This is a genomic window from Thiohalocapsa sp., from assembly GCF_022340605.1.
Lineage (GTDB): Bacteria > Pseudomonadota > Gammaproteobacteria > Chromatiales > Chromatiaceae > Thiohalocapsa.
The window spans coordinates 1-56,210 of sequence record NZ_JAJDNQ010000039.1 but is presented as its reverse complement, the minus strand read 5'-3'; the positions used below and the strand labels follow the sequence as shown (position 1 = coordinate 56,210).

The following is a 56,210-nucleotide window of genomic DNA, read 5'->3' as shown; positions in this document are numbered from 1 at the left end:
GTGAGCGAGCCGCCCTCCTCGACGTTGCGCGCGGCGCCGAAGAAGCGCTTCGGGCGCTGCAGGGCGTTGGCGTCCACGCCGCCGGTGAGCACCTTGCCCGAGGACGGCACCACGGTGTTGTAGGCGCGTGCCAGGCGGGTGATGCTGTCCAGCAGGATGACGACGTCGCGGTTGTGCTCCACCAGCCGCTTCGCCTTTTCGATGACCATCTCGGCCACCTGCACGTGGCGGGTGGCGGGCTCGTCGAAGGTGGAGGACACCACCTCGCCGCGCACCGAGCGGGCCATCTCGGTGACCTCTTCAGGGCGCTCGTCGATGAGCAGCACGATGAGGTACACGTCCGGGTAGTTGTGCGCGATGGACTGGGCGACGTTCTGCAGCATCATCGTCTTACCGGCCTTCGGCGGCGAGACGATGAGCCCGCGCTGGCCCTTGCCGATGGGCGCCACCAGGTCGATGATGCGTGCCGTCAGGTCCTCGGTGCTGCCATTGCCGATCTCGAGCTTGAGCCGCTGCTGTGCGAACAGCGGCGTGAAGTTCTCGAACAGGATCTTGTTCTTGGCGGCTTCCGGGCGGTCGAAGTTGATGTCCCCGACCTTGAGCAGCGCGAAATAGCGCTCGCCATCCTTGGGCGGACGGATCTTTCCGGAGATGGTGTCGCCGGTGCGCAACGCGAAGCGACGGATCTGGCTCGGCGAGACGTAGATATCGTCCGGCCCCGCCAGGTACGACGCGTCCGCCGAGCGCAGGAAGCCAAAGCCGTCGGACAGGATTTCCAGCACACCGTCGCCGTAGATGTCCTCACCGCGCTTGGCGCGCGCCTTGAGGATGGCGAAGATCAGGTCCTGCTTGCGCGAGCGGCCGATGCCCTCGATCTCCATGGACTGGGCGAGCTCCACCAGTTGTGGAACCGGCATCTTCTTGAGTTCTGTGAGATTCATTGCGTCGTGTGTGATGGCGATGGGGCCGCCGGCTGGTGGGCGCCGCGGTGGCGCGCCGGTTGCGTGTGGCCGCGGCATGGAAGCGCGGAGCTGCGGGTGGGCCGGCGGTGGCGGGGGATTGTCTGGCTTTCCTGCCGCGGCGACCGGTGCGCGGCCCGGTGTGGGTCCTGGAGCCAATCGCGGGGCAGGGCCGGGCGATGTTCCGGGGTTTCGGAGTTCTGGGGTCTTGGGGTTTTGGGGTTTTGTTGATCGCCGCACCCGCTCGCGCGAGGTGGGCAACGGTCTGAACGCTGGCTGGGACGACAGTCGGCGCCGCGTGTCAGAGGTTGCTGTCGATGAACACCGTCAACTGCGACTTGGACACCGCTCCGACCTTCGTGGCCTCCGGCTCACCGCCCTTGAACAGCATCAGCGTCGGAATGCCGCGCACCTTGAAGCGCTCGGTGACGGCGCGGTTCTGGTCGATGTCCAGCTTGGCGATCTTGATCTTGCCCGCGTACTCCTCAGCGATCTCTTCGAGTAGCGGCGAGATCATCTTGCAGGGGGCACACCAGTTGGCCCAATAGTCCACGAGGACGGGTTCTGTGGAGTTCAGCACCTCTTCCTCGAAGGTGTCATCCGTCACGTGCAGGATGCGGTCGCTCACGTCTCGTCTGTCTCCGCTCGGGTGTAAGGATTTCGGCAGGTGGCGCGGATCTGCGTTGCTGCGAAACACGTCGCGCCGGTCACTCGCGCGACTCGCAGGTTATCCGGGCGCAGGTTGTCCGGGCCGACTCGCTGCCTGCATTAAGGAGGGAGGGCGGGCGGATTGGCGTTGTTATCGCCCCAAGAGTTAATATGCATTCTCAGCCAAAGATCTCAAGATTTGCAACCCCTCCCGGCCCGCCGGCGCCGACCGGCAGCGACGCAGCGACCAAACTCGGCCGCGCCGCGCGCAAACCAACCGGGGCAACGGCCGCAGCGCCGCAGGATTCCATGGCTCAGACCCATCTCACTGACGTCCGTTTCGACAGTTTCGACCTCGACCGACGCATCCTCCAAGGTCTCGCCGATGCGGGCTTCACCCATTGCACGCCGATCCAGGCCCAGGCGCTGCCGCTCGCGCTGGCGGGTCAGGACGTCGCCGGCCAGGCGCAGACCGGCACCGGCAAGACGGCCGCCTTTTTGGTGGCGGCGATGCAGCACCTGCTGACCCATCCCCTCGAGCCGCGAGACGGCCCGCCACAACCGCGGGTAGTGATCCTGGCGCCCACCCGGGAGCTGGCGGTGCAGATCCACAAGGATGCCGAGTTGCTCGGCGCGCACACGGACTTCAAGCTGGGGCTGGTCTTCGGCGGCACCGGCTACCAGCAGCAGCGCGATGCGCTCGCCGCCGGCGTTGACATCCTCATCGGCACGCCCGGGCGGCTCATCGACTACTACAAGCAGCGCGTGTTCGACTTCAAGTCCGTGCAGGTGATGGTGCTGGACGAGGCGGACCGGATGTTCGACCTCGGCTTCATCAAAGACATCCGCTTCGTGCTGCGCCGCCTGCCGAGCCCGGCGGAGCGGCTCGGCATGCTGTTCTCCGCCACCCTGTCCTACCGGGTCACGGAGCTCGCCTACGAGCACATGAACGACCCGCAGATGGTGGAGATCGCCCCCGAGCAGGTCACCGCCGAGCGCGTGCAGCAGACCTGCTACATGGTGGCCAACGACGAGAAGATCCCGCTGCTGCTGGGCCTGGTGCGCGAGATCGAGGGCGGGCGCATCATGGTGTTCGTCAACACCAAGCGCGAGGGCGAGCGCGTCTGGGGCTATCTGCAGGGCAACGGCATCGAGACGGCCATGCTCTCCGGCGATGTGCCCCAGCGCAAGCGCTTGAAACTGCTGGCGCAGTTCAAGTCCGGCGAGCTGCCGGTCATGGTCGCCACCGACGTCGCCGCGCGCGGGCTGCACATCCCGGGCGTGTCGCACGTCATCAACTACGATCTGCCGGACGACGCCGAGGACTACGTGCACCGCATCGGCCGCACCGCCCGCGCCGGCGAGGCCGGGGATGCCATCAGCTTCGTCTGCGAGACCTATGCCTTCTGCCTGCCGGACATCGAGGCCTACATCGGCATGAAGATTCCAGTCGGCGAGGTCACCGCGGACGTGCTCGCCGACGTGGACCCGAAGAGCCGGGTGCCGGCGCCGCGGCGGCCGCGCGACGGGCGTGGTCCCGGCGGCCGCGACAGGCTCGGCCACGACCGCTCGCCCCACGGTCATCACGACAAGACCCGACGCGGCAAGCGCGGCGCCGGCGGCGGGCGGCGATCCGACGATCAGCCGGCCGCCAACGCGGAGGGTGCGCGCCCCGAGCAGCAGACCGAGCAAGCCGCGCCCGACAAGCAGAAGAAGCGCCGGCGGCGGCGGCGCAAGCCGGCGACCGACTCGGCACCGGCGGGCTGAGTAGGCCGGGCCGCGCCGAGCCCCTCCGAGACACTCAGCGGAGCTGCGGCAACAGCGCGCTGAAGCGCGCCACGGCCGGGAACTCCGCCACCTGCCGCACCGGCTGGCGCGAGTCCGGCGCGGTCACCGCCAGCAGCCAGCGGAAGCCGTAGTCGCGCGCCGCGCGCAGCACGTCCAGGTTGTCGTCCACGAACAGGGTGCGCGCCGGGTCGAACGGCTCGACCGCGGCCACCCGCTCCCAGAAGCCCGGCGATTCTTTGGCCAGCCTGAGATCGTGGGCGCAAATGACCCGTTCGAGATGCCCGCCCAGGCGGGTGCGCTGGAGCTTGAGCTCGATGGACTTCTGGTGCGCGTTGGTCACCAGCACGCGGCGCTTGTCGCGTGCGGCCAGCGCGTCCAGGAACTCGATCACATACGGGTGCACCGCGATCAGGTGCTCCACCTCGGACTTGAGCAGCGCGATGTCGAGGCCCAGCTCACGGCTCCAGTGGTCCACGCAGTACCAGTCCAGCGTGCCCTGGATGCGGCGATACTTGGGCAGCAGCTCGTCCCTGGCCTCCGCAACGCTGACGCCGAGCTTCTCGGCGTAGCGCTTCGGCACGTGCTCCAACCAGAAGTGATTGTCGAAATACAGATCCAGCAAGGTGCCGTCCATGTCCAGGAAGACGCTGTCGATGGCGTCCCAGTCGAACGCGGGCGGCGCCGGGTCGTTGGCGTGGGTCATGGTGCGTCGGCGTTTCGCCTGGTGGCAAAATGCCGCTCAGGATAACCGACGCCTCCATTTGCATCACAATCTTGCATCACATCGTTGGACCGCAGCTTTGGACCAGTGCCGCATGAGCAACCGCCCCCGCATCCTCGGCCGCCGGCTCGCGGCGCAGTCGCGCATTTTCCGCGTGGAGGCGGTGGACCTGGAGTTCGCCAACGGCGCGCGGCGCACGTACGAGCGCATCCTCGGCGGCCGGGACTCGGTGATGATCGTGCCGCTGCGCGAGGACGGCACCCTGCTGCTGGCGCGCGAATATGCCGCTGGCAGCGACGACTACCAGCTCGGCTTTCCGAAGGGCGTGGTGGACCCGGACGAGGATCTGCTCGACGCCGCGTGCCGCGAACTGCGCGAGGAGCTGGGCCTCGGCGCCCGGGAGCTTCGTGTCGTGCGCCGGGTCAGCGTGGTACCGGGCTACATCCAGCACGCCACCCAGATCGTGCTGGCGCGCGGCCTGCATCCGGACCCGCTGCCGGGTGACGAGCCGGAGCCCGTCGGCGTGGTGCCCTGGCCGCTATCGGACCCCGATGGACTCCTGGCACGGCCGGACTTCACCGAGGCCAGGTCGGTCGCCGCGCTCTTCCTGGTGCAGCGGTTCCTGGACGCGGAGCGCGCCGCGTCGCCCTGAGCAACTCTCGCTGGGAGCGCGGCCTCGGAAGTTCCGCAGCCAGGCATCAGACAGGCTCCGGGAGCGAGGAACCAAATCGATCGGCCGGCATGGCCGCTTCCTGACCACCTGAGGCAAGATAACGATGACCCATGCACCACAGCGCCGACGTGGACGCCTGCTCCTGCTCGCCGCCTGGCTGCTGCTGGGTCTGCCGGTGTGCGCCGCGGCCGCCGGCACGACCCAGGTTGAGCCGGGTCTCGAGTTCAACGACTTCCCACGCGAGGAGCCGCTGAAATATCCCGCGTGGTTCAACGAGCCCTTCCTGGACCTGCCGGCGGACCACGCCGCCGCCGTGGCCGCGGGCAAGGACCTGGTGGTCTACTTCGGCCAGCGGCGCTGCGCCTACTGCCACCAGCTCATGGCGGTGAACTTCGGCGCGCCGGACATCGAGCAGTACACCCGCGCGCACTTCGACATCACGCCCATCGACATCTGGGGCATCGACGAGGTGACCGATTTCGACGGCAAGGTCATCACCGAGCGCGACTTCGCGCTGCGCGAGCAGACCAACTTCACGCCATCGCTGGTGTTCTACGACGAGACCGGCGCCGAGGCGCTGCGCCTGCGCGGCTACTACCCGCCGTACCAGTTCCGCGCCGCGCTGGAGTATGTGGCCGACGACCACTACAAGCACGAGTCCTTCCGCGACTACCTCGCCCGCGGCGACAACCGGATGGTGTTCGGGCCCGGCGACCTGAACGAAGAGGACTTCTTCGAGCCGCCGCCCTACAACCTGAACCGCTCGCGGCTACCGAGCGAGCGCCCGCTGGTGGTGTTTTTCGAGCAGGGCAACTGCCACGCCTGCGATGTGCTGCATGGCGATGCGCTGGACAAGGCGGAGATCCTGCGCCAGTTCGAGGAGTACGACAGCGTGCAACTGGACATGTGGTCCGACACGCCCGTCATCACGCCGAGCGGTGAGCGCACCACCGCGAAGGACTGGGCCGCGGAGCTCGGGCTGTTCTACACCCCGTCGCTGCTGTTCTTCGACGAGCACGGGCGAGAGCTGCTGCGGGTGGACTCGGTGGTGGGCTTCTACCGCTTGCGCAACGTGCTCAACTACATCAGCAGCAAGGCCTATCTCGACGAGCCCAACTACCAGCGCTGGCGGGTCTCACGCGCATTCTGAGCCCGCGGCGCAAAAAAAATCCGGGGGCAACCTCGCCGGTTGCCCCCGGGATTCGCGCGCCGATACCCAACTTGATGACTCGCTGATTACCACCAGCCGTAGCGGATCTGTTGCCGCCAGGCCGCGTACTCCGGCCCCCGCAGATAAAGGTCGCGGATGTAGGCGCGCATCGCAGGCGAAGCAAACCGATACGCCGGATCATAGACGTAGGCATGGCGCCAGGCACCGTAGCCCGGCCCCCAGCCCCAGTAGGCGTTCGCATCCTCCGCCGGCACCGCCGCCAACGCGAGCAAGACGGCCACAGGCAGCATCGAATGGAGCAGACACTTCATGGTCGCATCCTCCCAATGACCCCTACATACCTAAGTGTAGTTGGGGATTGCGGCGAGTGAATCAGCAACTGACCGGCGCCATGTGCGGCTTGTGCTGCAAGCGCATGAAGTCCCGGCGTAGCCCGGTGAGCCGATCGATGAGCTTGCGCCGCTGTGCATCGCTGAGGGAATCGTCCAGGCGCACCAGCAGATCTGTCATGCTCTGGCGCAGCTCACGGCGACCGCGGCTCACGTCCGGTGGCATGTCGGTGTAGTCCACCAGCCAGGCGGTCAGAAAGCGCTCGATGCGGGCGCTGGAGGCACCGCTGCGCAACAGGTCGATAAGCTCGCGGCGCTTGCGGTCGCGGTAGCGATACCAGCCGGCGCTGTCCGGCAGCTCCGCCACCACGTCGCGCACGATCCGGTGCTGGCGAGCGCTGGGGTCGCCGATCCACCATTGCAGGCTCTTGGCGTAGCGCTTGGCGCGCTTCTCCACGCGCACGTTGGCGGGCGTCTCGGCGTCCTCGGCATCCTCGCGCGCCTCTTTACGGAACTTGCGCGCCAGGGTGTCGATCTGCCCCTTGTCCAGATCGGCCAGCAGCGGCGCGGCGGTGGCGGCAGCGAGCTTGAAGTGGCGGCGGTAGATGACATCGAACTGATTCAGCAGGCAGCCGACATTGGCGCGCGTGAAGCCCTTGCGGGCGTCGTTCTGGGCGCTGTTGAAGAATGCCGCGAGGTAGGGCAGCTCCTGCTGCCGGTGCTTGGCGAGCGCGGCCTCGAGGGTCGGCGCCCAGCGCTGGATCTGCGCGTTGTCCAGGCGCAGATAATCGTCCGCGTAGTTCTCGATGAAGAAGTCGGCGGTGTTGTACGCGAGCTGCATGCCCGAGCAGCCGGCGATGAGCAACACCAAGGCTGCCCAGGCGAGCAACCGCAGCGGGCCTCGAATTGGCAAGGTCATGGTATGCGTGAATCCCGTTCGAGAGCGCGGTCGGCGCGCGGATGGCAGACCGCAATATAGCAACGTGATGCGCCACGGACGGCGGGGGCAAGCCGTATGCGGCGGAAGCCGACCGACCGACCATGTCTGACGGTTAGGGTCTATTGTCGAAACCCAACCGCACCCCGTTGCCGCGCGCCACCAACGCAGCAGATACCCTCGCCGGCAGGATGACACCCTGCCCCCGGGCCGGCCGCGTGGCCCGGATCGGGCTGCGCGCGGCCGCGGTGGTGTCCGGCAGACTCTCCGTGGACGACACAGCGGCGCCGCTGCCCAGCGAAGCAGCCCGCACTGGCCTTGGCCCGGGAACGATCCGTGTTGTGCCGACAAAGCGCTCCCCGCGGATGTTGGCCCCGATGTAGGAACCGTGCTTACATAGGGGCTGCATGGGGGTTTTACTTAGGCATCTTCCACCACTCCTTACACGTCCCGGCCAGCTCTTCCCAATGCCAAAGCGCATCCTGGTGATCGACGACGAGAAGGCAGTTCGCGACGCTTTCGAGCAGGAACTGCGTGCCGCCAGGGACGCCGGTCTCCGCTTCGAGCTTGCCCGCAAGCCACTCGGCGCGGCGCAGATCCGCTCGATCGTGCGCAGCAGCCTCGATCTCGGCGACGCGGACGAAACCTCGGAATTCCCTTAACCTCGGGGTCGCGCAGCGCGGGCACCCACCGCAGACTTGCACCATGGCAACCGCATCCACCGGACTTCGTTTCCTGCTCTATGTCGCCGGCGCCAAGGAGACGCCGGAAGCGGCCGAAACACGGCTGCGGCGGCTGCTGGCACAGACGCTCACGACACCGCACGAGATCGAGGTCATCGACGTGCTGGAGGAGCCCTACCGCGCCGACGAGGCGGGGGTGCTGATGACGCCGACGCTGGTGGTCCGCAGCGGCGGTTGCGAGCGACGACTGGTCGGCGACCTGTCCGATCTCTCCCGGCTCAGGCTCGTGCTGAGTGATCCAACGCCGGATTCCACCACCTGAGCTACACCCCCGGTCTCCGCCGCCTGACAGGGGCTGGCCCGACGGCACTTGACCCCCGTCAGTGACGCGGCACGCCGTCGCGGTTAGCGTCGCGAATTTCCGCCCCGTCGGATGCGGCCGACGGTGCCAAGCCCAGCGAGTTCTCCGCCCATGCATGAGCTGTCGGTGTGCCAGTCGCTCCTGGACCAGGTGCAGCGCGTTGCCGCGGATCACGCCGCCGAGCGCGTCGAGCGCATCGTGGTCCGCATCGGCCCCCTCTCCGGCGTGGAGGCGGACCTGCTCCGGAGCGCCTACCCCATCGCCGCCGCCGGCACCATCGCCGAGGGCGCCGTGCTCGACATCGAGCCAGCCCGCGTGCTGGTGCACTGCACCGCCTGCGGCGCCGAGACCGAAGCGGCGCCGAACCGGCTGCTCTGCGGTGCCTGCGGCGATTGGCGCACGCGGTTGGTGAGCGGCGACGAGCTGCTGCTCGCGAGCCTCGAGCTGAGCGTCCCCGACGATCTGCCGGATGACCTGACGCACTAGCACACCGACCCCTCGCGAAAGCGGGTCAAAGCGCCCGCAGGCGCTGCTATAGTCCCGCATCGACAGGGCAACCAACGCGGAGCTATCCCATGTGCGACACCTGCGGCTGCAACATCACCCCCGGCAACGAGCACCTGGTTCGCCCCGGCGGCAAGCACGCCGAGACCGCCTCCGGCCACGCGGCGGTGGAGGTCTTGCAGAGCCTCCTCGGCGAAAACGACCGCCAGGCGGCCCACAACCGCGCCCATTTCGACGCGCGCGGCATCCTCGCCGTCAACCTCATGTCATCCCCCGGCGCTGGCAAGACGAGCCTGCTGGAGGCCACCATCGACGCCCTCGGCGGTGAGCTCGGCGTCGCCGTCATCGAAGGTGACCTGGAGACCGAGAACGATGCCGAGCGCATCCGCGCCAAGGGCGTCACCGCCGTGCAGATCGCCACCGGCAGCGCCTGTCACCTCGATGCGCACATGGTGCACGAGGCACTGCATCGCCTGGACCTCACCGGCATCGACATCCTGTTCATCGAGAACGTCGGCAACCTGGTCTGCCCGGCCAGCTTCGACCTCGGCCACCACCGCAACGTGACGCTGCTATCGGTGCCGGAGGGCGACGACAAGCCCGCCAAATATCCGGTGATGTTCCGCGCTGCGGACCTGGTGCTGCTCACCAAGGCCGACCTGCTGCCGGTGCTAGACGACTTCGACCCGGCGCATGCTGAGCGGCACCTGCGCGAGCTGGCGAGCCCGGCGCCCTTCGTGCAGCTCAGCGCCCGCCGCGCCCAAGACAGCCTGGCGCCCTGGCTCGACTGGCTGCGCGGCGAGCTCGGCGCCCAGCGCGAGCGCCTCACGCGCGGCGCCACGGCGCGCCCCGCGTTGCAGCCCGACGGCTCGCTGCTGCACGGCGGCCATGCCGGCCACGCGCACGCCGCCCCTGCGTCCCTTCCCGAGCACGACCATCACCACGACCACCAGCACGACGATCACGGCGACAAGCACCGCCACCATCCGCATGGCCACGACGGACACGGCCACCCGGGGCACCGCGTATCGGGCTGAGCGCCCGCGCCATAAGCGCAGCGGGCCGCGGGCGCGCGGCACTGTAGTATTCTTGTTCGGCTGCGAAAGGCCGCGCGAGAGCGCCCCGCAGCGCAAAGTATCGGCCCGGCAGCAGGACCGCACCGCCCCCGCGACGTGCGCCCCAGCCGGGCCTCACGGCAACGCCGCAACAGAGCCCAACATCAATCCTTGGAGGATGCCCACCGTGGCAAAGCAATTGCGCACCGCCCCGCTCACTGTCGGTCTCGTGACATTGCTGGCGCTCGCGCCGGCCGCCCAGGCGGTGAACTTCGGCGACATGTTCAATCCCGGCCGCTGGTTCGGCGGTGGCCACAACAACAACGACGACTATTACTACGACGAAGGACCCTGGGGGCCCTACGGTGGGGGGCCTTATGGTTTCGGTGGTCCCTACGGCTACGGCGGACCCTACGGCTACGGCGGCTACGGCCCCTACGGCGCGCCCGGCTATGGCGGCGGCTACGGGTATCCGCCCGCGTTGGGCTACGGCGCGCCGGGCTACGCCGCGCCGGCCACCTCCGCGGCGCCGGCCGCTTCGGACAAGTCGAAGGACCAGGAGATCGAGGCGCTGAAGCGCCGCATCGATCAACTGGAGAGCCGCCAGCAGGGACCGTCGGCACCCGCCGGCGCCGGGGCGTCGAGCAGCAGCGAGGGCTGGCCGTCGGCGCCGGCGTTCCGGCCTATGGATCAGTACTGAGCCCCCACTCGGGTGCCGGTATCCTCGCCGGCGGCGCATGCCGCCGGCCACCCGCCAGAATAATCATCGACCCAGCTAAGGAACCATCGTGGCGCACAACCTCCTGCTCGTCATGCAGCCCGCCACGCACCTGCGTGCCCTGGCGCTGCTGATGGCGGCGAGCCTACCGGGCGCGGTGGCCGCGGCCGGCCCCGCTCCCACCAACGGCTACGCGGTCTACGAGAGCGACAGCAGCTTCGAGGACGTCCTCGACGGGCTGAAGCTCGCGATTCAGGAGCGCGGCATGTACATCAACAATGTGATGCACATGGGCGACATGCTGACGCGCACGGGCAAGGACCTCGGCACGGACGAGACGCTCTATACCCATGCCCAGTCCGTGGAGTTCTGCAGCGCCGTGCTGTCCCGAAAGATGCTGGCCGAGGCCCCGGCGCGGATCGTGAACTGCCCCTTCATCATCGCCGTCTACACCCTGCCGGACGACCCCGGCACCACCTACGTCGTCCACCGGCAAATCCCGCGCACCGAAATCGAGTCGAGCGCCGTGATGCACGAGATCGCCGACATGCTGAAGGACGTCGCCAGCAGCGCGGTCAGTTGGTAGCACGCCCAGCCCGCAGCCCGCAGCCCGCAGCCCAGCCTGCCATCGGATGACTGACGGCCCCGCCGCCGTGCACTAAGCGCGTGCCGCCGGCCAGCCTGACGGTGGATGCGCAGAGATGGAGCAAGCATTGGGTTTAGGTCTTCGCTTGTTCACCGGCGGGGGAGGGAAAGGTGAGTGAGTAGAGCAGACTTGGCATGGGCTCTTTCCAGGCTTCGGCGAGAGACTTGGGCTTAACCGATTTTTACAGTGAGGGCAAGGGGTTCCCGTTAGCATCCTGAGATCGATCCGGGGCGCGCAGCAAAGTCGCCGGCGCAACGCCGTACGACATTCGCAGGTACGCGCGCTCAGCCGCAGCCGGACCGCCGCCGCGCGGCAGGCCGACCAGGGAGCAAACGATGTCCGCGATAGACCAGAACAGGCATCGACTGATTCCGCACCAGCGGTTTCAGGAGGCGTGCAGCCAAGCCGCTGGACCGAAGGCGACGTGGAAAACGAGCCCGGCGCTCGCGGAATCCATGCCTCTGGCGGCGCCGCCGACGCAATCAAACGCGCCGCCGCTGCGCCGGCCGAAGCACTCGCGACGCTGGTCCGTGGAGCGCTCGCGTACCGTTCGCCGCTACCGGCTCGCGGTCATGGCGCTGGTTGTCGCGGGCAGTTGGACCGGCGCATTCGCCTATTCACTCTGGCATCAGGGCCTCCGGCTGAACCGGGAGCTCGCGGCGGCGCGCGACGACCTGCGCTCTGCGCTCAGCACACTCAGGGAGCTCGGCATTCAGCGACCCGCCGGCGCAGTCACCTATCGCAGCTACACGCCGATCCACCTACACCGCAACCCGCTCCAGGACGTGACCTTCTTGCCCGCGGAGAACGGGCAGTCGATTGAGACCCGCCTGACCCTGTTCAACGGCACAGCGAAGCGCCTGGAGCCCAGGCCCACGGTCACCTTGTACAACCGCATAGGTCTGCCGCTCGGTGAGGCTCAGGTTGGGCTGGAGACGCCCGCCGAGGTGCTGCACCCCGGCAAGACCAGTACCTACCACCTGCAAATCCCTCTGAGCCGCGCCGCGGAGCCGGCCTGGTTCGAGGTCGCGGCCGGCGCGCCATAGCGCCGGCGTCTCGCCGTTCCGCGACGCTGTGTCGGTGCCGGGCACGACGGCGCGGCCGCCGTCAATCGCCGCCGTTGTGGGGCCGGCCAAAGCACAGTGCCTGGATCGCCGCACGCAGTTCCGCGGGCTCCACGGGCTTGCGCAGCGCCGGCGGGTTGTCGCCGTGATGCCCATCAGACACCGCGAGGTTCTCCTGGCCGGTCATCATGAGCACCGGCAGCCCCGGGTGCTCCTCGCGCAGACGCGCGCGCAGGGTCGGACCGTCCATGACCGGCATCGCCATATCCGTGAGCACCAGGTCGACGCCCGGTTCATCGCGCAGTTGCGCCAGCGCCGCCTCGCCATGCTCCGCGAAGACCGTCGCGATACCCTGCAACACGAGCAGCCGGCCGATGGCGTCGCGCACCCGCGGGTCGTCGTCCACCACCAGCACGCGCAGACCAGCCAGTGATCGCGGCGCCGGTGCGTCGCCGCCGGTCAATGCGGTTATCGTAGCGGGTGGCGTTGCATCGCCTCCCGGGGGCGTCGCCGGGCGCGCCGGCAGCAGCAGCCGGAAGCGGGTGCCCTGCCTCTGCTCCGAGCTCACGGCCAGGCCGGCGCCCGACCGCAGCACGAATTCCTTCACCATGAACAGCCCCAAGCCATGACCGCGGCCCTTGGCCTTGGTGGAAAACAGCGGCTCGAAGATCCGCGCCATCGCCTGCGGCGAAATGCCACTGCCGGTGTCGGTGACGCTGACCTCGACGTACTCCCCCGCCGATAGGTAGCCCACGCCCAGCTCGCCCCGGCCATCCCACTGCCGGGGGGCGGCCGCAATGCGCAGATGCCCGCCGGCCGGCATCGCGTCGCGGGCGTTCAGCGCGAGATTCAACAACGCCGCCTGCAGGAACGCGCTGTTAGTCCACGCCGCCAGATCCGGCGGGATGTCGGCCTCCAGGACGATGGCCTGCGGCAGCACATGGCGGAGAATGCCGAGCAACTCCTCGATGCTCTCTTCCAGTGGCACGATGGCCAACGGCACACCGCCGGCCCGGCTCAGGGACAGCATGCCGGAGGTGACTACCTTCGCCTGGCTCAGCGCGCTGCGGGTCTCCTCCAGGACCTGCCCCAGCTCCGCGTCGTCGACATCAAAGTCGGCCACCGCGGCTTCGATGAAAAACAGGTTCGCATCGATGACGCCGAGCAGGTTGTTGAAGTCGTGTGCGACGCCGCTGGTGAGGTGCCCGATGGTTTCCCGCTCCTTGGCCTGCACCAGGTCCTGCTGCATCCGCTGCTGAGCGCGTACGGCGGTGATGCGCTGGGCCGTCAGGCGCAGCAGTTGGCGCAGCGGGTCGGTGAGCTGAATACTCCGCTGGCGACCCCACAGGACCAACAGCAGTGGCTCTGGCTCCTCCTCGCCACCGGTGTCCGTGACGGCCAGCACGATGCAGCAGCCGCGGCCGGCCGCCGCGGCCTCCGCACCCCAGGCATCGTCACAGCAGGTGACCGGTCGCCCGGGTTGCGCCAGCGCGGCGTCGAGCAGCCGCGGCGGCAGGGCCGGGGGCGGTGCGGCGAGGTCGTCGGACCGGGCCACGACATCGAGCATGGGCCGCCTGCCCGGCATCGACTCGAGGCTCGCGCGGTCCATTCCCAGCGCACGCTGGGCCAGCCGCAGCAGCGCGAGGACCTGCTCCTCGGGCGGCAGCGACAGGTTGACCAGGTCCAGAAGCTCCTCTAGGTGCGCGGTGTAGGCGGCGAGGGTCGCTTCCAGCGCCTGGCGCCGTTCCTGGGCAAGGTGCAGCTCGGTGACGTCCTCGATCATCGCCAGCGGCACCGGCGGCGTACCCGGCGCGCTGGGCAACAGCGTCACGCGCAGGTCGCCCCAGACCATGCGACCATCAGGGCGCACGTAACGATTGGTGATGCGGTATCCCGGACGACGCCCTGCCAGCAGATCGCTGAAGCGGGCGCGGGCCGCGGGCAGGTCATCGGGGTGCACCACCGCGTCGACGCTGCTGCCTTGCAGCGCCTCCGGACTGCTGCCGATGAGCTCTGCCAGCGCCCAGTTCACCATCAGCATGCGCCGCTCGGCGTCCAACAGGGCGATGCCGATGGGGGCATTGTCGAAGATGGCGCTGAGGCGCTCGCGACTCTCCCGGAGCTGTCGCTGCGCAAGGTGGTGCTCGGTGATGTCCTTGTCGGTGCCGCGGAACCCGCGCCACTGGCCCCGCGCGTCGAACACCGGCATACCGTTGGTGAGCACCCACAGGGTACCGCCGTTCTTGTGCCGGCGCGGGCTGATGAAGTCCTTGACAGGCCGCCTCGCGGCCAACAGCCGCTCTGCCTCGTGCCTGGCCGCCGCGGCATCGGCGGTCAGCAGATCGGTGCAGCGGCGCCCGAGCAGGGCCTCCGGCGGCTCCCCCAAGAGGTCCTCGCTGGCGGCGTTGACGTAGGTGTAACGGCCGTCGGCGTCCATCTCCCAGGCCATGGTTCGGCTCTGCCGCGAGACCTCCTCGTAACGCGCGTTGGTGACCCGCAGCGCCGACAGCGCCCTGGCCCGCTGCCGTGCCGAGGCCAGGATATTGGCGAAGACCTGCAGAAAATGGATCTCCACATCGGTCCACCCCCGCGGCGCGCGGACCGCGTCGAAGCCGATGAAGCCCTGCGTGACGCCGCCACTTACCAGCGGTGCCAGCAGCAGGGCCTGGATGTCCTGGCTGATGAAGAGGTCCCGCTCATGCGCCCAGTCATCGGGCAGGTCGGCAACCCGCGGGATGACCACGGGCTGGGGTGCATCGAGCTCCATGGCCAGCGCTGGGAGCTCCGTAAGCGGCAGGTCGTGGTTTTCGTCGATAGCCGCGGCGATGCCGTCGGCGGTCCATTCCAGCGTGTTGTCGATGGTGCCGGCGGCCGGGTCATACTCGAACAGGTAGGACCGGTCCACGCCGATGAAGGCACCGATGCGCGCGAGGGCACGCTCGCTGGCATGCTCGATGTCGGTATCGCCGGTATCGACGAAGTCCGCCGCGAGCGTGAGCAGCTCGCTCAGCATGGCCTCGCGCTCGGCGATGCGCAGCTCCGCCAGGCGCCGCTCAGTGATGTCCTGCACCGTGCCCAGCGCGCGCACGGCGCGGCCGTCGTCGTCGCGCTCGAACTCGGCGCGCTCGTGGACCCACTTGATGCGCCCATCCGCCAGCAACAGGCGGTGCACCAGATCAAAGCCGGCGCCCTCGTCCTGACCGGCGACGTAGGCGCGGACCAGCCGCTCGCGGTCGTCAGGGTGGACAATCGCATGAAACGCCCCGAAGGAGGCGCCGAACGCGTCCGGGTTCTGCTCGAAGATGCGGTAGACCTCGGGCGACCAGGACAGGTTATCGTCGGCGACCTCGTATTCCCAGGACCCCATATGGGCGAGGGCCTGTGCCTTGAGCAGGGCCTGGCGGCTCGCTTCGAGGGCGCGACGGCTTTGGTACTCCAGGGTCACGTCCGTGAAAAAGGCGGTGAGGGTCCGTGCCGGGCCGAGCCGCATCAGGCCGGGGGCGATCTTGCAGTAGAACTGGGCACCGTCGCGGCGCAGGCAGGGCACGTAAAGGGGCACGCTCAGAGTGCCCGCGTCCGTCTCTTCATCGCTGGAGCCCAGGTCCAGCAGCACGGCAGGCTCGGACGCGGTGGGATGCAGGTCGTCCACGTGCAGGCCGATCAGCGCATCACGCTCGTAGCCGAACAGTGTCAGCATGGCGTCGTTGCACCACAGCAACCGACGGCTGTCGACGTCCATCTCGACGATGCCGTGGGGTGAGCTGTCGATGATGGCCTGCAGTCGGTGCTGGGTCTTGAGCAGGCGGGTGATGTCCGCCAGCGTCTTGAACACCAGGTGCGGGCGGTCCGCGCCGGGCGCCGTGTCGGGGTGGGCCTTAGCGAGCAGCCAGCGCACCTCCTCACCGCCGGTGAACCCGACCACCGTCGGCTCGGTGTCACGTCCGGTGCGCAGCGCGACCCGGGCCGGATAGTCCTCACGTGGCAGCGGTCTGCCGTCCTCACGCAACAGCGCCCAGGGCTCGGCGTCGGCCGGGTGGCCGATCAGTGCGTCACGGGAGGCGCCGAGCAGCTCGCAGGCCGCCGGATTGACGTCGGTGATCACACCATCGGCGTCGTAGTAGATGACCCCTTCGCCGATGGTCTCGAACAGCGCGCGGAAGCGCTGCTCGCTCTCGCGCAGCGCCTGCTCAGACGCTTTGCGCGCGGTGATATCGCGGCCGACGGCGACCATGCCGACGACTTCACCGCGCTCGTCCTGCACCGCCTTACCGGACCACTGCAGCCAGCGCCAGCCAGACGCGGTATCGGCGCGCAGCTCCACGGTGGCGGCGTACGGGGGTGCTTGCAGCTTGGCCATCGCTGCTTCGGTGACGGCGTGGTCGTCCTGGTGCACCAGCGGCATAAAGGTCTGGCCGATGAGCTCGGCCTCGCTGCGACCGAAGGTGCGGCAGAAGGACGGGCTGACGAACTCGAACCGGCGCTCCAGGTCGAAGCGCACCAGCAGGTCCCTAAGGTTCTCGACCACCAGCCGATAGCGCGCCTCCTCGGCGCGCAGGGCCTGTTCGGCGCGACGCTGCTCGGTCACGTCGAAGGTGGTGCCGGCAAAGCGCCAGGGTTGGCCCTGCGCATCGAAATGCATCCGCCCCTGGGCAAGCTGCACGTGCGTGTCGCCGTTCGGCCAGATCACCCGATGCTCGATGTGGAAGGCGCCGTCCGGGCGCTCGCGGGCGGCAGCGATCTCCGCGCGCAGCCTGTCCACGTCGTCCGGGTGCACGGCGGCAAACAGGGTGTCGAGCGACACCTGTACGGCGCCTGGCTCGACACCGAGCAGGCGATAGGTCTCGTCGGACCAGCGCAGCGCGCCAGTGGCCATGTCCATCTCCCAGCTGCCAACGTGGGCAATGGCCTGGGCCTCGGTCAGGCGCGCCTCGCTCTCGCGCAGCCGGATGACGGTCTCCACGCTCTCGGAGACATCCTGCTGCACGCCAATGCAGTGGGTCACGACGCCGTTTTCGTTCTTCACCGGGGACACGGCCAACGCGCACCAATAGGCGCTGCCGTCCTTGCGGCGGTTGCGCAGCACCACGCGGCAGTGCTCCTCGACGGCGATGGACGCGCGCAGCCGCACGAGGTCCGGCTGGTCGTCGTCACCGTCGCGCAACAGGCGCAGGTCTTGGCCCTGAAGCTCGGTGGTGGTGTAGCCGGTGAGCGCCTCGAAGCCGCGGTTTGCGTAGGTCAGCAGGTCATCCCGGCCACTGCGCTCCGTGACCACGATACCGGTGCCGCTCTGCGACAGGGCCTCCAGCAGCACGTCGTGCCGGCGACGCAACTGGATGGAGGCGAGCCCGAGGCCCGCCAGGGTCGCGGTCCTGGCCAGCACCTCGCCGGCGAAGGCGTCGCGGCACTGCGCCGGCACGTCGGTTATCAAGAGCCCAAGGCCCTGGCCGTCGCGGTCGCGCACGGGCAGCACCTGCCCGCCGCGCAGCATCGCCGCCAACGCCCCTGCGCCGTCCACCAGTTCGGCCGGCGGGTCGGTTGCCGCGCCGGCGGCCAGCGCCCGCTGCAGCGATGCTGCCACCGCCGGTGCCGACAGCAGGCGCTCCAGTTCGCCGCGCAGGTCCGCGGTCAGCCACGGCGCGGCGGCGGGCGCCAGACGATTGTCGCCGGCCGGTAGCAGGAGCAGGCAACGCCGCGCGGGCAAGACGCCGTGCGTTCGCTGGCAGAGGTCCGCGGCAAAGGCGGTGGCGTCGTCGCCATGGTGCACCAACCAGGCCAGCCCGTGGGCCTCCAGGTCCAGCAAGGCGCGCTGGCGGACCTGTTCATCGCGCTCGTACTGCAACGCGTCGAAGCTGTCACTGAGGGAGCCCCCCATGGCATCCACGGCCTCGCCGAGCTCCACGGTCTCGGCGAACAGCCCCGGCGTTGCCGCCGACCACGCGCGCTGCTCCCGGATGGCCGCGGGCAGTTCTCGGGTGGCCGCGGTGACGGAGAGCAGCGGCGCGACGATACGCCGGCTCAGTGCCCGGGCGAGGACCACGGCGCCCAGACTCAGCGCCAGCAAGGCCGCCAGAAGCTTGACAACCTGCACCTGCACAGCATCGATGACCGGCTGGACGCTGACGTCGATGACGAGATCCCGGCCAGGGGCGACCTCGTCGGCGGGCAGCGCCGTACGGTAGCGCGTCGCGCGCCAGCGCTGCATGGCGGACGCTGCCGGCTCGGCCGGCTGCACCAACGACAGGCCCGGCTGCGCGCTTGGCATGACCGACTCCGCGGCGCTTGGCTCATCGAACAGCGGCTTCCCAGTGCTTCTGTCGGCCAGGAACAGCCGCGGGCGGGACCCGTCTCGCAGGCGCTCGCGCGCCAGCGCATTCAGGCGCTTGAGCTCGGCCGACAGCGCCTCCACGCCCGCCGTCTCGGCTTGCGCCAGAGTGCGCTCCATCAGCGCGCCGAACAGGCGCAAGTCGTAGGCGGTTTCACGCTCCAGCCGGTCCTTGAGATCGCTGTTGTCCCAGGCCGTGACCACCACCGCGGGCAGTAAAAGGGCCGTCAGCAACAGGCTGAACAAGAGCTCGCTGAGGCGCGGCAGACCGCGCTGCCCGCCCAGCAAGCCGAGCACAATGAGCAGCCCCCCCGCCAGGGCCGCGTTGAGGATGCCGTTGAGCGCCTGCTTGGCGGCGATCAGCAGTGTCGGCAGCCAGCCCATGCCGAGCACGTCGTGGTAGAGGAGCAGCACCAGGGGGATGCCGAGCCAGAGCCAGTACAGCGCCACCGATACGGCCAGGGGCGGTGCCGGCAGGCCCTTGCGCCGGGTGCAGTAGCGGTGCCAGGCGACCACGCCGGCTTCCAGGCTGAAGATGGCCATGGCGTAGGGGTGGTGCCAGAGCAGCAGCGTATAGGCGCTGCCGACCAGGGCCACGACCAGGCCCGGCACGGCGCCGAGCCGCGCGACGGCGATGAGGGTCGCGATGGAGCCGAACAGGATCTCGACACCGAAGAACAGCGACACGCTGAAGTAGTTGCCGAGCACCGCAGCCAGGGCCAGCAGCAGCGTCTCCGGGAGTTGGCGCAGCGCGGGATGATGGAACGGCAGGCGGCTGGGGGCGCGCACCGCCGGCTGCCCGGCCACGCCGGGGGTCGCCTGTGGGTCGGACATGAACGAAACCTGACGGGTGAGGAACTCAGCGGGCGGGGGCCTGCGCTGCCGGGGGGCGCAGCAGGGCTATGAGGTTTGCGTGTAACGCCTCGGGCCGGATCGGCTTGTGTAGCGTAGCGTCAGCGCCGAGCTCGGCGCTCATCGCCAGCACGTTGGTGGCCTCGCCGCGGATGACGTCGCCGGAGACGGCGATGATCCGCATCCGGGGGGCCAGCCGGCGCGCCCGGGCGATGACCTGGAACCCGTCCATGTCCGGCATGAAGATGTCAACGATTAGCAGGTCCGGCGGGTCGCGCTCGATGGCGGCGAGTGCGCTCTGCGCGTCGCTGTAGGCGTCACAGCGAAAGCCCCAGCGCGGCAACAGCCGCAGGGCGGCCTGGAGCAGGCGGGGGTCGTCGTCGACGACCTGGACCCTGGGGTTGGTTGCGCCGGTTGTGGCGTCGGTCATGGCGAGCGGCCTCGATCCAGGGGGCGGTCAACCGCTGCCGCGGAACTTCCGCGTCAGGTCAGCCAGCGGCATCGGCGCCCCGAACAAATAGCCTTGCAGGCGGTCCACCCCGGCGCCGCACAACCATCGGCGCTGCGCCTCGGTCTCGACGCCCTCGGCGACGACCTTGAGCTCGAGGCTGTCGCACATGGCGAGGATGGCCGCGAGCAGGCGCTCCGCCTTGTTCGAGTCGAACAGCTCGGCGACGAACGAAAGATCGATCTTGAGCGTGTCGTAGGGCAGCTCCGCCAGGGCGCGGATGCTGGAGTAGCCGATGCCGAAATCGTCCATCGCCAGCGATGCACCCAGCAGGCGGAGTTGCGCGCCCAGTTCCCGCACCGACTGGGAGTCGGCGAGGCTCGCGCTCTCGGTCAGTTCCACCCGCACCTCGCAGCAGCCCGCGAGCCCTTCGAGTAGCTGGCGCACCAGTGCGGTGGTGAGCGCCACGTCGAGCTGCGCGACGCTCAGGTTCACGGACAGGTGGGCCAGGGACAGCTCCGACAGTTCCGCCTTCGCGGCAAGCAGGCGTTTGAACAAGGCCTCGGTGAGGGAGAGGATCAGGCCCGTCGACTCCGCCAGCGGGATAATCTGCGGCGCGCCGAGCACGGTCCCGTCGGGTAAGCGTAGCCGGGTCAACACCTCGGCGTCCTTCAGGCTGCCGTCGCAGGCCACGATGGGCTGAAAGAAGGGCTCGATGCGGCCCTCGCAGATGTGCTCGGCGAGGCGTTCGCCGTCCAGCGCCGCGCGCGACGCGGGCTTCGCTGGCGGCGCGCGCGATACGGGCTTCGCCGGCGGCGCGCGCGGCGGCAGCGGCGTGACACGGGCGAGTAGTGGGGGCAGGTCGCGCACCATCGACGCCTTGTTCACCGCCCCGCGTACCGAGAGACCGCTGGCGCTGGCAATACGCCTGGCGGTGTCGAGCAGTGCATCGCCTTGACCGGACAGCAGCACGAGCGGCACGTGTATGCCCTTGTCGGCGAGCCACTTCACGACCTCCAGCCCGGTCTCCTGCCCGAGCTCCAGGTCGAGCAGCACCAACCCCGGCGGGTGGCTCAGCACATCCTCCTTGAATGCGGCGGCGGTGGCGTGGTAGCGCAGGCCGTGACCGAGGCGTCCGGCGAAGCGCCGCAGCGTGCGCTCCATGCGTGGATCATCGTCGAGGCAGGTGAGGTTCATGGGCTGCTGTATCTTGGCTGTTCAGGATGCCAGGGTGATCACATCCTCATGCAGCCGCGTCCGCTGACCTGGGGCCGTGCCGCCCAAGCGCACACGATTTGTTTGTGGAATACCCGGCGCCCGAAGTCGTCTATCGGTGCTCGGGCATTCCCGGATTCGTGATCAGAGCCTAGTCAGAACCCCTATCTTCTGCAGTAAAGTTTTGTAACGAATCGCACGAATCGTGCGCCGGAACCGCCATCTTGGCTGGGCTGCAGGTCACAATCCGTCGCTTTGGCGCTGCCGATGCGAAATGGCGTTAGGGAAACGCCGATTTATCGGTATTGTCCTACGGCCGTGATCGTGAAAGGCGCCCTGTACACCGATACGGGGCCGTCCGGCGCACGCCAAATAACAGACCGACTGACAACTTAAGGGCACTCGCTATGCCAGGGGACGCACACATCCTGATCGTCGAGGACAACCTGCCATTGGCCAGGGGCGTCGCGCGCTACCTGCGCAGCCAGGGATACAGCACGGCCCTGGCTAGCGGCCTCGTCGAATTTCGCACGCTGTTCCGCAGTGGCGGCGCGGACCTGGTCCTGCTGGACCTCAACCTGGGTACGGACGACGGTCTGACGCTCGCCCCCGAGCTCGGGCTGACCGCGGGCGTCGGGCTGATCATCATGACCGGCCGCGACGACATCCACGACCGCGTGCGCGGCCTCGATGCCGGGGCCGACGACTACCTGATCAAGCCATTTGCCATGGACGAGCTCGCTGCACGCGTGCGCGCGGTGCTGCGGCGGCGCGTGCGGGCTTCGGGCAGTGACAGCACCCTCCGCCTCGGTCCGGTGGAGCTCGATCAGATCCGCGGCGAGCTGCGCTGCGACGGACGGGCGCAAAAGGTGACGCTGACCGAACGGCAGCTCGACATCCTGCACCGTCTGATGGCCGCGGCCGGCGATACGGTGCGCCGCGCCGAGCTGCTGCCGCACGAGCATTGGGAGCCGGGGGACCGTTCGGTGGACGTGCATGTGAGCGGCATCCGGCGCAAGCTGGCCGCGGCCGGGATGGACATGCTGCGGATCTCCACGGTGCGCAGCCGGGGCTACCGGCTCGATCTGCTGGATGCAGGTGTCGCGCGGATTGCGCGCACGAACGCCTCCTGACCCTGCCGGCACGGACCGCGGCGATCCTGCCCAACGGCCGCCGCTAACCGATTCAGTGCGCCGCGGGCGACGGCCCGGGAGCGCGCGGGCGGCGGCGCTGCGCTTCAGTGCCCGTTGCCGGCGCGCGCGCCGCGGGGCCCGTCTTTGGGCGCGACGGGGAGACGCAGCGCCACGCGCAGCCCGGGTGCAGCGTCGCCAAGCGTCAGCTCCGCGCCGTGCAATTGGGCCACCGCCTGCACCAGGCTGAGGCCCAGGCCGTGGCCGGGCTCGCTGCGGCTCGCATCGATGCGGTAGAAGCGCTGCAGCACCTTGCCGCGCAGCTCCGGCGGGATGCCGGGGCCGGAGTCGCTCACGGTTATGGCGACGTGGCCGTTGTCCGTGGTGACGGCGACACGGATGTGTCCGCCCGGGGGTGTGTACTTGATGGCGTTGTCGAGCAAGTTGGCGAGCGCCTGAAACAGCAGGTCACGGTCGCCGTGGATATGCAGCGCCTCCGGACCGGCATCCGACTGCGCCGGCGAGACCTCCAGGTGCTGGCCCTTGTCCGCCGCCAATGGCTCGTAGAGCTCGGCGACGTCGTGCAGCAGCACCACGGGGTCGAGGTCGGCGAAGGCGGCGCGGCGGCTGCCGGACTCGACCCGGGCGATGCGCAGCAGGGCGTTGAAAGCGGCGAGCAGCTCCTCGGCGTCGGCGATGGCCTCGTCGACGCCGGCGGCGGCCTCGGCGCCAAGGTCCACGTCGCGCAGCTGGCTCAGCTTGGTGTGGAGCCTGGACAGCGGCGTGCGCAGGTCATGGGCGATGTTGTCGGACACCTGCCGGACGCTCGCCATCAGCGCCTCGATGCGGGCGAGCATGCGGTTCAGGTTGACCGCCAGCTGGTCGAACTCGTCGCCGCTGCCGTCGCTGGCGATGCGCCGCGACAGGTCGCCCTCCATGATCTCGCGGCCCACCTGGTTCACGGCCTCGATGCGACGCTTGATGCCGGCGCTCATGAGCCAGCCACCGGCGAGCGCCAACGCGACGGTGAAGGCCAGTCCCCAGCCCAGCGCCTCGCGAATCAGGCCGCGGATGGCGGTGAGGTCGCGCACGTCGCGGCCCACCAGCAGGCGCAGCCCGCCTTGCAGCCGGAACACCTTGCCGCGGGCGGCGTGCTCCTCCTCGCGGTCGTCGGCGCTGACGGCGTCGCGCAGGCGGAAGTCGATCCAGCCGTCGCCGTCCGGCTCCGCGGCGGGCCAGGCCTCGATGTTGCCCACCAGCGGTCGATATTCGTCGTCGGTGAGCAGGTAGACGCCGGCGCCGCGCGGCGAGCGCGCGCTGCGCTCGGCCACCAGCGTGGTGAGCCCGGAGAGGCCGCGGCTGCGGTACTGCTCGGCGAGGCCCTTGATCTCCGCCTCGATGGTGGCGTCCGTCTGCCGCGTCATGTAGACGGCGGTGGACCAGTAGATGAAGCCGAGCAGGATCAGCACCGAGCCGCCCATCAGGAACGCGTAGAGCAGCGCCAGGCGGAACGTGGAGCTGGCCAGGATCTCGCGGGCGCGCGCGGGTCCGCTCTGCTCCACCTGGTCGGCGGTGGCGCTGCCGACAACGCGCGTGCCGTCAGGGCTCACGGATGACGTAACCGGCACCGCGTACCGTTTGTACCAAGGGTTGGTCGAAGTCGCGGTCGATCTTGCCGCGCAGGCGGCTGATGTGGACGTCAATGACGTTGGTCTGCGGGTCGAAGTGATAGTCCCAGACGTGCTCGAGCAGCATGGTGCGGGTGACCACCTGCCCGGCGTGGCGCATCAGGTATTCCAGCAGCCGGAACTCACGCGGCTGCAGCGGGATCTTCTTGCCGGCGCGGCTCACCTCGCGACTGAGCAGGTCGAGCTCCAGGTCACCGACCTTGAAGTGGGTCTGCGGCTGATCCTCGGGCACGGCGCGCCGCAGCAGGGCCTCGATGCGGGCATGCAACTCCGAGAAGGCAAACGGCTTCACCAGATAGTCGTCGCCGCCGGCGCGCAGCCCTTCGACGCGGTCGTCCACCTCGCCGAGGGCGCTCAGGATCAGGACCGGCGTGTTGTTGTCGGATGCGCGCAGGGTACGCAGCACCGCGAGCCCGTCCAGGGACGGCAGCATGCGGTCGACCACCAGCACGTCGTACTCGTTGCCGGCGGCGAGCAGCAGGCCCCGGCGGCCGTCCGCGGCATGATCCACGGTCGCGCCCACCTCGCGCAGGGCCTTGCTGAGGTAGGCGGCGAGTTGGGCGTCGTCTTCGATGATCAGAACTCGCATCTGGGGAAGGGTCCAGGTGGTAGGTCCCAGGGGCCAGGTTACAGAGGCCAAGACCCGAGTCGTGGCCTCTGGTTGCTAGTCCCTCATCACGCGAAGGGTACGGCGACGAACCGTTGCTCGCCATCCTGCTCCACCCGCAGCAGCACTGACGGGCGGTCCTGGTCGGCGGCCTCGCGCACGGCGCGTGCGACGTCATCCGGGGACTTCACGGGCTCCTGGCCGACCATGGAGATGAGGCTGCCGGCCTTGATGCCGGCGCGCTGCGCCGGGCTGCCCGCCTCCACCTGCGCCACCAGCACGCCGGGGGCGTCCGCTGCCAGGCCGCGCTCCTGGCGAATCTCGGGTGTCAGCGGCGCGAGGAAGAGCCCGATGCGCGAGCCCGCTGCCTCGGCGGCCTCGCCGGGCTGGGTCATAGCAAGGTCGTCTTGCGGCATGCTGCCGATGGTGACATCGAGCGTGCGCGTCTTGCCGCCGCGGATGACCTCCAGCTTGATCTTGGTGCCCGCGTTGATGCCGGCGATGAGCTTGGTGAGGTCCCGGTACTCCGTCATTTGCTTGCCGGCGGCCTTGATGATCACGTCGCCGCTCTTCACGCCGGCGGCCATGGCCGGGCTGTTCGGCAGCACGTCGGCCACCAGCACGCCGTTGTCCGACTTCAAGCCCAGGCTCCCGGCCACCTCTTCGCTGACCGGCTGGATCTGTACGCCAAGCCAGCCACGCTCGACGTGGCCGGTCTGGCGCAGCTCCTTGACAATGCCGGCGGCGGTCTCGGCGGGGATCGCGAAGCCGATGCCGATGTTGCCGCCGCTCGGCGAGAAGATGGCGGTGTTGACGCCGATCACGCGGCCGCGGGTGTCGAACAGCGGGCCGCCCGAGTTGCCGCGGTTGATGGGGGCGTCGATCTGCAGGTAGTCGTCGTAGGGGCCGGAGTTGATGTCGCGCCCGCGCGCCGAGATGATGCCGGCGTTCACCGACCCGCCGAGGCCGAAGGGGTTGCCCACCGCCAGCACCCAGTCGCCGACGCGCGCGTCGTGACTATCGCCGAGCTCCACGTGCGGCAGCGGCGGGGCGCCGTCCACTTTCAGCAAGGCGAGATCGGTCTTCGGGTCGCGGCCGACGACGTGCGCCGGATACTGGCGCCCGTCGTTGAGCGTGATCTCGATGCTGTCGGCGGCCTCGATGACATGGTTGTTGGTGACGATGTAGCCGGCCGGATCGATGATGAAGCCGGAGCCCTCACCCTCGCGCTCGTGCGGCATGGGTACGTCCGGCACGGCGCCGAACTGCTCGCCGAACTGCTCGAAGAAGTGCCGCAGCGGCGAGTCCTCAGGCAGACCGTCGGGCAGCGGGTGGCCGTTCATGGACATCCGCTCGACGGGCTTTTCTTCCACGGTGACGTTGACTACGGCCGGGGTCACGCGCTCGACGACGTTGGCGAAGCTCGGCGGACCCGCCGGCTGCTCCAGCGTTGCGGCGCCGGGGTCAGCGGTCTGGGCGTCGCTGCTGGCCGCGAATCCGCCGCCGAGACCCAGCGTCAGCATGATGGCCCAGGCCAGCGCCGCGCGCCTGAAGCGGTCCTGCTGCAATGGCAGCGCTGTGGCGGCGGCGCACGGCGACCGAGCGCCGCCGCTGTCTCGATGATGCTCGGCAAGATGCATGTCGATCCTCCTCGGAAACTGTGGCGCCGCAACTGCTGGTGCGGATGCGCGGCGCCGCTGATGGTCTTTACCTGCAACATATGATCTTCTGCGCGCCGTTACTGCCGCGTTGCGGCAAGATTAAGCTTTCTTCATACATTTGACGTGCGCCGGCGCGGTATCGATGCCGGTGCGCGCAGATCACTTGCGGCCGCGCCCACGGACGCGTAGGTTGACCCGCCGGGCGGGAAGATAAAGGGATGCGCCCGATGGATCGGCGCCTGCTGCAAGCCTTGCCGATACCCGGCGCCGGCCCGTGCGATCCGCCGCCGAACTGCAACCGTCGTTGTCGCGATTCTTCGATTCCACAACAAACGAGGAGCCGAGCGCCATGGCCGACCTGGAGCATGTGGAGATCCAACGTTACCGCCGCGAGCTGGAGCACGATGTGCGCCACCTGGTGAAGAAATACTGCCGCATCATGAGCTGGGAGGTGCCCGAGCTGGACGAGGCCGAGGCCAGCAAGCTCATCTTCCAGGCGCTGCGGGCAGCGCTGGACGAGGTCGAGCAGGAGTAAGCCGGCGGCGCGGTCCGCGGCGGCACCGATGATTCCGCTGCCCGCGGCCGCGAGCCAGGCGGTCTTCGCCGCGGCGCTGCTGGCTGGTTGCACCGCCGCCGACAAGCCTCGGGCCGCGGCCTGCATGCCCACCGTCGGCATGCATACCGGCGACCTCGCGGCCTGCGGCTGCCGGCGCTACGACGGCGGCAGCATGCGCACGCTGCCGACGTCCCGTGCCGCGGGCGGGACCGCCGCCGAAGCCGTCATTATCGTGAATTATCTTTGCTCGCTCGGCGACGCCGGCGTCGCCTGGGCGACCGTCATCAACGGTACCGTCGATCGCGTCGAGTATTGACCCGCCGTCCTCGCGGACAGCAAGCCACGGCGGGTCGCTGAGTGTGAGCCAACCGGAGCATCCGACATGAGTGATTTGGTGGTCATTTCCTTCCCCGACGAGCAAACCGCCTTCCAATTGCGCGCGGAGCTGACGCGCCTGCAGAAGGAGTATCTCATCGACATGGAAGACGTGGTGGTCGTCACCAAGGACGAGAAAGGCAAGGTGAAGTTGCACCAGGCCGTGAGCCTGACAGCCATGGGTGCCGTCGGCGGCGGCTTCTGGGGCATGCTCATCGGCATGCTGTTCCTGAATCCGCTGCTCGGCGCCGCGGTGGGTGCCGGCGCCGGCGCACTGTCCGGCCAACTGTCGGACATCGGCATCAACGACGACTTCATGAAGCAGCTCGCCGAGCACTTCAAGCCTGGCTGCGCGGCGGTGTTCGTGCTGGTGCGCAAGGCCACCCCCGACAAGGTCATCGAGCAGCTCAAGGCGTTCCAGGGCAAGGGCAAGGTACTGCAAACCTCGCTCAACAGGGACGAGGAAGCGGCCCTCAAGGAGTTCATCGAGGGCGCGAGCCAGTAGGCGTCGACAGCAACCGTCCGGCCCGGCGCGGTGGCGCCGGGCGGGCTCCCGGATCACGCGCGGACCCCGAACCGGGATCGGGACCGGGACCGAAATCGACTTGAGTCAATGCACAGCTTCGTTTTCGACAAGGCCTTCATCGGCCAGGGGCTGTCGGTGTTCATGGGCTTCTTCGCCATCATGAACCCGATCGCCAACACGCCGGTATTCCTCGGCCTCACCGCCGGCGATGATGCCGCGACGCGGCGCCGGGTCGCCTTTCAGGCCGTGCTCGCGGCGTTCGTCATCGTGCTGGTGTTCTGCCTGCTGGGCTCGGTGATCTTCAAGATGTTCGGCATCACGCTGCCGGCGTTTCGCATTACCGGCGGCGTGCTGGTGGCCCTGATCGGCTTCCAGATGCTGCACAGCAACCACTCCGCGGTGCACCATCCGAGCGACGCCGATCAGGCGGACAGCCGCCAAGCGGCGCTGTCGGTGGCCCTCACGCCGCTGGCGCTGCCGATCCTCGCCGGACCCGGCACCATCGCCACGGCCATGAACTTCGCCTCCACCGGTGGTACGCCAGAGTTGCTGCTGACGGTGGGCGCCTTCGCGCTGCTCTGTCTCATCACCTACATTTTCTTCGTCTTCGGCGAAGGGCTGACGCGGTTCCTCGGCAAGAGCGGACTCGCCGTCATCACCCGCATCATGGGGCTGATCCTGGCCGTGATCGGGGTACAGATGCTGGTGGACGGGATTCGCGGGGCGTTTCCGGTCGTGGCCTGAGCGCGCTGCACCCCGGGCCGCCCCCGGGTCGCCCTGGATACGCAGCCCGTCGGGCCTCCTGGCGTCGGCCCGACCTACGGCGGAGGCCGGCGCGGTGGTGTAGATCGGGCTGAGCGCCAGCGAAGCCCGACGCGACCGGTAGCCGCGGGCTGCGGGTCGCCTGGCCTGCCGCCGGGGTCGCGGCACCGAGGAGCGTCCCCCACACCGCACTCACCGCGGCGGATGTCCGCGTCGGCGCTACTTGTAGAGCTGCTCCGGATCGATTAGCGGCTCGGCGATGATCTCCACGCGGTCGCCGCGGACGGCCTGGTAGAAGCAGTTGCGCCGACCGGTATGGCAGGCGGGGCCGGTCTGGTCCACCAGCAGCAGCAGGGTGTCGCCGTCGCAGTCGAGCCGCATCTCCTTCAGGTGTTGCACCTGGCCCGAGGACTCGCCCTTGCGCCAGAGCTTGCCGCGGGAGCGCGACCAGTAGCAGACCCGGCCGGTGTCGACGGTCTCGTCCAGCGACTCCAGGTTCATCCAGGCCATCATCAGCACCTCGCCGGTGTCGTGCTGCTGGGCGATGGCCGGGATCAGGCCGTCGGGGTTGAGCTTTAGGCTCGCGCGCACCTCGGTCCAGGGCAGGCTCGCGCCGAGGGCGGCGCGCTCTTGGTTTTTCAGGACGTTCTCGGACACCGGGTCTACCTCGTGTGCTGATGGGGCGCGGACAATATGATCTGTGCTGCCGGCATGCGCGAGCCGGAACTTCTGGGCCGACGGCTGTCGGTATTCGTCCGGCTGGACTCAAGGGCGGGTTGCTCTAGACTAGCCCGGACAAGCCAATTTGCACATCGCGTGCGCTGACGGCGGCGGCGGGCTCGCATCGCGCCGACGCTCGTCGCCGCGCGGATCGCGCGGCTCGACACCTCTCGTTATCAAAGACTTGATCACAACACCTGACCACAATAGGGCCATGCACGAAGACGTTTCCATCGAAGCCGTTGCCTTCAACCTGAAGCTCCTCGGCAAGACGCCCACCAACGTCCTTGTGAGTGCCGGCAAACCGGCCGACAAGCAGAAGCTGCTGGAGCCGCTGCGCCGGCTCGAGAAGGCGAATGTGCGCCTGTACGCCACGCCGGGCACCAGCCGCTTTCTGGACCAGCACGGCGTGAAGAACACCCTGCTGCACAAGATCAGCGACCGGCAGACGCCGAACATCCGCTCGTTTCTCGAAGTCAGCACCTTCGACATGGTGATCAACGTGCTGACGGGCGTCGTGGACTACGACGAGCAAACGGACGTGAAGCTGATCCGCTCGCTCGCCATCGAGACCCGCATCCCGATCTTCACCGAGCCCGATGTCGCCATCGTCGCCATCGAGGACATGCTCGCCAAGCACGAGGTCGGCCAATATCGCTACAAGCTCTCCGACCCCGCCGAGCCCTGGAACATGAAGCGCGAGTTCCTGCGCCTGGTGACCGAGCGCGGCGGCTTCTCCTGCCACCACGCCCACTTCGACAAGGCGTACCTGATCTCGCCGTCCAACCTCAAGCTCGGCCAGGTGGACATGCAGGCCAAGTGGGAGCTGTACCGCTATCTGAAGGAGAACTACACGGAAGAAGACCTGAACGAGCGCATCGAGCGCGGCGTGCAGAAGATGGTCTCCCAAGGCGTCACCCACTGCCGCACCTTCGTGGATGCCGACGCCACCGTCGGCCAGTTGCCCATCGACGCGGCGCTGCGGGTGAAGCGCAAATACAGCGAGCAGATCGAGCTGCAGATCGCCGTCCAGCCCCTCCAGGGCGTGCTCGACGCCGACTCGCGCAAGCAGTTCGAGGCCGCCTGCGAGAAGGCCGACGTCATCGGCGGCCTGCCGTCCAAGGACCGCCCGCGGCCGGAAAAGCACCTGGACATCCTCTGCGGCCTGGCCAAGGAGATGAACAAGGACATCGACGTGCACGTGGACCAGGAGAACAACCCCAACGAGGTCGAGACCGAACTGCTCGCGCTGACTGCCATCGATCACGGCCTCCAGGGCCGCGTGCGGGCGGTGCACGGCATCTCGCTGGCCGCCCACGAGAAGCACTACCAGGATCGGGTCATCGGCCTGTGCAAGGACGCCGGTGTGCACTTCGTCGTCTGCCCGTCCGCGGCGCTCAGCATGCGCCAGCTCTCCGACTACAAGGCCCCCATCCACAACTCCATCGCCCCGGTGACGGACCTGCTCGAAGCCGGCGTCGGCGTCTCGCTCGGCGTCGACAACATCTACGACCTCTTCATGCCCGTCGTCGACGGCGACATGTGGTTCGAGTGCCGGATGCTGATGGAGGCGTGCCGGTTCTATGACATCGAGCGGGTGGCGGAGTTGGCCTGCTCGCGGACCGGTTTCACTACCGCGCACGTGACTGAGCAGGCAGCGGGGGCGCTTCGCTGAGCCGGAAGAAGATCAGTGCTATGTCGGTAGTTGCCCAGCACTTATGTTCCGGGGCTGCAAAGGGGACGATGAACTGTCGGCATGCCAGAAGCGCCAAGAGCTTGTGATCGAAATCATCGACCTGTACCACCAAGACGGCAAGTCCTTGCCTGCTGCTACTGCTAGGCACAACCTGGCAAATCGTCTACAGGGCGTTGTCTAATGAGCAGCAGCGGCGAAACGCAATACCTGGCCCCGCAACCGGTCGGCAGCAAGCATTGCGCAGCAAGTGCCCTGTGTCAGGCGTCGACAATCCTGAACCGCGCGGGACATGCCACTAGATCCGCGTTTCCCTGGACACCAGCGGAGGAATTTTCGTCATGAGGGTGTTGCGTAGCCGTGGCATCGTTGCGATCGCCAAACCGCGATGCGGCTCGACGAGTGTCCGACGGATGCTGGATCCGTTCATCGATGTCGCCGCTGGCGATCTTGCGGTGGACGTCGCGGGCGAACAACCACCATTTCATCCTCATATCAGCGCCCCTTATTTGCGCGAAATCCTCGCGGCGAGGTTTGACGACGCGGACAGGCTCGAGTACTTCATCACGGTCCGCCACCCCCACGACATGCTGTGGTCGTATTACCAGTTCTTCCGCCCTGATTCTCAGTGCCGGTACAACTTCCAGGCCGGCTGGTCTGCGTCGGATCCCATAGATTTCGAGACTTGGGTCTGCGAGGGGCATCTCGATGCGAATCCCAACTTGCTGCGACTGGGCCCCGATTGGATTTCGCCGACTGACCTTTCACCATTGACGCTGGAAGCCAGAGCGCGCCGTCGTGACGGTTCGCTCGCGGTGGATCATATATTTCCGATTGAAGAGATGGGGCAGTTCACGGCTTGGCTGTCAAACAAGCTGGGTGAAGACGTATCGCCCAAGCATGTTAATCAATCAAACGCCGCAGACCGCCCCCGGCTTGGAGAGGCCGCCCAAACGCGCATCCGACAGGTCTTTGCCGAGGAATCCGAAATTTACGGCTTGTGACCAAGGAGAAAACGGGAACCATGTGGGTCTTGCCGCTTGCTCGCATCGACTCCTAAGGGCACGCGTCAAAGCGCGCGACTTGCAACCGCCTGACCCGGCAACTGCGCGGTTCGGCGTCAAACGCCTATCGAACAAACACCCTGCAGGCAGTTCGGCAAACCTCGGCCTGCGGACAGTTGGGGAGTTGGTTGTCATCCTGGCGGTAGAGCCCAACAACTTCATCAACGGTGTCGCACGGCTGTTTGAGCACCGGCAGCTCATCATCGCCGTGACAACGACCGAGCATGAGTCCGGAGCAGCGGCCGAGGTGGTACTGGTCGCCTTCGCAGCAAGCGCGGCGTAGCGCCAAGGCCCAGGCGATTCAACCCGCGTGGGCGATCTGCCCCCGTTGCTCCCGCTCCGCCAGCCGGCAGATCTCCTTCACGGTGCCCGAGAAGACGACGCCGTGCGCCGGCGCGAAGGCGTACCAGTACAGGAGCCCCCAGACGCCGGCGGGGTGCCAATAGGCGGTCATGCTGAGCCGGGTACCGCCGTTGGGCAACGGCGCGAGGTCGAATTCCATCATGCCGGCGCCCGGGGCGCGCATGCCGAAGGCGAGGCTCAGGCGCCGCTCGGGCTCGATGCCGAGCACCTTCCAGGAGTCGATGCGGTCGCCGACGCGCAGCTCGGTGGGGTGGCGGCGGCCATGCTGGCGGCCCGGGCCGCCGGCGAGCCAGTCCAGGGTCTCGCGCAACTGCCACAGGCCCTGCATGTAGAACCAGCCCTGCTCACCGCCGATGCGGCGGAGCACGGACCAGACGGCGGCCGGCGATGCGGCGGTCTCGTGGGATTCTGACGCGCGCTTGGCGTAGTAGGCGTAGTCGATGCGTTGCTTGCGCACGGCGAAGGCTCCTTCGACCCAGCGGGCGACGACGGGCTCGCTGGCGCGCTCGGCGGCGAACACGGCGGCCACGGCCTCGCGGAAGCCGAGCAGGTGCTGCGGCACGAGCCGCCTGAGCTCGGCGTCGTCGGCGCTGAAGTCGTGTTTCAGCCCCTCGATGAGGGCACGGGCGATGTTGGTGGGCACCGCGGTGATGAACCGCAGCCAGTAGGACGAGAGCTTGGGGCTCAGCACCGGCACCGGGATGATGATCGGCGGGCGCTTGCCACCCTCTTCGGCGAGGACGCGCATCATCTGCGCGTAGGTCAGGGTCTCCGGGCCGCCGGCGTCGAATACGCGGCCTTCGGACTGCGGGATCTGCGGCAGCCGCACCAGGTACATGAGCAGGTTGTCGAGCGCGATGGGCGGCGACTTGGCGCGCACCCAGCGCGGCGTGACCATGACGGGCAGGTGGTAGACGAGGTCGCGCATCACCTCGAAGGCCGCGGAGCCCGGCCCGACGATGATGCCGGCGCGCAGCTCCGTCACCGGCACGGAGCCGCGGCGGAGCACGTCGCCGGTGTCGCGGCGGGAGACGATGTGCTCGCTGGCCGCGTCCTCCGGCACCAGCCCGCCGAGGTAGACGATGCGCCTGACACCGGCACGCTCGGCGGCGGCGGCGAAGTTGGCGGCGGCCTCCAGATCCAGCCGGCCGAAGTGCTTGCCGGCGCCCATGGAGTGGACCAAATAGTAGGCGGTTTGGACGCCGTCCAGCGCGGCGTCCAGGCTCGCGGGCTCCAGCGCGTCGGCTTCGACCAACTCGGCACCGTCCCAGCCGCGGGCCTCCAGGCTCGCGCGGTGGCGACTCGTCGCGCGCACCGCAATGCCTTCCGCCAGCAGACGCGGCACCAGGTGGCTGCCGATGTAGCCACTGGCGCCGAACACCAGGCACAGCCCGCGGGACGGGCGGTCCTCCGGCGCCGGTGGTCGTTCGGCGGTTACGGCCATGGGGTCAGCCCCCCTCGGCCTCCTCTTTCGACTGCAAACCGTCCAGCCACTGGCCGATCACGTCCATCACCTGCGTCGGGCACTCCTCCTGCGGCAGGTGGCCGCAATCGGGCAGCTCCGCGAATGTAGCATTCGGCAGCGCGCTGGCGGCTTCCAGGGTGTCTGTCGGCGGCACGATACGGTCCTTGGCGCCGGTGATCACGAGCGCGGGGGTCTGGATCTCGCCCAAGTGCTTGGCGATCTCGACCCGGTCCGTCAGCGAGCGCTGCAACAGCGCCGCCCAGGCGGCGTCCCAGTTGGCAATTTCCCGATGCACGCCGGTGAGGGCGCGGCGCTCCGCGTCAATGCGGGTCGGGTCCGCGTAGCCGCGGTCCAGCAGCGGCGAGTTGGTGCCGAGCGCGCGCGCCAGCAACAGCGTGAGGCGCTTGGTCTGCGGCAGGTCCACCAGCCACTGCGGCAGGATCGGGCGCTTGGAATTGACCCAGGGCGCCAGCAGGATGAGCCCCCGCACCCGCTCGGGGTAAGCCAGTGCCGCCTCCAGGGCCAGAGTGCCGCCGGAGGAGTTGCCGACGAGGAAGACCTGCCCGACCTTCAGCTCGTCCAGAAACACCATGAGTTGCTTCAGCGCCGCGGCCTTGGAATACGGGTTCTCCCCGTGCCAGGTGCCGGGCAGCGGTTTGGCGCTGAGGCCGTAAGGGATCTGATCGTAGGCGATGACCCGGCCACGCTCCGCCAGCGGTGCCATGATCCGGTTCCAGGTGTAGAGGTTGAACGTGAAGCCGTGCAGCAACACGAAGGTCGGCGGCGGCGCCGACTTCACATCGGGCGCCTGCTCCGCCACGTGCAGGGACAGGCCCTCGGTACCCGGGAACGGAATCTCGACGAAACGGATGCCCCGGCGCTCCAGCGCTTGCGCCGACGTCTTGCCGGGTGCCGGGGCCGGGTCGATCAGCAGGGGGCCCACCAGCGCGGCGATGAGCGCCAGGGCCAGGACGAGGACGATGAGAATCAGCAGCAGGCGTAACAGCATGCGCGGCGTGGGCGGCGTCTGTGGGCGGGCGGAGCCTGGATGCTAGCACAGGCGCACCGTGGCCCTGGTTCTGCGAGGGGCATCACGGCGGTGCGGCACACGCGCCGCTATGCTCCACGGCAAGGGAAATACCAAAACTCCAATCTCCGAACATGCCGGCACGCGTCCGACGCAGGCGCGCATCGCCAGGCAGCAACAGCGTTCTTTTCGGCTAGGGTCCGAGCGCATCCACGGCGGGTGCGCCGTTGCAGCTTGACCAGCGGGCGACCCGATGCCGGCGACAACCCCCCACACCTCCAGCCCAGAGGCCGCCTCGCCCGCCGAGGCGATGCGGCTGCTGCACACGGTGCGCGACCGCCTGGTGGACGCCGCCGCCAACGCCTATGCCGAGCACCTGCGGGATGCCCGCGGCGACCTGCAACAACTCGCGGTACGGGCCAGCGACGCATCGCGCCGGGAGCTCTACGAATCCGGCGACGCGCTGCTCGCGAATGGCGGACTCGGCCTGTTGCGGCGCTTCCGCGAAACCTTCACCCGCACCTGCGATCACGCCACCGCGCTGCTCAGCGGCAGCGACCGCGACGCCTGGGAGGGCGTCGAGGAGCTCACGCTGGTAGAAGCCCGGGCCTTCGAGCGTGACCTCGCCATCGCGCGCTTGTCGGCCAAGGCCGGCTATGCGTGCGCGCAGCAGCTCACGGCGCTGGACCGGCGCGTCGCCGCGTTACTGGGGCTGAAGCGGCTCGATGGCGAGGGCAACCCGTTCGGCGTGAAGCGGCTGTTCACCGCCTTCGTCGACGCCGCGGAGGCCAACTGGGCCGGCGGACAGTTGTCGCTGATCCTGCTGGAGACCTTCGAGCACTACACCGCCGAGCGGCTGCCGGAGAGCTATCGCGGCCTGAACCAGTTTCTGGTGGACAACGGGGTGCTGGCGAAGCTGCCGGTGGAGATGGACGAGCGCGAGCACGAGCTGGCGCGCGCGCACCGTGGCGGCGGTGACGCCATCGGCGACGTCTTCGTCCAACTCGCGAGCGGACTCATGGGCGAGCCTGGTGTCGGCATGTCGCGTGGACACGTCGGTGGCCGGGGCGGCGCCTCCGGGGGCGGTGGTGGTCCCGGCGCCGGTCCGGGCGGCGGCTGGTCGGGTGGTGGCTGGCCGGGCGGTGGCTCATCGGGCGGCGGTGGGCCCGGGGGCGCGCATCCAGGCGGCGACCCGACCGGCGGCCAAATGGCGCCGATGGTGCTGAGTCAGTTCCTCGACGGTCTCACCGGCCTGCAGCGCGGCAAGGAGGGCGCGGCCGCCAAGCTCGGCATCGACCTCGACAAACTCGATGCCCAGGGCAGCGCGCTGCTGCGCGGCCTCGCGGCATCGCCGCTGCTGCGCTGGCTGCAGCCGAATGATGCCGTCACTATCGAGCTGGTGGCCATGCTCTTCGACTGCATGTTGAGCGACGCCGAGCTGCCGGAGCGTCTGCGCGCCGATATCGGCAAGCTGCAAGTGCCGATCCTCAAGGTCGCGCTGATGAACAAGGGCTTTTTCTCCGACCGGCGCCATCCGGCACGGCGACTGCTCGATGTGATGGCCGCCGGCAGCCGTGGTTGGGGAGCGCAGGGGGACCGCGCCCTGCTCGAGCGCATCCGTGCCGCGGTGCAAAACGTCCTTGCCGGCTTCGATCAGGACACCAGTGTCTTCAATGCCGAGGTGGAGCAGATCGAGGCGATCCTGCGGGAGGCCGAGCGCGCCGCGCACGGCCAGGTGAGTGAGCTGGTGCAACGGCTGGAGCAGCGCGACCGGCGGCTCGTCGCCGACGCCGTGGTGGAGGATCAGATCGCGCGGCGCAGGGCTCAAACCGAAACCATGCCGCCAGTCGTGGCCGAGTTCGTCGATACCCATTGGCGCGAGCTGTTGGGGCGCATCTACGTCAAGTTCGGCGACCGTGGCGATGATTGGCGCGATGCCCTCGGCACGCTGGAGGACCTGCTCTGGAGCATCGCGCCCAAGACGAGCCCGGAGGAGCGGCATCGACTGATGCAGCTCTTGCCGCAGCTCCTTGACCGCCTGCCCGCGGGCCTCGCGCGCCTCGGCCGTTCGGGGGTTTGGGAGCCGTTCCTGAGCGCGCTGATGCCGCTGCACATGGCCGCCATCAGGCCACCCGAGGCGGCCGCCGGGGCCGGCGACCCGGCTCCGGACGACGTCGATGCCGCGGCATCACCCCAGGCGGCGCCGAATACGGCGACCGCCACCCCGGCCACGGAGGCCTTGCCCTGGATGTTGGACTCCGAGCCGATGGATTCGGAACCCTTGCAGCCGGATGTGGAGCCGGACAGCGCGCTGCTGGCGGCAGTGGCCGTGCCGGCGTCGGCACCCGAGCCGGAGACTCCCGAGTCGGAGACACGCGAGTCCGAGACTCCCGAGTCCGAGCCGGTGGGGCTGGCGAGCGCACGGGAGGCATCCAAGCCACATGATCCGCACTTGGAGGCGGCCCGGCAGGTGGCGCTTGGCGACTGGCTCGAGGTACAGCAGTTGGGTGATGCGAGCCTCAGCCTGCGCGCCATCTGGATGAGCCGGCAAAGCGGGTTGATGCTGTTCGCCGACCGACGCGGGCGCAACGCGCGGGTACTCTCCGCGGAGCGCCTCGCCGCCGCCCTGCGTCAGGGCAGCGCCCGACTGCTCAGTCGTGATCCGCTCACGGATCGTGCCGTGGCCCGGCTGCTGGTCAATGCGGCCCCCGCGGAGCAGACGGCAGCCTAGGAGCCCGCTTCAGGCAATCTTGCGGGCGCCAACCCGGGCGGGGCCGGATCCGAGGAACATTGTCGAAGCCTCTGCTCGTTGTCGTGGTCGGATACTCGACGACGACAACGACAACGACGAAAGCAAAGTTGGGAGAAACGCTGCACTAGCGGCGCCTGTCACCGTGGGAACGCTCCATGCGAGCACCACCGTGGCAGCACCGTCCTCGGCGCGATGGCCGCAGGCGCGGACGATCGCGGCGGGGACGCCGCTCCCACATCGTGGCCGCGATGCAGGAGAATCCTTTCATAGTGCTCGAAGATGTAGCCCTAAGCGCCGAATAATCCGCCATATCTGTAGCGCAAATCCCGATGTTCTGCGGCCGTCCGCGGGATAGAATCCATGCCCAGAGACAACCTGACGTTGGATGCCGACGATGTTCTCCCGCACGCACACCGCCCCCGATTCCGTGCCTTCTCCGCGCCACACGCGCCGGGTGTTTCGCCTGACGCACCTGGCATGCCTGGTGCTCGCCGCAGCCGCCGTGGGTCTGACGGCGCTTCTCGGCGGCTGTGCGTCCCAAGAGCCCACGATGCACTTCGTCGACAGCGTGGTGGTACGCAAGAGCGATCGTACGCTGCAACTGCTGCGCGGCGGCACCGTATACCGGCAGTACAAGATCGCGCTCGGCGATAGCCCCGTCGGGCAGAAGTTCGAGGAGGGCGACGAACGCACGCCGGAGGGGGACTACATCCTCGACTGGCGTAACCCGCGCAGCGAATATTACAAGTCCATCCACGTCTCTTACCCCAACGCGCGCGACCGTGCCTTCGCCCGCGCCCTGGGCTTCGAGCCCGGCGGCATGATCATGATCCACGGCCGTCCGAACTGGCTATCGTCGGAGAAGGTCGCCCGCGAATACGACAACCGCGACTGGACCAACGGCTGCATCGCGGTCAAGAACGACGAGATGGACGAGATCTGGGAGCTCGTGCGCAACGGCACGCCCATACGCATCCTGCCCTGACGTCGACGTCTGCCGACGTCCGGCGCCGAGCGCCAGCCCGGCGTGACACGCACCGCTGTCGCGGCGATCTACTGTGGGCCAACGCGGATCAGCCATAATGATCCCAACGTGTCGATTCGCCCCAACCTCAGGAGGTCGTCCCATGCAGCCGTTCCAACGCATTCAGCGCCCGGCAGTGCTCGCCACGGCCGGAGTCTTGCTCTTCGCCTGCCTGCGCGTCGCCGGGGCAAGCGCCCTGGAGCAGACGGACTGGCAGCTTGCCCAGTACCGCACCGACACGGGAATGACGGATGCCGTGCAAAGCGACCCGCCCGCGGTCATGCGCTTCGAGGACGGGCGCATCACCGGCAGCGCTGGCTGCAACCGGCTCATGGGCAGCTACACGCTGGACGGCGACGAGCTTCAGGTCAGCGAGGACCTGGCGACAACCATGATGGCCTGCCCGGCGCCGCTGATGGCGCAAGAGCAGGCGGTCACCGGGGCGCTGACGCAGACGGCCACCTACGCGGTGGATGACGACGGATTGACGCTCGAGGACGCCGCCGGCGAGCCGCTGCTGACCTTCACCGAGCTCGAGTCCTCGCCGCTCACCGGCACCATCTGGCAGCTCACCCAGTACAACAATGGGCATGGCGGCGTCACGGGGGTGCTGCCGGGCACCAACTTCGTGCTCATGCTCAGCGCCGATGGCCAGATGAGCGGCAAGGCCTGTAACACCTACCGCGGCGGTTATGTGGCCGAGGGTAGCGAATTCAGCCTCGAAGGCCCCATCGCCGCCACCAGGATGCTGTGTCAAGAGCCGCAAGGCATCGATGATCAGGAGGCCGCCTACTTCGCTGCGCTGGAGCGCGCCGCCGCCTATCGCATCCACGGTGACGAGCTGACCCTAAGCGACGCCGACGGCGCTACGCTGGCGGTCTTCCGCGCCGCCGGACCGGGGGCGTAGATTCGGGAGCGCGGCCGCGGCGAGTCGCCGGGCGACCGCGCCAAGGCAATCCGGTTTTGCCCGGTGACGACGGATCGGGCATTATCCCGGCATGCAATCCCGTCGTCGCCCGCTCCTCACCCTGCTGACCATCGCGCTGGTCGTCGCCATCGCGGCGCCACTCGTCGGCTGCGGCCAAAACGGTGATCTCTATCTCGCCGAGGATGATCCGGCGCGCGCCGAGCGCGATGCCCGGGGCAAAGGCAAGCCCTTCCCGTTTCCACCAGAGAGCGCGGAGTGGCCGCCCGAGGCGCCCACCAACGGCACTGCCGCCGGCACCGCGCCGGCGGCGAATCCCTGAGTTGCCCAAGCGGAGCGGCCCGGCGTGGACCACTTCAACTACCGCGGCGATCGTTTGTTCGCCGAGGACATCCCCGTCACCGAGCTGGCCGAGCGCCTCGGCACGCCCTGCTACGTCTACTCACGGGCGACGCTGGAGCGCCACTGGCACGCCTTCGATCGTGCGCTGGCGGACCGGCCGCACCTGATTTGCTTCGCCGTCAAGGCCAATTCCAACCTCGCCGTGCTGAATCTGCTGGCGCGGCTCGGCTCCGGCTTCGATATCGTCTCCGGCGGTGAGCTGGAGCGGGTGCTGGCGGCCGGCGGCGACCCCGGCAAGGTCATCTTCTCCGGCGTCGGCAAGCGCCGCGACGAGATCCGCCGGGCGCTCGCGGTGGGCATCCACTGCTTCAACGTGGAGTCGGCGCCGGAGCTCGAGCGCATCGCCGCCGTGGCCGCGGAGCTGGGCACGACCGCACCGATATCGTTGCGGGTCAACCCGGACGTGGACGCCCGCTCGCACCCATACATCTCCACCGGGCTCAAGGAGAACAAGTTCGGCATCGAGATCCACGCGGCGGAGGAGGTCTATCTGCGCGCCGCCGAGCTCGAGCACATCCGCGTGGCGGGCATCGACTGCCACATCGGCTCCCAACTGACGGCGCTGTCGCCTTTCCTGGACGCCCTGGACCGGGTGCTGGCACTGGCGGACCGGCTCGCCGCACAGGGTATCCGCATCGCCCACCTCGATCTCGGCGGCGGACTCGGTATTCGCTACACCGACGAGGCACCGCCGGAGCCCGCCGACTACGCCGCCGCGCTGAACGAGCGGCTCGGCGAGCGGGACGTCGAGATCATCCTGGAGCCCGGCCGCGCCATCGCCGGCAACGCCGGCATCCTGCTGACCCGGGTGGAGTACCTCAAGCCCACGGCGACGCACAACTTTGCCATCGTCGACGCCGCCATGAACGATCTGCTGCGACCGGCCCTGTACCAGGCCGTGCAGGAGATCGTGCCCGCCGAGCGGCGCGCCGGGGAGGCGAAGGTCTGGGACATCGTCGGCCCCGTCTGCGAGACCGGAGACTTCCTCGGCAAGGGCCGCGCGCTGGTGCTGGCGCCGGGTGACCTGCTCGCGGTGCGCTCCAGCGGGGCCTATGGCTTCACCATGAGCTCCAACTACAACAGCCGGCCGCGCGCCGCGGAGGTGATGGTCGACGGCGATCAGGCGCATCTGGTTCGCCCCCGCGAGACGCTGGTCGATCTCTACGCCAGTGAGGCGATGCTGCCGTGAGCCCACTGGAGGCCCCCCCATGAAACGTCGCCCCGAGCCCGAGCTGATGGACGGCCTGGACCAGGCCCGCGCCTATGCCGAGGCCGACTTCAGCGAGCCGAACGAGCTGTTCCTGCGGCTGCTCGCCGAACAAGCGCCGGGCAACCTCAGCGGCGCCCGCGCGCTGGACATCGGCTGCGGCCCGGCGGACATCATGATCCGTCTGTTGCGGCGATATCCAGGGCTCCACTGCGACGCCCTGGACGGTAGCCAGCCCATGCTGGAACTGGCGCAGCAGGCCGTCGACAAGCTGCCCGGCATCGCACCGCGGGTCCGGCTCTTGTGCGACAAGCTGCCGTCGGGGCAGTTGGCGTCCGGCGTCTACGACCTGATCTTTTCCAACAGCCTGTTGCACCACCTGCACGAGCCGCAGGTACTCTGGCGCAGCATCCGTGCCGCCGCCAAGCCGGGCGCCCTGGTGTTGGTGATGGACCTGATGCGCCCGGCATCCGCCGGTTGGGCCGCCGCGCTGGTGGAGACCTATGCGCCCGATGCGCCGGACGTGCTGAAGCAGGACTTCCGCAACTCCCTGCACGCCGCCTTCGAGCCCGCGGAGGTGACGGAACAGCTCAGGTCCGCCGGACTCGCCGACGTACTGGAGGTCCACGTGGTCAGCGATCGGCATCTGGCTGTCTGGGGGCGAATGCCAGGCGAGGGAGCGGGAACCTGAGCCTAGTGCAACAGTGCGCAAGTCCTGAGACCATCTCAGGACAACGAGGCAGCCCGGTCTCGGCATTTCCGCGGCGAAGCACTGGGCCGCGCGAGCGTTCGACCGCCCAATCTGACCTAGCCCCTACCCCCTTACTCCAGCGCCTCATGAAGCTCCGCTTCACCAAAATGCACGGCCTCGGCAACGACTTCGTCGTGCTCGACGGCGTACGCCAGTCCGTGGACATGACGCCGGCGCTGGCGGCACGGCTGGCCGACCGGCGCTTCGGCGTGGGCTGTGACCAGGTGCTGTTGGTGGAGCGGCCGCGACTCGCGGGCACCGATTTCCACTACCGCATCTTCAACGCCGACGGCTCCGAGGTGGAGCAATGCGGCAACGGCGCCCGCTGCTTCGCCCGCTTCGTGCGCGATGCGGGGCTGACGGACAAGGACGAGATCCCGGTGGGCACCGCGGCCGGCGCGATCGTGCTCCAGGTGCGCTCCGATGGCCAGGTCACCGTGGACATGGGCTTGCCGCGACTGGCGCCGGCAGAGATCCCCTTCATCGCTGAACAGCAGGCCATCCGCTACGCGCTGGACCTGGACGGCGAGCAGGTCGAGCTGGCCGCTGTATCCATGGGCAACCCGCACGCCGTGCTGACCGTGGACGACGTCGACACCGCGCCGGTGGCGACCCTCGGCCCGCGCATCGAGCGCCACGCGCGCTTTCCCAACCGGGTCAACGTGGGCTTCATGCAGGTCCTCGACCGCCGGCACATCCGGCTGCGGGTCTGGGAGCGCGGCGCCGGCGAGACCCTCGCCTGCGGCACCGGCGCCTGTGCGGCTGTGGTGGCCGGACGGCTCCGGGAGGTACTGAACGCCGAGGTGGCCGTGGCGCTTCCTGGCGGAACCCTTGTGATACATTGGCCGGGACTTGAGGGGGCGGTGCTGATGACGGGCCCCGCGACCCGCGTCTTCGACGGAGAGATCGAGCTATGACCCGCCGCACCGTGTCCGGCAAACCCGGCTCCAGCACCTGGTCCGAGCCCATCGACGACGATCAGAGCCGGGCCGTGGCCGCCTATCTGTTGCAGCATACGGACTTCCTGGTGCATCACCCGGAGGTGCTGGCGAAGCTGCACGTGCCGCACGGGGCCGGCGGGGCGGTGTCGCTCATCGAGCACCAGGTGGCGGTGCTGCGCGAGCAACTCGGCCACGAGCGCGGCCGGCTCAACCACCTGATGGCCCGCGCACACGAGTACGAGCAGCTCTCGGCCCGGCTGCACGAGCTGACCGTCCAACTCATCACCGCCCCGGATCAGGAGCGCGCCTGCGCGGCATTGGAGGCCTCGCTACGCGAGCAGTTCAGCGCCGAGGCCGTCGCCATCAAGCTCTTCCCGGTGGACCCGGAACAGCGTGCCGATGACCCGCTGGTGCAGTCCTTCGTGGAGTTCATCGATCGCGACCGCTGCCTGTGCGGTCCGCTGGCACCGAAGCAGGCGGAACCGCTGTTCGGCACCGACGGCGAGGCGATCCAGTCCGCCGCCCTGGTGCCCATCCGCGGCACCGAGCAGACCGGCGTGCTCGCAATCGGCAGCACGGACCCGAAGCGCTTCGCGCCGGACATGGGCACCGAGCTGCTGGAGCGGCTCGGTGCCATCGCCGGCGCCAAGCTCACCGACTTGGCGCATCGCAACGGCTAGCCTGTCGCGGAGGCCCGCATGGCGAACCGCGCCGCGCCATCTCCCGCGACCGCCACGGCGCCCGCCGCCACCGGCGATGCATGGGTGGATGCCTTTCTGCATCACCTGACCCACGAGCGGCGCCTGTCGCCGCATACCATCGACAGCTACCGCCGGGACCTTGCCCGCATCCTGGACTGGCGCCGGGAGCACAAGATCGGCGATTGGCCCGCCATCACCGACGGCCACGTGCGCCGCTACGTCGCCGACCGCCACCGCGGCGGCATCTCCGCGCGCACCCTGGCACGAGAGCTGTCCGCGCTGCGCACTCTGTTTGAGTACCTGCTGCGCGAAGGCGCCGCGACGCTCAATCCGGCGCGCACCGTACGCCCGCCCAAAGCCAGGCGCCGGCTGCCCAACACCTTCGACCCGGATCAGCTCGGCGCCCTCCTCGACGCCGGTCCGGAGGCCGGCGGTGGCGACGACGCGCTCAGCCTGCGCGATACCGCTATGGTGGAGCTTTTCTACTCCTCGGGGCTCAGGCTCGCGGAGCTGATCAGCGTAGACACCCGCGACATCGACCCGCACGACGCCACCCTCACCGTGGTCGGCAAGGGCGCCAAGACCCGCCGCGTGCCGGTGGGCAGTGCCGCGCTCGCGGCCATCCAGCGCTGGCTCGTGGTGCGCGGCCTGCTGGCCGGTCCGGATGAGCCCGCGCTCTTCGTCAGCAGCCGCGGCTCGCGCATCCATCCACGTACCGTGCAGCAGCGGCTGCGGCAATGGGCCGACCAGCGCGGCGCGGGGCGCAACCTGCATCCGCACCTGTTGCGCCACTCCTGCGCCAGCCACCTGCTGGAGTCCTCCGGCGACCTGCGCGCGGTGCAGGAGATGCTGGGCCACGCGGACATCAGCACCACCCAGATCTACACCCATCTGGATTTCCAGCACTTGGCGCAGGTGTACGATAAGGCGCACCCGCGGGCGAAGCGCAAGCGCTAAGCGCGGCGAGGGCTCACGCGAAGTCGGGAAAAAGGGGCCGCGAAGCCGCGCAGATGGGGACAAGAGGGGCACGCGAAGCCGCGAAGCCGCGAAGAAGCCAAGGAACGGTTCAAAAACATCTGAGACGTTGCCGAAGCAGTGGATAGGCGAAGAAACTGTGAAAGTATTCGGTGTAGGTCGGGTTAGCGCAGCGTAACCCGACGATGAGTGTCCGTAAGCCGTTAATTGTCGGGCTACGCTACCGCTAACCCGACTACGATCCGCTCGCCTTCGGCGTTACGAGCAATACTCTCACGGGCTCGAAGCGCATCGTCCGTCTTGGCTGGAGGTCGGCTTCCGCGAAGGCCGTTTTCGCGGGCTCGCGGCACATTGGAGCACCACCATGCCCGCCAAGCGCATCATCTTCTATAGCAGCACGAATTGCCCCCATTGCAGGCGCGCCAAGGCCTTCCTGTACCGTGAGGGCATCGCCTTTCGCGAGATGGACGTGGGCAGGAGTCCCCGCGCCCGCAAGGAACTGGAGCGGCTCGGCGCCCGCGGCGTGCCGGTGCTGCTGATCGGCGATGCGCGTCTCGATGGCTTCGACGAAAAGCGGTTCTGGCGGCTGTATCGGGGCTAGCTCCGCGGCGCCGAAACCCCGGCCGCCTCTGAAGCCAGATCCGGCAGTGGGACCACGCAGAGCACGCTCAAGCGTTGCCCCTGGCGGCAACATCGGCAAGCAACCGGTCGAGCTCGCCGAGCTCGGCGAGCAGTCGTGGCAGCGCCGCCTGCAAGCGCCCGCGCAGCACCGAGAGGCGGTCCGCCTCCAGTTCCACGGCGTAGGCATGGCGGAAAAAGTGCCGGAACGATAACAGCTCCCGCAGCGCGGCCACGGACTCCCGTGACAGCACCGCCGGCCGAATCCCTTCGACGGCGAGCCCCATGCCATGCAGCAGTTCTTGGTGCCATTCGCCACCGCCGGGCACATCGCCGTCGATCTGCCGCGCGACACGCAGCAGAATGCTCTCCACCGAGCCATAGGCGTGGTGCAGCGCCACCGCGGCCTGCGCGCACACGGCCGCCTCCGCGCTGGGTCCGAGCTCAAGTCCCGCCAGTTCCTGCGCGCGCCGTTCCAGCGCGGCCCGATCGAACGCAACCTCCGCCCGCAGGCGCTGGAGCTTCGCGATCACAGCTCGATGCCTTCCGCGTCGATACGCTCGGCGAGGCTCGGCGGCGCCTCTTCCAGCCGGATCAAGTCCACCGGTCCGTTGAAGATCGTCATCAGGTCGGCGAGCGCCGAGAAGTAGCGCACGCCCGGCACACCAGACGCGGCCAGGTCGACGTCGCTACTGACGCGGTGGTCACCAACGGCAAGCGAGCCGAACAGCACGACCCGCTCCGCGCCATAGGCATCCCGCAAGCAATGCACTGCCAACGGCAGCAAGCCGTGCAACCGCGCCGCACGGGCATCCGCCGCCGCCTGCTCGGCCGCGGCGCGGCGGCGCAGGTGGCGCGCGGTGTCGGCAGAGGTGATCGGTAGGCTCATGCCGAGATTCTAGCTTGATCGCCACGCCGCTTCAGCGAGGTGATGCAGCTTGCGACGCTTCCGCGCCGCATGCCGGGCGGTGCACGCGACCCGGCCGCATGCCTCACGGGCCGCTGGAGCGGCGCGTCGATCAAAACGGTGGGTGCTCGGCGGTGACGTCACCGTCGTCATGCAGCTCGCCGACATAGCCGCGGCTGCCGACGGTGATGTCGCGGGCGGTGATGTCCAAGCCGTGGGCGTCGAGGATCGCGGCGCCGGTATTGTCTCCGTACACGGCCAGGCCGTTTGCCAGGTTCGTTTGCCAGGTTTTAGTGCAGCACCGAGATTGCGCTGACTGCCGCTGTCGGTGACCTCGCTGCTGAGATCGGCACTGGTGGTCATCTCCGCCGTGCTGCCGTCCTCGACGTTCAGGTTCTGCGTCGCAAAGACGGGGACGGAGGGTGGGTGGCTCACACGGTGAGTCCGACAGGGGCCAGCCGGCGCGCTCGGCGCCCGTCCTGGGCGAGTGGATTGAGGGGGTTCGACAGAATCTGGTGAATTGCCAAATCAGGCGGTCTCGAAGCCTGGACAGGGCCTGTTCGTGGCCGTATTGGGGTTTGCCAGAAGCCAAATACCCAGTAAATTGGTCAGAAACCACGGAGTATTCATAGGATTCATTGTCAAGTCTTTTTTCAGGTGCAATGATCCGTGTCAGCCCGGTCGCAGACCAGGTTTTGTCGATGGCTCCGCTGCCTCGGCAGCGGTTCCGCCCAACTATTGTCTGGCAACAACCTGAGGTGAACTGACATGTCCGAATCCACCAAGAGCGTGAACTACACCCCCGCCGTCGTTCTGGGTCTTGCCATGGCCCTCGGCCCGCTGACGGCGCTGTCTCTGGGTTCCCGCTACGCCGGCCCCGAGACCATCGCGCGGGCCAACGTCGGCGCCGAAAACGCCGCGCCGCGAGACATCCTGGGCGAGTATGACGTGCAGGGCGTGCCGGCCTACGCGAGCGGCAAGACCGTGTCCGACATTCTGGCAAGCGCCGGCATGTTTGGCAGCTTCGAGCAGGCCCTGGAGAGTTCCGGCATCAGCCGGGAGCTCGCCGCGTCGGGCGACTACACCATCTTCGCGCCGAGCAACGACGCCTTCTCGAAGATGTCCGAGTCCGAGCGACAGGCCCTGCTGTCCGACAAGGATGCGCTTGCGGCGCTGGTGAAGAGGCACATCGTCCCGGGCCGGCACACCGCCACCGATCTGATGCAAAGCGAAAGGGTTCAAGCCCTCGACGGCAGTGAGCTTGCGATTGGCCCCTCCGCGCGCTTCAACGGCCACGTGGGTGTCCAGAACGCCCAGGTCATCAAGACAGGGCTATATGCCTCCAATGGTGTCGTGCACGTCATCGACCGGGTGATCCAGTAAGCGTCGTCCCTTTGCCGCCCCCCGCCACCGCCCTCGGGGCATGGCGGCACATCAAGATCCTCCGGACGCCGCGCGTCCGGGGGATTTTTTCTGCGGGTCGCCGGCGTGGTTGCAATCCGCGGCGCCTTTGCTAAGGTCAGGTTTTAGGGCGCACCCCAGATGCTCGCCACGAGCGTCAGGCGCCGCAACCCGCCGCCACCGCGAGCCCGCCCATGGGAGACTGCCGCCTCATCTACCGAAGTACCTGCTCCGCGTCCTTTATGCCCAACGAGGACCTGCGTGAACTGGTACACAGAAGCGCCGAGCACAACGCCAAGCAGGGCATCACCGGACTGCTGTTGCTGTCCGGGGACCAGTTCCTGCAAGTGCTGGAGGGGCCGTGCAAGCCGGTCAACCAGCTCTTCAACCGCATCATCCGCGATGCGCGCCACCACGACGTGGAGCTGATCGCCTTCGAGCAGATCGGCCCCAGGTACTTCGACGACTGGTGCATGCACCTGGTGGATCTGTTCGACCTCTCGCGCCAACCGCGTGACCTGCTGTCGCAGAAGTACGGGGCCGCCAACGGCGTCATCCGCATTCCGGAGCGCCTGCACGAGATTTTCGGACTGCTGCTCGATGCCCGCGCCATTTGCCGCAACCAGCCTTGGGAAGAGGATCGGGGCGACACCGCCGCGGTGGTGGATGCGGCCGGCCGCCCCGGGGCGGAGCCGGCGCCGGCGGCAGACTGAGCGCGGCTGGAGGCGCCGCCCCTTGTGCTTTGGGCCGCGGCCGTCATATCAGCGTAAAATTTAGGGTTTGGTCGTCCGGCCGCGGCGCCGGAGGCCAGCACCGAAACACCGCGACGCAGAGACCGCCTCCCAGAGACCGGCTTCAGGCCCACACCGCCTCGGCAGACAGCAATGGAACAGTTTCACGGCACCACCATCCTCTCCGTGCGCCGCAACGGTGCCGTCGTCATCGGCGGTGACGGGCAGGTCTCCCTGGGCCAGACGGTGATGAAGGGCAACGCCCGCAAGGTGCGCCGGCTCTACAAGGGCCAGGTGATCGCCGGCTTTGCCGGGGCCACGGCGGACGCCTTCACGCTGTTCGAGCGCTTCGAGGGCAAGCTCGAAAAGCACCAGGGCAACCTCACTCGCGCCGCGGTGGAACTGGCCAAGGACTGGCGCACCGACCGCATGCTGCGGCGGCTGGAGGCCATGCTCTGCGTCGCCGACCTGGATGCATCGCTGATTCTCACCGGCACCGGCGATGTGCTGGAGCCGGAGCACGATCTCATGTCTATCGGCTCCGGCAGCGGCTTCGCGCAGGCGGCCGCCCGCGCCTTGCTGGAAAATACCGAGCTCTCGGCCCGCGATATCGTCGAGCGGGCCTTGGGCATCGCCGCCGATATCTGCATCTATACCAACCACAACCTTGTGCTGGAGGAACTGGGCGCCGACTGAGGCCCCGCCCGGGGCAGCGGTCGAAGTCGACCGCGCGGAGACCCAGACGCACCAGCCCGCCCGGTGCGGCCCGTCGCGCCGGGCCTTCACCGTTGCAGGCAACCATGTCCGAGATCACACCCAAGCGCATCGTCGCCGAGCTGGACAAGCACATCATCGGTCAGGACGCCGCCAAGCGCGCCGTGGCCATCGCGCTCCGCAACCGCTGGCGGCGGGCGCAGATCCCGGAGCCGATGCACTCCGAGATCACGCCCAAAAACATCCTGATGATCGGCCCCACCGGCGTCGGCAAGACCGAGATCGCCCGCCGGCTCGCGAGGCTGGCGGATGCGCCCTTCATCAAGATCGAGGCCACCAAGTTCACCGAGGTGGGCTACGTTGGCCGCGATGTGGAGTCCATCGTCCGCGATCTCGCCGATATATCCATCAAGATGGAGCGCGAGAAGGAGATGGAGGCCAACGCCGGCAGGGCCGAGGCCGCCGCCGAGGAGCGCATCCTGGATGCGCTGCTGCCGAAGCCGTCGGGCTTCGAAGAGGACAGCCGCGGCACCAGTGCCGGTGGCGGCACCCGCGAGAAGTTCCGCGCCAAGCTGCGCGCCGGCGAGCTGGACGACAAGGAGATCGAGATCGAGGTGAGCGTGAACCTCGGCGTCGAGATCATGGCGCCCCCCGGCATGGAGGACATGACGAGCCAGCTTCAGGGGCTCTTTCAGAATCTCGGTGCCAACCGCACCAGGCGTCGGCGCATGCGCGTCAGGGAGGCCCGCAAGATCCTGCGTGACGAAGAGGCCGCCAAGCTGGTGAACGAAGAGGAAATGAAGCTCCGCGCGCTCAGCAACGTGGAGAACAATGGCATCGTCTTCCTGGACGAGCTGGACAAAGTCACCCGCCGTGCCGAGCACGTCGGCGGCGCCGATGTCTCCCGCGAGGGCGTGCAGCGCGACCTGCTGCCGCTGGTGGAGGGCAGCACCGTATCCACCAAGCACGGAGCCGTGAAGACCGATCACATCCTGTTCATCGCCTCCGGCGCCTTCCAGCTCGCCAAGCCCTCCGACCTGATCCCGGAGCTGCAAGGCCGCCTGCCCATCCGCGTGGAGCTCGACGCACTCAGCACCGATGACTTCGTGCGCATCCTCACCGAGCCCGACGAGTCCCTCACCGATCAGTACGCCGCCCTGCTCGGCACCGAAGGCGTGAATCTGGAGTTCACCGACGACGGCATCCGCCGCCTTGCCGAGATCGCCTACCAGGTCAACGAGCACACCGAGAACATCGGCGCCCGGCGCCTGCACACCGTCATGGAGCGCCTGCTGGAGGACATCTCCTTCAACGCCTCCGAGCTGGACCGCGTGACGGTGACGATCAACGCCGCCTATGTGGACCAGAACCTGGGCGAGCTGGCGGCGGACGAGGACCTCTCGCAGTACATCCTTTGAGGAGGGCCCGAGGGCCGGATTGTGTTGGCGTAGGCGCCATTCGGTGTTGCGCTGCCTGGCTCTGGCACCGCGCGCCAGAGGCCCAACCGGCGTCTGGGAGCGTCGGCATCCTGCCAGCCACCGGGAGCGCCGGCATCTTGCCGGCCACCGGGAGCGCCGGCATCTTGCCGGCCACTGGGAGCGCCGGCTTCGAGCCGCCGATCGGGCACGTCTCCCGCGCTTCGAAGTATGATTCTGGTCCTTTCAAAGGCGCTCGCAACGGGGGCGGAACACCCGTGGGTCCGGCTCGCCGGCGAGACGCCGGCGCTCCGACTTGCAGGCGAGACGCCGGCGCTCCGACTTGCCGGCGAGACGCCGACGCTCCGGCTCGCCGGCGAGACGCCGGCGCTCCGGCTTGCCGGCAAGCCTCGCGTTGCAGCCCATTCAGTTCGGTTCATTCGAGCGGACGCAGGTGAGGGCACCCTTATGTCGATGGATTCGTTCACCGAGGCATACGAAAAGCTGCGCGACGTGGTTGTCACGGATACGCGATACGCACAGGACTGGCAGGCATTTCTGAAGCAGCAAATCGCCCCGCTGCTTGGCGCCAGCGGGCCTGAAACCGCACATGCGGCGAGCCTGGACAGACTGCGCAAGAAGCTCGCCGACAGCAGTCGGGGACGCTTCGCCGCCTTTTTCTTCGGCGGCGGCGTCGGCGAGACCATCGTCGCCGCTGGCAACAAGGAAGCCGGGCCGGCTGGCCTGAGCGAGCGTTGCGCCGCCATCAAGATGCTCAAGCATCTGTATCGGGCAGAGAAATCCGGTGCCCAGAGCGTGTGGATCCTGTCGCCGCCAAAGGCTTACTCCCGATGGGTGTTCGACGAGATCCGCGGCACCGAGAAGGATCTCGCGCACAAGCTGGCCAACGAATCGGAGGTCTACAGCGCGAGCAACCGCAAGACGATGTGCGCGGCGCTGCACCAGGCCAAGCTGAGTGCCGAATATGCGGCCACCAAACTGGGTAGTCCGGATGCGGCCACGACCACCACGTTCAAACGCTGGTTCGATGACGGCAGCCGTCAGCGGCGGCGGGCGCAGCCGTGCACGCGGCGCGGATCGCGCGGCCGTGGCACTACTCGGCATGGTGTGCGTGGCTTGCGTCTGGCCGCCGCGGAGCGCTGCCCAGCCCGACGTGGGCGGGGTTGATCGCGCATCGGCCGTGGTGGAAAAAAAGCGCTTCCTGGGCTTGGGCGGGCCACCATCGGTCACGCGCAACGGCATCCGTTACCAGGCCCTGCGCTGGGGCAAAGAGCGCGGCCTGGGTCAGAACGGCGGCTACCTGCTCGCCACGCGGCTGTCCACCGGCGAGGAACTTTGGCTGTTGAAGGTCTACGACGTCCCCTATGACGCCGACCTGGAGGCCGACAAGCGAGACATACTGATCACCGACATCGACAGCCGCTGGTTCAGGAGCGCCCTAACGGTGAAAAACGAGCGCGGTGAACGGTTCGAGGTCGACCTGGACACCCGCCAAGTGCGGCGGCTTGCCCCCTGACGCATTCTCGTGACGCATCCTCGTGACGCATCCTCCGGGGGCGGTTCGTGCCGGCGTGGTTGAACTCCGGCGGTCCCTCGCCCAATTCCGCAGCAGCCCAACTACAACCGCCGCCGCGGCCGCTGCCGGCCGTCGCGACACACGACAGGAGCCTGACATGCCCACCCCAACCGAATTCAACCTGCACCGCAACTCGCGGGTGCTGGAAATCACCTTCGACGACGGCGCCCACTTCACGCTGCCCGTGGAGCTGCTGCGGGTTTATTCCCCGTCCGCCGAGGTGCAGGGGCACGGCCCCGGCCAGCGGGTGCTGCAGACCGGCAAGGAGTTCGTGAATATCGACAAGATCGAGCCCGTCGGCAACTATGCCGTGTGCCTGCACTTCGACGACGAGCACAACACCGGCATCTACTCCTGGGAGTACCTCTACGGTCTCGGCAGGAACCAGGAGGGGCTCTGGGCCGACTACCTCGCCGAGCTGGAGAAGGCCGGGTACACGCGCAAAGAACGACCATCTTGAAGAAGGGCCAAGGGCCGAAGGCCGGGAGCGGCGCTCAGCACTCGGCCCTCGGCCCTTCTTCCATGCGGTTACAATAGCCCGCCACTCCTATCCAAGAAGTACCGCCCATGACCGACGACAAGACCCATTTCGGCTACGAAGAGGTGCCCGTTGCCGAGAAGCAGAACCGGGTGCGGGCGGTGTTCGACTCCGTAGCGAGCCGCTACGATCTGATGAACGACCTGATGTCGCTCGGCATCCATCGGTTGTGGAAGCGCCGCGCCGTGGAGCTGGCCGGCGTGCGCCGCGGCCAGCAGGTGCTCGACCTCGCCGCCGGCACCGGCGATCTCGCCGAGCGCTTCGCGCGCATCGTCGGCGCCCAGGGCCGGGTGATCATGTCCGACATCAACGCGGCCATGCTGCGCCAGGGGCGCGAGCGGCTGGTGAACACCGGCATCGTCGGCAACCTGGACTTCGTGCTCGCCAACGCAGAGGCACTGCCCTTCGCCAGCGACAGCTTCGACTGCATCACCATCGGTTTCGGGCTGCGCAATGTCACCCACAAGCAGCTGGCGCTGAACGAGATGTTCCGCGTGCTGCGCCCGGGCGGCCGCGCGTTGGTGTTGGAGTTCTCGCACCCCACCACCAAGCCGCTGGCCAAGGCCTACGACGCCTACTCCTTTGCGGTGCTGCCGACGCTGGGCCGATTCGTCGCCGGCGACTCCGCCAGCTACCGCTACCTGGCGGAGTCCATCCGCATGCACCCGGACCAGGAGACCCTGCTCGGCATGATGGAGCAGGCGGGCTTCGAGCGCGCCGGCTACGAGAACCACACCGGCGGCATCGTCGCCATCCATCGGGGCTACAAGCTATGACGGCTTATCCCGGTTCCGATACCAGTTCCGACACGGGCCTCGCCACCGACAGCGCGTCCGGCCCGAGCGATGCCAGCGGCGTCCAGCTGCCGGACGCTGTGCTGGCCGCCGCCGAGGCGATGGTCAACCACGTGCTGGCGCTGGACCCGGAGAGTATCGCCCGGCTCGCGCCGGTGCACGGCCGGGTGCTCCTGGTGGAGCTGACGGGCTTCGGCACCCGCATCTACGTCGTGCCCGGCGAGGGCAGGCTGTTCCTCTTCGGCAGCTATGAGGCGGCGCCCGACTGCATCGTACGCGGCAGTCCGGTGGCATTGCTGGCGATGGTGCTGGCAGAGCACCGCGAAGACGCGGTCTTTGCCGGCGCGGTGCAGATCGACGGCGACAACCACCTGGCGCAGGTGCTGGGCGAGGTCTTCCGCGATCTCGACATCGACTGGGAGGAGCAGCTCTCCAAGCTCCTCGGCGATACGCTGGCGCACCACCTCACGAGCCGCGCCCGCGCCGGTGAGCGCTGGGCCGGGCGCAGCGGCACCATCGCGCGGCAGAACCTGCGGGAGTATCTGCAGGAGGAGGCCGCCGTGCTGCCGAGCCGGCACGAGCTGGCGGACTTCCTGGCCGCGGTCGATACCCTGCGTGACGACGTGGAGCGGCTTGCCGCGCGCGTGGAGCGGCTGGAGCGGGCGCGGTGATGCCCGCCGGCGCCGCTGCGCCGCATTCGGCCGCTGTCGCGCCGTGACCTGACCTTCGCGACACGCGGCCCCCGAGCCGATATCCATCGCCGACGCCACCCCCTGAGCGTCTCTCCTTCCCACCTAGCCCGCACCCCAAGGAACCCCGCCCAGACCATGCTTCGCATCCCGCAGGCGCTGCGCCTGTTGCACATCAACCTGGTGCTGCTCAAGCACGGGCTGGACGAGGTGGTGGTGTCGATCCCGCCGCTGCGCCCGCTCGGCTTCCTGGTGCGGCTCGCGCCCTGGAACTGGGTCAAGCGCGACCTGCCCGCCTATCCGGTGCGGGTGCGCCTGGCGCTGGAGGAACTGGGGCCCATCTTCATCAAGTTTGGCCAGCTCCTATCCACCCGGGTGGACCTGCTGCCGCCGGAGCTCGCCGAAGAGCTGGCCAAGCTACAGGATCGGGTGCCGCCCTTTCCGGGCCCCGCGGCGCGCGGCCTCATCGAGAAGGCCTGGGGCCGACCGGTGGAGGACGTGCTGGACGCCTTCGACGAGACGCCGCTGGCGTCCGCGTCCGTCGCCCAGGTGCACACCGCGCAGCTCAAGGACGGGCGCGAGATCATCGTCAAGGTGCTGCGCCCCGGCATCGACAAAGTGATCCGTCGCGATGTGGAGCTGATGTTCATCTTCGCCGGCCTCGCCCAGCGCTACTGGCCGGACGGCCGCCGGCTGCGGCCGGTGGAGGTGGTGCGGGAATACGAGAAGACCATCCTCGACGAGCTGAACCTTCAGCGCGAGGCGGCCAACGCCTCGCAACTGCGGCGCAACTTCAAGCACAGCCAGGACCTGTACATCCCGGAGGTGTACTGGGACTGGACGCGCACCAACGTCATGGTGATGGAGCGCATCTACGGCACGCCGGTGTCGCGCGTCGACGAGCTCAAGGCGCAGGGCATCAGCATGCGCCGGCTCGGCACCCGCGGCGTGGAGATCTTCTTCACCCAGGTGTTCCGCGACAACTTCTTCCACGCCGATATGCATCCGGGCAACATCTTCGTGGAGCCGTCCGGGCGCTACATCTCGGTGGACTTCGGCATCGTCGGCACGCTGACCAAGGAGGACCAGCGCTACCTGGCGGAGAACCTGCTGGCCTTCTTCCGCCGCGATTACCGCCGCGTCGCGGAGTTGCACCTGGAGTCCGGCTGGGTGCCGCCGGGCACCCGGGTGGAGGAATTCGAGTCCGCCATCCGCACGGTCTGCGAGCCCATCTTCGAGAAGCCCATCGCGGAGATCAGCTTCGGCAACTTCCTGGTGAACCTGTTCCAGACCGCGCGGCGCTTCGACATGGAGATCCAGCCTCAACTCGTGCTGCTGGAGAAGACTCTGATCCACATCGAGGGCCTGGGCCGCCAGCTTTACCCGCAGCTCGATCTCTGGACCACCGCGAAGCCGTTCATGGAGCGCTGGATGCGCGAGCAGATCGGCCTCAAGCAGTTGATCCAGCGCACCATGCATAACTGGCCGACGCTGGCGGAGGAACTGCCCGACGTACCGGTGGCCCTGCTGCGCATCGTCGATCACCTGGAGCGCCAGGCGACCGTGGCCCCGGACGGCGTCGCCGCCGACCTGAAGGCCATCCGCAGGCATATCGGCGACAACAACCGCCGGCTGCTGGCCACCTTCGGGGCCCTCGGTCTCGCAGGCTTCGCCAGTGCACTCCTGTTGTTCGGCGAGCCCTGGAACGATCTGCCCTGGCTCCTGCCTGCCGTGGCGGGCGCCATGCTGTTGATGAGCCTCGCGCTGTTTTGGCGAGGGCTGTTTGCGGCCGAGCGGTGAGGCCCGGGGCATGCCAACCTCGATCCATCAACGGCTTATGGACGTCCAGCATCGGGTTACGCTGCGCTAACCCGACTCCCATAACGGTTGCTCTAGGCGCGCCGGCAGCGTGGGAGCGCCACTGCCTTTTGTGGCGCGACGACGGCCGCGCGACTGGCTGCTGCTTGGCGGTTATTGGGGCGTTGTCTCTTGCCTTGGCGCCGGTCGCGGCACCGAGCGTGCCGCTCCCACAAGCACTGCTACACCGAATGTTTTCGCAGTCTCGCCGACGTGGGAGCGCCGTCCCCGGCGCGATCCGGCCGCCCGGATCGATCGCGCCGGGGACGGCGCTCCCATGGACCGAGCACTGCCCCTTCTGGGCGTCATCCGCTGCCCCGCAAGCGCCCGCCGGAACGCGCGCACCGCGTCGTACTGGTCCGGCATCTGCACATGCGCCGCGCGCAACTCGACGTCCAGCTCGGGCAGCAGGCGGCTCGCGGAGCTGCGCCGATAGGTGCCTTGCGCTTGGTCGAGCACGTGGATCTCCAGCGCATGCTGGCGCCAGATCCAGACCTCGGGGATGCCCACCGCGCCGTACAGCGGCAGCTTGCTCAGCGC

The 56,210-nt window shown here is 68.4% G+C and carries 55 protein-coding genes and 1 pseudogene (1 of these 56 running past the window's edge); 38 read left to right on the top strand and 18 right to left on the bottom strand.

Annotated elements, in window-relative coordinates; translation table 11 throughout:
• A protein-coding gene (gene rho / locus LJE69_RS05175) for a transcription termination factor Rho (protein WP_296922175.1) crosses the window boundary here: on the bottom strand, positions 1–941 show its 5' portion. 316 nt of this gene lie to the left of the window's left edge; 941 of the gene's 1,257 nt are visible here — the first part of the coding sequence; it begins with the start codon at positions 939–941; its stop codon lies beyond the left edge, outside the window.
• Between the two features lie 319 nt (positions 942–1,260).
• Positions 1,261–1,587 carry a thioredoxin TrxA gene (gene trxA / locus LJE69_RS05170; RefSeq protein WP_296922173.1) on the bottom strand — a complete coding sequence of 109 codons (327 nt, stop codon included), beginning with the start codon at positions 1,585–1,587 and terminating at the stop codon, positions 1,261–1,263.
• A gap of 329 nt (positions 1,588–1,916) precedes the next feature.
• Here trxA and LJE69_RS05165 point away from each other — a divergent pair, with 329 nt between their 5' ends.
• Positions 1,917–3,374 (top strand): DEAD/DEAH box helicase, encoded by a 1,458-nt coding sequence (locus LJE69_RS05165; protein WP_296922171.1) that lies wholly within the window; start codon positions 1,917–1,919, stop codon positions 3,372–3,374.
• A 34-nt stretch (positions 3,375–3,408) separates the two neighbouring features.
• On the opposite strand, the gene yrfG is transcribed toward LJE69_RS05165, so the two are convergent.
• Positions 3,409–4,098, bottom strand: a complete 690-nt coding sequence (gene yrfG, locus LJE69_RS05160) for a GMP/IMP nucleotidase (RefSeq protein WP_296922169.1) — start codon at positions 4,096–4,098, stop codon at positions 3,409–3,411.
• A gap of 112 nt (positions 4,099–4,210) precedes the next feature.
• Between yrfG and nudE the strand changes: the two genes are divergently transcribed.
• Positions 4,211–4,768 (top strand): ADP compounds hydrolase NudE, encoded by a 558-nt coding sequence (nudE, locus tag LJE69_RS05155; protein WP_296922167.1) that lies wholly within the window; start codon positions 4,211–4,213, stop codon positions 4,766–4,768.
• Between the two features lie 124 nt (positions 4,769–4,892).
• Positions 4,893–5,939, top strand: coding sequence for a thioredoxin fold domain-containing protein (locus LJE69_RS05150; protein WP_296922165.1), 1,047 nt, complete (start codon positions 4,893–4,895; stop codon positions 5,937–5,939).
• Positions 5,940–6,025: 86 nt separating this feature from the next.
• Here LJE69_RS05150 and LJE69_RS05145 read toward each other — a convergent pair whose 3' ends face one another.
• Positions 6,026–6,271 (bottom strand): hypothetical protein, encoded by a 246-nt coding sequence (locus LJE69_RS05145; protein WP_296922163.1) that lies wholly within the window; start codon positions 6,269–6,271, stop codon positions 6,026–6,028.
• A 61-nt stretch (positions 6,272–6,332) separates the two neighbouring features.
• Positions 6,333–7,208, bottom strand: coding sequence for a DUF6279 family lipoprotein (locus tag LJE69_RS05140; protein ID WP_296922162.1), 876 nt, complete (start codon positions 7,206–7,208; stop codon positions 6,333–6,335).
• A 485-nt stretch (positions 7,209–7,693) separates the two neighbouring features.
• On the opposite strand from LJE69_RS05140, the gene LJE69_RS05135 reads away from it, so the two are divergent.
• The 7 genes from LJE69_RS05135 (at position 7,694) to LJE69_RS05105 (ending at position 12,239) form a co-directional block, all read left to right on the top strand.
• Complete coding sequence (locus LJE69_RS05135) at positions 7,694–7,888, top strand: hypothetical protein (protein ID WP_296922160.1); 195 nt, start codon at positions 7,694–7,696, stop codon at positions 7,886–7,888.
• Positions 7,889–7,931: 43 nt separating this feature from the next.
• Positions 7,932–8,231 (top strand): circadian clock KaiB family protein, encoded by a 300-nt coding sequence (locus tag LJE69_RS05130; RefSeq protein ID WP_296922158.1) that lies wholly within the window; start codon positions 7,932–7,934, stop codon positions 8,229–8,231.
• A gap of 150 nt (positions 8,232–8,381) precedes the next feature.
• On the top strand, positions 8,382–8,756 hold the full coding sequence (gene hypA / locus LJE69_RS05125; RefSeq protein WP_296922156.1) for a hydrogenase maturation nickel metallochaperone HypA: 375 nt from the start codon (positions 8,382–8,384) through the stop codon (positions 8,754–8,756).
• An 89-nt stretch (positions 8,757–8,845) separates the two neighbouring features.
• On the top strand, positions 8,846–9,811 hold the full coding sequence (hypB, locus tag LJE69_RS05120) for a hydrogenase nickel incorporation protein HypB (RefSeq protein ID WP_296922154.1): 966 nt from the start codon (positions 8,846–8,848) through the stop codon (positions 9,809–9,811).
• Between the two features lie 196 nt (positions 9,812–10,007).
• Complete coding sequence (locus LJE69_RS05115; RefSeq protein ID WP_296922152.1) at positions 10,008–10,529, top strand: hypothetical protein; 522 nt, start codon at positions 10,008–10,010, stop codon at positions 10,527–10,529.
• A gap of 88 nt (positions 10,530–10,617) precedes the next feature.
• Entirely contained in the window at positions 10,618–11,133 is a 516-nt protein-coding gene (locus tag LJE69_RS05110) for a DUF302 domain-containing protein (RefSeq protein WP_296922150.1), read from the top strand.
• 395 nt (positions 11,134–11,528) lie between these two features.
• Complete coding sequence (locus tag LJE69_RS05105) at positions 11,529–12,239, top strand: hypothetical protein (RefSeq protein WP_296922148.1); 711 nt, start codon at positions 11,529–11,531, stop codon at positions 12,237–12,239.
• A gap of 61 nt (positions 12,240–12,300) precedes the next feature.
• On the opposite strand, the gene LJE69_RS05100 is transcribed toward LJE69_RS05105, so the two are convergent.
• The 3 genes from LJE69_RS05100 to LJE69_RS05090 are packed head-to-tail and all read right to left on the bottom strand — an operon-like array spanning position 12,301 to position 21,076.
• Positions 12,301–19,413 carry a PAS domain S-box protein gene (locus LJE69_RS05100; RefSeq protein WP_296922146.1) on the bottom strand — a complete coding sequence of 2,371 codons (7,113 nt, stop codon included), beginning with the start codon at positions 19,411–19,413 and terminating at the stop codon, positions 12,301–12,303.
• A 25-nt stretch (positions 19,414–19,438) separates the two neighbouring features.
• Positions 19,439–19,861: a response regulator gene (locus LJE69_RS05095; RefSeq protein WP_296922144.1), complete on the bottom strand. Its 423-nt coding sequence runs from the start codon at positions 19,859–19,861 to the stop codon at positions 19,439–19,441.
• A gap of 27 nt (positions 19,862–19,888) precedes the next feature.
• Positions 19,889–21,076: an EAL domain-containing protein gene (locus LJE69_RS05090; RefSeq protein WP_296922142.1), complete on the bottom strand. Its 1,188-nt coding sequence runs from the start codon at positions 21,074–21,076 to the stop codon at positions 19,889–19,891.
• 425 nt (positions 21,077–21,501) lie between these two features.
• Between LJE69_RS05090 and LJE69_RS05085 the strand changes: the two genes are divergently transcribed.
• Positions 21,502–22,227, top strand: a complete 726-nt coding sequence (locus tag LJE69_RS05085; RefSeq protein WP_296922140.1) for a response regulator transcription factor — start codon at positions 21,502–21,504, stop codon at positions 22,225–22,227.
• 104 nt (positions 22,228–22,331) lie between these two features.
• On the opposite strand, the gene LJE69_RS05080 is transcribed toward LJE69_RS05085, so the two are convergent.
• From LJE69_RS05080 to LJE69_RS05070, 3 genes are all read right to left on the bottom strand, one after another.
• Complete coding sequence (locus LJE69_RS05080) at positions 22,332–23,834, bottom strand: ATP-binding protein (protein ID WP_367114629.1); 1,503 nt, start codon at positions 23,832–23,834, stop codon at positions 22,332–22,334.
• Positions 23,824–24,501, bottom strand: coding sequence for a response regulator transcription factor (locus tag LJE69_RS05075; protein WP_296922138.1), 678 nt, complete (start codon positions 24,499–24,501; stop codon positions 23,824–23,826). Before LJE69_RS05075 ends, LJE69_RS05080 begins: the two co-directional genes overlap by 11 nt.
• Positions 24,502–24,587: 86 nt before the next feature.
• Positions 24,588–26,159, bottom strand: a complete 1,572-nt coding sequence (locus LJE69_RS05070; RefSeq protein WP_296922137.1) for a DegQ family serine endoprotease — start codon at positions 26,157–26,159, stop codon at positions 24,588–24,590.
• Positions 26,160–26,529: 370 nt separating this feature from the next.
• On the opposite strand from LJE69_RS05070, the gene LJE69_RS05065 reads away from it, so the two are divergent.
• The 4 genes from LJE69_RS05065 (at position 26,530) to LJE69_RS05050 (ending at position 28,381) form a co-directional block, all read left to right on the top strand.
• Positions 26,530–26,715, top strand: a complete 186-nt coding sequence (locus LJE69_RS05065; protein WP_296922135.1) for a hypothetical protein — start codon at positions 26,530–26,532, stop codon at positions 26,713–26,715.
• A 28-nt stretch (positions 26,716–26,743) separates the two neighbouring features.
• On the top strand, positions 26,744–27,052 hold the full coding sequence (locus LJE69_RS05060; protein ID WP_296922133.1) for a hypothetical protein: 309 nt from the start codon (positions 26,744–26,746) through the stop codon (positions 27,050–27,052).
• Between the two features lie 66 nt (positions 27,053–27,118).
• Positions 27,119–27,616, top strand: a complete 498-nt coding sequence (locus tag LJE69_RS05055; protein WP_296922131.1) for a DUF1269 domain-containing protein — start codon at positions 27,119–27,121, stop codon at positions 27,614–27,616.
• A gap of 108 nt (positions 27,617–27,724) precedes the next feature.
• A complete protein-coding gene (locus tag LJE69_RS05050) occupies positions 27,725–28,381 on the top strand; it encodes a MarC family protein (protein WP_296922129.1) in 657 nt (218 codons plus the stop codon).
• A gap of 237 nt (positions 28,382–28,618) precedes the next feature.
• Here the strand turns inward: LJE69_RS05050 and hisI are convergent, their stop codons facing one another.
• On the bottom strand, positions 28,619–29,005 hold the full coding sequence (gene hisI / locus LJE69_RS05045; protein ID WP_296922187.1) for a phosphoribosyl-AMP cyclohydrolase: 387 nt from the start codon (positions 29,003–29,005) through the stop codon (positions 28,619–28,621).
• Between the two features lie 328 nt (positions 29,006–29,333).
• Between hisI and LJE69_RS05040 the strand changes: the two genes are divergently transcribed.
• The 3 genes from LJE69_RS05040 (at position 29,334) to LJE69_RS05030 (ending at position 32,159) form a co-directional block, all read left to right on the top strand.
• Entirely contained in the window at positions 29,334–30,794 is a 1,461-nt protein-coding gene (locus tag LJE69_RS05040; RefSeq protein WP_296922127.1) for an amidohydrolase family protein, read from the top strand.
• 431 nt (positions 30,795–31,225) lie between these two features.
• Complete coding sequence (locus tag LJE69_RS05035; RefSeq protein WP_296922125.1) at positions 31,226–31,816, top strand: hypothetical protein; 591 nt, start codon at positions 31,226–31,228, stop codon at positions 31,814–31,816.
• Positions 31,817–31,895: 79 nt separating this feature from the next.
• The gene (locus LJE69_RS05030) at positions 31,896–32,159 is read left to right on the top strand and encodes a hypothetical protein (RefSeq protein ID WP_296922123.1); all 264 of its coding nucleotides are present in this window, start codon (positions 31,896–31,898) and stop codon (positions 32,157–32,159) included.
• An 18-nt stretch (positions 32,160–32,177) separates the two neighbouring features.
• Here LJE69_RS05030 and LJE69_RS05025 read toward each other — a convergent pair whose 3' ends face one another.
• Both LJE69_RS05025 and LJE69_RS05020 read right to left on the bottom strand, forming a co-directional pair.
• A complete protein-coding gene (locus tag LJE69_RS05025) occupies positions 32,178–33,683 on the bottom strand; it encodes an SDR family oxidoreductase (protein ID WP_296922121.1) in 1,506 nt (501 codons plus the stop codon).
• Positions 33,684–33,687: 4 nt separating this feature from the next.
• The gene (locus LJE69_RS05020; protein ID WP_296922120.1) at positions 33,688–34,713 is read right to left on the bottom strand and encodes an alpha/beta hydrolase; all 1,026 of its coding nucleotides are present in this window, start codon (positions 34,711–34,713) and stop codon (positions 33,688–33,690) included.
• 271 nt (positions 34,714–34,984) lie between these two features.
• Between LJE69_RS05020 and LJE69_RS05015 the strand changes: the two genes are divergently transcribed.
• The 10 genes from LJE69_RS05015 to LJE69_RS04970 all read left to right on the top strand — a co-directional run bounded on the left by LJE69_RS05015 (position 34,985) and on the right by LJE69_RS04970 (position 45,010).
• Complete coding sequence (locus LJE69_RS05015; RefSeq protein ID WP_296922118.1) at positions 34,985–37,462, top strand: DUF1631 family protein; 2,478 nt, start codon at positions 34,985–34,987, stop codon at positions 37,460–37,462.
• Between the two features lie 406 nt (positions 37,463–37,868).
• Positions 37,869–38,468: a L,D-transpeptidase family protein gene (locus LJE69_RS05010; RefSeq protein ID WP_296922116.1), complete on the top strand. Its 600-nt coding sequence runs from the start codon at positions 37,869–37,871 to the stop codon at positions 38,466–38,468.
• 142 nt (positions 38,469–38,610) lie between these two features.
• Positions 38,611–39,414: an META domain-containing protein gene (locus LJE69_RS05005; protein WP_296922114.1), complete on the top strand. Its 804-nt coding sequence runs from the start codon at positions 38,611–38,613 to the stop codon at positions 39,412–39,414.
• Positions 39,415–39,505: 91 nt separating this feature from the next.
• Positions 39,506–39,754 carry a hypothetical protein gene (locus LJE69_RS05000; protein ID WP_296922113.1) on the top strand — a complete coding sequence of 83 codons (249 nt, stop codon included), beginning with the start codon at positions 39,506–39,508 and terminating at the stop codon, positions 39,752–39,754.
• Positions 39,755–39,778: 24 nt separating this feature from the next.
• Positions 39,779–41,023, top strand: a complete 1,245-nt coding sequence (gene lysA, locus LJE69_RS04995) for a diaminopimelate decarboxylase (protein ID WP_296922111.1) — start codon at positions 39,779–39,781, stop codon at positions 41,021–41,023.
• Positions 41,024–41,042: 19 nt separating this feature from the next.
• Positions 41,043–41,732 (top strand): class I SAM-dependent methyltransferase, encoded by a 690-nt coding sequence (locus LJE69_RS04990; protein WP_296922109.1) that lies wholly within the window; start codon positions 41,043–41,045, stop codon positions 41,730–41,732.
• Positions 41,733–41,878: 146 nt separating this feature from the next.
• On the top strand, positions 41,879–42,709 hold the full coding sequence (gene dapF / locus LJE69_RS04985) for a diaminopimelate epimerase (protein ID WP_296922107.1): 831 nt from the start codon (positions 41,879–41,881) through the stop codon (positions 42,707–42,709).
• A complete protein-coding gene (locus tag LJE69_RS04980) occupies positions 42,706–43,413 on the top strand; it encodes a DUF484 family protein (RefSeq protein ID WP_296922105.1) in 708 nt (235 codons plus the stop codon). Before dapF ends, LJE69_RS04980 begins: the two co-directional genes overlap by 4 nt.
• An 18-nt stretch (positions 43,414–43,431) precedes the next feature.
• On the top strand, positions 43,432–44,391 hold the full coding sequence (gene xerC, locus LJE69_RS04975) for a tyrosine recombinase XerC (RefSeq protein ID WP_296922103.1): 960 nt from the start codon (positions 43,432–43,434) through the stop codon (positions 44,389–44,391).
• A 382-nt stretch (positions 44,392–44,773) separates the two neighbouring features.
• Complete coding sequence (locus tag LJE69_RS04970; protein WP_296922100.1) at positions 44,774–45,010, top strand: glutaredoxin family protein; 237 nt, start codon at positions 44,774–44,776, stop codon at positions 45,008–45,010.
• A 67-nt stretch (positions 45,011–45,077) separates the two neighbouring features.
• On the opposite strand, the gene LJE69_RS04965 is transcribed toward LJE69_RS04970, so the two are convergent.
• The 3 genes from LJE69_RS04965 to LJE69_RS04955 form a co-directional block, all read right to left on the bottom strand.
• Positions 45,078–45,560, bottom strand: coding sequence for a hypothetical protein (locus LJE69_RS04965; protein ID WP_296922098.1), 483 nt, complete (start codon positions 45,558–45,560; stop codon positions 45,078–45,080).
• Positions 45,557–45,916, bottom strand: coding sequence for a nucleotidyltransferase family protein (locus LJE69_RS04960; protein ID WP_296922096.1), 360 nt, complete (start codon positions 45,914–45,916; stop codon positions 45,557–45,559). The genes LJE69_RS04965 and LJE69_RS04960 overlap by 4 nt, the downstream gene beginning before the upstream one ends.
• Before the next feature lie 130 nt (positions 45,917–46,046).
• On the bottom strand, positions 46,047–46,190 hold the full coding sequence (locus LJE69_RS04955) for a hypothetical protein (protein ID WP_296922095.1): 144 nt from the start codon (positions 46,188–46,190) through the stop codon (positions 46,047–46,049).
• A gap of 512 nt (positions 46,191–46,702) precedes the next feature.
• Between LJE69_RS04955 and LJE69_RS04950 the strand changes: the two genes are divergently transcribed.
• The 10 genes from LJE69_RS04950 (at position 46,703) to ubiB (ending at position 55,613) form a co-directional block, all read left to right on the top strand.
• Positions 46,703–47,317, top strand: coding sequence for a fasciclin domain-containing protein (locus LJE69_RS04950; protein WP_296922093.1), 615 nt, complete (start codon positions 46,703–46,705; stop codon positions 47,315–47,317).
• Between the two features lie 212 nt (positions 47,318–47,529).
• Positions 47,530–48,048, top strand: a complete 519-nt coding sequence (locus LJE69_RS04945; RefSeq protein ID WP_296922090.1) for a BLUF domain-containing protein — start codon at positions 47,530–47,532, stop codon at positions 48,046–48,048.
• Positions 48,049–48,219: 171 nt separating this feature from the next.
• On the top strand, positions 48,220–48,762 hold the full coding sequence (gene hslV / locus LJE69_RS04940; RefSeq protein WP_296922089.1) for an ATP-dependent protease subunit HslV: 543 nt from the start codon (positions 48,220–48,222) through the stop codon (positions 48,760–48,762).
• A gap of 104 nt (positions 48,763–48,866) precedes the next feature.
• Complete coding sequence (hslU, locus tag LJE69_RS04935; protein WP_296922087.1) at positions 48,867–50,198, top strand: ATP-dependent protease ATPase subunit HslU; 1,332 nt, start codon at positions 48,867–48,869, stop codon at positions 50,196–50,198.
• A gap of 228 nt (positions 50,199–50,426) precedes the next feature.
• A complete protein-coding gene (locus tag LJE69_RS04930) occupies positions 50,427–51,383 on the top strand; it encodes a hypothetical protein (protein WP_296922085.1) in 957 nt (318 codons plus the stop codon).
• 13 nt (positions 51,384–51,396) lie between these two features.
• Positions 51,397–51,732 carry a hypothetical protein gene (locus LJE69_RS04925; RefSeq protein WP_296922083.1) on the top strand — a complete coding sequence of 112 codons (336 nt, stop codon included), beginning with the start codon at positions 51,397–51,399 and terminating at the stop codon, positions 51,730–51,732.
• 157 nt (positions 51,733–51,889) lie between these two features.
• Entirely contained in the window at positions 51,890–52,252 is a 363-nt protein-coding gene (locus LJE69_RS04920; protein WP_296922081.1) for a DUF971 domain-containing protein, read from the top strand.
• A 107-nt stretch (positions 52,253–52,359) separates the two neighbouring features.
• Positions 52,360–53,106 (top strand): bifunctional demethylmenaquinone methyltransferase/2-methoxy-6-polyprenyl-1,4-benzoquinol methylase UbiE, encoded by a 747-nt coding sequence (gene ubiE / locus LJE69_RS04915; RefSeq protein ID WP_296922080.1) that lies wholly within the window; start codon positions 52,360–52,362, stop codon positions 53,104–53,106.
• Entirely contained in the window at positions 53,103–53,795 is a 693-nt protein-coding gene (locus tag LJE69_RS04910; RefSeq protein ID WP_296922078.1) for an SCP2 sterol-binding domain-containing protein, read from the top strand. Before ubiE ends, LJE69_RS04910 begins: the two co-directional genes overlap by 4 nt.
• Positions 53,796–53,951: 156 nt before the next feature.
• Positions 53,952–55,613 (top strand): ubiquinone biosynthesis regulatory protein kinase UbiB, encoded by a 1,662-nt coding sequence (ubiB, locus tag LJE69_RS04905; RefSeq protein ID WP_296922076.1) that lies wholly within the window; start codon positions 53,952–53,954, stop codon positions 55,611–55,613.
• A 171-nt stretch (positions 55,614–55,784) separates the two neighbouring features.
• Here the strand turns inward: ubiB and LJE69_RS04900 are convergent.
• Positions 55,785–56,210 (bottom strand): annotated as a pseudogene (locus tag LJE69_RS04900) (Uma2 family endonuclease); the annotation flags it as partial.

Coding starts and splice junctions, on each gene's coding strand:
- LJE69_RS05105 (WP_296922148.1), top strand. CDS start 11,529: ATGTCCGCGATAGACCAGAACAGGCATCGACTGATTCCGCACCAGCGG.
- ubiE (WP_296922080.1), top strand. CDS start 52,360: ATGACCGACGACAAGACCCATTTCGGCTACGAAGAGGTGCCCGTTGCC.
- LJE69_RS05145 (WP_296922163.1), bottom strand. CDS start 6,271: ATGAAGTGTCTGCTCCATTCGATGCTGCCTGTGGCCGTCTTGCTCGCG.
- hslU (WP_296922087.1), top strand. CDS start 48,867: ATGTCCGAGATCACACCCAAGCGCATCGTCGCCGAGCTGGACAAGCAC.
- xerC (WP_296922103.1), top strand. CDS start 43,432: ATGGCGAACCGCGCCGCGCCATCTCCCGCGACCGCCACGGCGCCCGCC.
- LJE69_RS05140 (WP_296922162.1), bottom strand. CDS start 7,208: ATGACCTTGCCAATTCGAGGCCCGCTGCGGTTGCTCGCCTGGGCAGCC.
- LJE69_RS05150 (WP_296922165.1), top strand. CDS start 4,893: ATGACCCATGCACCACAGCGCCGACGTGGACGCCTGCTCCTGCTCGCC.
- hypB (WP_296922154.1), top strand. CDS start 8,846: ATGTGCGACACCTGCGGCTGCAACATCACCCCCGGCAACGAGCACCTG.
- LJE69_RS04945 (WP_296922090.1), top strand. CDS start 47,530: ATGGGAGACTGCCGCCTCATCTACCGAAGTACCTGCTCCGCGTCCTTT.
- LJE69_RS04950 (WP_296922093.1), top strand. CDS start 46,703: ATGTCCGAATCCACCAAGAGCGTGAACTACACCCCCGCCGTCGTTCTG.
- LJE69_RS04990 (WP_296922109.1), top strand. CDS start 41,043: ATGAAACGTCGCCCCGAGCCCGAGCTGATGGACGGCCTGGACCAGGCC.
- LJE69_RS04970 (WP_296922100.1), top strand. CDS start 44,774: ATGCCCGCCAAGCGCATCATCTTCTATAGCAGCACGAATTGCCCCCAT.
- LJE69_RS05130 (WP_296922158.1), top strand. CDS start 7,932: ATGGCAACCGCATCCACCGGACTTCGTTTCCTGCTCTATGTCGCCGGC.
- LJE69_RS05020 (WP_296922120.1), bottom strand. CDS start 34,713: ATGCTGTTACGCCTGCTGCTGATTCTCATCGTCCTCGTCCTGGCCCTG.
- LJE69_RS04980 (WP_296922105.1), top strand. CDS start 42,706: ATGACCCGCCGCACCGTGTCCGGCAAACCCGGCTCCAGCACCTGGTCC.
- LJE69_RS04960 (WP_296922096.1), bottom strand. CDS start 45,916: ATGAGCCTACCGATCACCTCTGCCGACACCGCGCGCCACCTGCGCCGC.
- yrfG (WP_296922169.1), bottom strand. CDS start 4,098: ATGACCCACGCCAACGACCCGGCGCCGCCCGCGTTCGACTGGGACGCC.
- LJE69_RS05085 (WP_296922140.1), top strand. CDS start 21,502: ATGCCAGGGGACGCACACATCCTGATCGTCGAGGACAACCTGCCATTG.
- LJE69_RS05060 (WP_296922133.1), top strand. CDS start 26,744: ATGATTCCGCTGCCCGCGGCCGCGAGCCAGGCGGTCTTCGCCGCGGCG.
- LJE69_RS05100 (WP_296922146.1), bottom strand. CDS start 19,413: ATGTCCGACCCACAGGCGACCCCCGGCGTGGCCGGGCAGCCGGCGGTG.
- LJE69_RS05035 (WP_296922125.1), top strand. CDS start 31,226: ATGCTGGATCCGTTCATCGATGTCGCCGCTGGCGATCTTGCGGTGGAC.
- hslV (WP_296922089.1), top strand. CDS start 48,220: ATGGAACAGTTTCACGGCACCACCATCCTCTCCGTGCGCCGCAACGGT.
- dapF (WP_296922107.1), top strand. CDS start 41,879: ATGAAGCTCCGCTTCACCAAAATGCACGGCCTCGGCAACGACTTCGTC.
- LJE69_RS05095 (WP_296922144.1), bottom strand. CDS start 19,861: ATGACCGACGCCACAACCGGCGCAACCAACCCCAGGGTCCAGGTCGTC.
- ubiB (WP_296922076.1), top strand. CDS start 53,952: ATGCTTCGCATCCCGCAGGCGCTGCGCCTGTTGCACATCAACCTGGTG.
- LJE69_RS05070 (WP_296922137.1), bottom strand. CDS start 26,159: ATGCATCTTGCCGAGCATCATCGAGACAGCGGCGGCGCTCGGTCGCCG.
- LJE69_RS05025 (WP_296922121.1), bottom strand. CDS start 33,683: ATGGCCGTAACCGCCGAACGACCACCGGCGCCGGAGGACCGCCCGTCC.
- LJE69_RS05000 (WP_296922113.1), top strand. CDS start 39,506: ATGCAATCCCGTCGTCGCCCGCTCCTCACCCTGCTGACCATCGCGCTG.
- LJE69_RS04920 (WP_296922081.1), top strand. CDS start 51,890: ATGCCCACCCCAACCGAATTCAACCTGCACCGCAACTCGCGGGTGCTG.
- hypA (WP_296922156.1), top strand. CDS start 8,382: ATGCATGAGCTGTCGGTGTGCCAGTCGCTCCTGGACCAGGTGCAGCGC.
- LJE69_RS04930 (WP_296922085.1), top strand. CDS start 50,427: ATGATTCTGGTCCTTTCAAAGGCGCTCGCAACGGGGGCGGAACACCCG.
- LJE69_RS05005 (WP_296922114.1), top strand. CDS start 38,611: ATGCAGCCGTTCCAACGCATTCAGCGCCCGGCAGTGCTCGCCACGGCC.
- LJE69_RS05065 (WP_296922135.1), top strand. CDS start 26,530: ATGGCCGACCTGGAGCATGTGGAGATCCAACGTTACCGCCGCGAGCTG.
- LJE69_RS05055 (WP_296922131.1), top strand. CDS start 27,119: ATGAGTGATTTGGTGGTCATTTCCTTCCCCGACGAGCAAACCGCCTTC.
- LJE69_RS05010 (WP_296922116.1), top strand. CDS start 37,869: ATGCCGACGATGTTCTCCCGCACGCACACCGCCCCCGATTCCGTGCCT.
- LJE69_RS05135 (WP_296922160.1), top strand. CDS start 7,694: ATGCCAAAGCGCATCCTGGTGATCGACGACGAGAAGGCAGTTCGCGAC.
- LJE69_RS05015 (WP_296922118.1), top strand. CDS start 34,985: ATGCCGGCGACAACCCCCCACACCTCCAGCCCAGAGGCCGCCTCGCCC.
- LJE69_RS04910 (WP_296922078.1), top strand. CDS start 53,103: ATGACGGCTTATCCCGGTTCCGATACCAGTTCCGACACGGGCCTCGCC.
- LJE69_RS05090 (WP_296922142.1), bottom strand. CDS start 21,076: ATGAACCTCACCTGCCTCGACGATGATCCACGCATGGAGCGCACGCTG.
- LJE69_RS05115 (WP_296922152.1), top strand. CDS start 10,008: ATGCCCACCGTGGCAAAGCAATTGCGCACCGCCCCGCTCACTGTCGGT.
- LJE69_RS05050 (WP_296922129.1), top strand. CDS start 27,725: ATGCACAGCTTCGTTTTCGACAAGGCCTTCATCGGCCAGGGGCTGTCG.
- LJE69_RS05075 (WP_296922138.1), bottom strand. CDS start 24,501: ATGCGAGTTCTGATCATCGAAGACGACGCCCAACTCGCCGCCTACCTC.
- LJE69_RS05165 (WP_296922171.1), top strand. CDS start 1,917: ATGGCTCAGACCCATCTCACTGACGTCCGTTTCGACAGTTTCGACCTC.
- LJE69_RS05040 (WP_296922127.1), top strand. CDS start 29,334: ATGCACGAAGACGTTTCCATCGAAGCCGTTGCCTTCAACCTGAAGCTC.
- nudE (WP_296922167.1), top strand. CDS start 4,211: ATGAGCAACCGCCCCCGCATCCTCGGCCGCCGGCTCGCGGCGCAGTCG.